Origin of the sequence: Streptomyces sp. NPDC003038, assembly GCF_040611115.1 — a bacterium.
Lineage (GTDB): Bacteria > Actinomycetota > Actinomycetes > Streptomycetales > Streptomycetaceae > Streptomyces.
Genome location: NZ_JBEXNN010000017.1, coordinates 55627 through 110609 on the forward strand (window position 1 = coordinate 55627; position 54983 = coordinate 110609).

A 54983-nucleotide genomic window follows, 5' to 3' on the forward strand; every position below is an offset into this window, starting at 1 on the left:
GCGCAGCGCCGAGATCGGCCGCGAGCGGGCCAACCTGGAGCGGGAGGCCCGGGCCGCCGAGGAGCAGCACCAGGAGTCCGCCGAGTGGCTGGAGCACTGGGAGACGACCCGCGCCGGGCTGCAGGAGCGGGTGGAAGCCGCCCAGCAGGCGGCGACCCTGGCCGAGCAGCTGGCCGGGCGACTGGAACCCGCCCGGATGCACCTGAACGCCGCCAGGCGCCGGGACGCGCTGGCCGCCGACGCGGAGCTGGCCGCGGGCGAACTGCTCCGCGTGCGCGAGGAGTCGACCGCCGCCCGGGAGCGCTGGCTGGAGCTGAAGGAGGCCCGGCTGCGCGGAATCGCCGCCGAGCTGGCCGAGGCGCTGGTCGCGGGGGAGGCGTGCACCGTGTGCGGGTCCGCGGAGCACCCCGCTCCGGCCCGCCCGGCCCCCGGCCACGTGGACCGGGCCGCCGAGGACGCCGCCCACGCCCTCTTCGAGCAGGCCGAGGAACGCCGGGCGGCCGTCGAACGCCGTCTCGCCGCCGCCGAGGAGGCCCACACCGAGGCGGCGGCCGCCGCCGGGGACGCCACCACCGAGGAACTGCTCGCCCTGACCTCGGACCTGAGCTCCCGCCACGCCGCCGCCCACGCCGCGGCCGCCGGACTGCACGCCGCGCGGGAGCAACTCGCCCGCGCCGAGCGGGAGCACGCCGTGCGCAGCGCCGACCGGCTCGACAACGAGCGCCGGGCCGCCGCCCGGGCTTCCCGGCGCGAGGCCCTGGACCAGGAGCAGGCCTCGTTGGAGGCGGAACTCGCGCTGGTACGGGGCGACGCGCCCACGGTCGCGGCCCGCGCCCGGACCCTGGAGGACCGGGTCCGGATGGTCTCCGCGGCCGCCGCCGCGCTGCGCCGGGCCGAGACGACCGCCGCCCGGCTGAAAGAGGCCGACGACCAGCTGGCCGACGCCGCTTTCAAGGCCGGCTTCGACACCGTCGAGGCCGCTGCCGACGCGGTCCTTCCGGAGTACGAACGCACCGCGCTCCAACACCGGTTGGACGCCTGGCAGGCGGAGGAGGCCATGCTGGCGGACCGCCGCCGCGAGACCGGCACCGCCGAAGCGGCAGCCCTGCCTCCGGCCGAGCCGGATGGAGCCGAGGCCTACGCGGAGCAGGCCGCGGCGAAGCTTCGGACGGCAGGCTCGGCCTTCGACGCGGCCCGGGTCCGCTGCGCGGAGCTGGACCGGCTCTCCCGTCAGGCCGAGGAGGAACTGCGCGCCCTGGGCCCGCTGCGCGAGGCGTACGAGCGGGTGGCCCGGCTGGCCGGACTCACCGCGGGCACCTCCGCCGACAACGAGCGCAAAATGCGCCTGGAGGCCTACGTGCTGGCCGCCCGACTGGAGCAGGTGGCCGCCGCGGCGACGGTACGGCTGCTGCGCATGTCCGGCGGCCGCTACACGCTGGTCCACTCCGACGCCAAGGCGAGCGGACGCGGGCGCTCCGGCCTCGGCCTGCACGTGGTGGACGCCTGGACCGGCCGCGAGCGGGACACCGCCACCCTGTCGGGCGGCGAGACCTTCTTCGCCTCGCTCGCCCTCGCGCTGGGCCTGGCCGATGTCGTCACCGACGAGGCGGGCGGCATGCGGCTGGACACCCTCTTCATCGACGAGGGCTTCGGCAGCCTCGACGACCAGGCGCTCGACGAGGTCCTCGACGTACTGGACTCGCTGCGCGAACGGGACCGCAGCGTCGGCATCGTGAGCCACGTCGCCGACCTGCGGACCCGGGTGCAGGCGCAGTTGGAGATCGTCAAGCAACGCGGGGGCTCGGTGGTGCGCCACCGTACGGCGGCGCTCACGGACTGAGCGGCCTGCGCGGGAGCGGCGAGGAGTACACGATGCTCGTCGTCACCGAGCCGAGGCCGGAGATCCGGCCCGTGACCTCCTCCAGGTGCGCCATCGACCGGGCGGCGACTTTGAGTACGAAACAGTCGTCGCCGGTGACGTGGTGGGCCTCCAGGATCTCGGAGGTGGCGTCCAGGAAGTCGTGGAACGGCTTGTAGTTGCCGTGCGGGTAGCGCAGCCGGACCAGCGCCAGGATGGCTTTGCCGAGCCTCTCGGGATCCACGACCGCCGTGTAGCCGGTGATGACGCCCGCCTCTTCCAGGCGGCGGACCCGCTCGGTGACGGCGCTCGCGGACATCGACACCGCCCGGGCCAGCTCGGTGAAACTGGCGCGCCCGTCCCGCTGGAGGACTTCAAGGATGCGCCAGTCGGTGGCATCAGGGGAATAGTCGGTCATGGGGCAGGTCTAGCAGGGGATTCCCCGGCAGGACAAGGAGAAGGCCGGGGAAAACCGCTTCCGGAGTCGATCAACGAATCGTAGATTTCCTGCCATGACGACGACGCAGATACAGATGCAGACGCGGAGCACCACCGCCCCCGCTACGGCCGCGGCCCCCGCGAGTTCCAACCCCGTGCTGCGGGTGCCCCCGGCGGCTCCGGCCGCGGCCGCCGCGTACTTCGCCGCGAGCCTCGCCTTCCACGCGGACGTGTCCGATGTCGCCGCCGCCTTCAAGGCCCACCGCGAGCAGGGCGCCGAGCTCGGCTTCCAGCTGATCGACTCCCGCTCCACCCCGTCCTGGGACCAGGCCCACGTACCGGGCGCCCTGCACCTGCCCACCGCCCTCATCCCCGAGCAGGCCGAGCGGCTGCTCGACAAGAACGTCCCGGTGGTGACGTACTGCTGGGGTCCCGGCTGCAACGGCGGCGCCCGCTCCGCGCTCGCCCTGGCCGAACTGGGCTTCCAGGTCAAGGAGATGCTCGGCGGCATCGAGTACTGGATCCGCGAGGGCTTCGAGGTCGAGACCTGGCAGGGCAAGCAGCGGCGCGCCGAGGCCGACCCCCTGACCGCGCCCACGGACTCGGACGACTGCGGTTGCTGAACGGCGGAACGCTGAACGGCTGAACGGCTGAACGGCTGAACGGCTGAACGCCTGCACGGCTGCACGGCTGCAGGCCTGCACGGCCGGACTGCCGGACGGCTGATCGGCCGGTCGCCGGAAACGCGGACGGGCCACTCGCATCCCGCAGGGGCGAGCGGCCCGTCCGCCGTCTCAGAGCTTCGACAGCTCGTCGACCAGATCGTCCAGCCCCAGCGAGCCCTGCGACAGCGCCGCCATGTGCCAGGCCTTCAGGTCGAAGGAATCGCCGTGCGCCGCCCGTGCGTTGTCCCGGCCCAGCAGCCAGGCGCGCTCGCCCAGCTTGTACCCGATCGCCTGCCCCGGCATGGACAGGTAGCGCGTCAGCTCGCTCTCGATGAAGTCCGCCGGCCGGCCGCTGTGCAGGCCGAAGAACTCCTGCGCCAGTTCGGGCGTCCAGGTCCCGCCCGGGTGGAACGGCGAGTCCGCCGGGATCCGAAGACCGAGGTGCATGCCGATGTCCACGATGACCCGGGCCGCGCGCATCATCTGGCAGTCCAGGTAACCCAGGCGCTGCTCGGAGTCCTTGAGGTAGCCCAGTTCGTCCATGAGCCGCTCCGCGTACAGCGCCCAGCCCTCGGCGTTGGCGCTGACGATGCCGACGGTGGCCTGGTAGCGCGAGAGCCGGTCCGCGACGTGCGTCCACTGCGCGAGCTGGAGGTGGTGGCCCGGGACGCCCTCGTGGTACCAGGTGGAGACGAGGTCGTACACGGGGAAGCGGGTCTGGCCCATGGTCGGCAGCCATGTGCGGCCCGGACGGGAGAAGTCCTCCGAGGGCGAGGTGTAGTAGGGGGCGGCGGCCCCGCCCGGCGGCGCGATCCGGGACTCGACCCTCCGTACCCGCTCGGCGAGCTCGAAGTGGGTGCCGTCGAGGTTCTCGATGGCCTCGTCCATGAGCCCCTGCAGCCAGGCCTGGACCTCGTCGACGCCCTCGATGTGGGTGCCGTGCTCGTCCAGGTGCTTGAGCACCTCCCAGGGGCCGGCGCCCGGGAGGATCCTGGCCGCCTCGGTCTTCATCTCGCCGAGCAGCCGGTGGTACTCCGACCAGCCGTAGGCGTACGCCTCGTCCAGGTCCAGGTCCGTGCCGTTGAAGTACCGCGACCAGCGGGCGTACCGCTCGCGGCCCACGGTGTCCGGCTTCCCCTCGACGGCCGGGGCGTACACCGCGCGCATCCAGTCGCGCAGCTCGACGACGGAGGCGGTCGCACCGGCGGCGGCCGCGTCCAGCTCGGAGCGCAGGGCCGCGGGGCCACCGGCGGCGAAGTCCTCGAAGAAGGGCGGCTCGTCGCCGTCCTCGCCGACCCAGGTGGTGAGCTGGCCGATCATGGTGGCGGTGGGGCGCGGGCCACCGTACAGCCCGCGGTCCAGGCCCAGCTGGAGGCTCTCGCGGTAGCCGGTGATCGCCGCCGGGACGGCGCGCAGCCGCTCGGCGATCGCGGCCCAGTCCTCGTCGGTGTCGGCGGGAGTGAGGGTGAAGACCTCGCGCACGCTGTGCACCGGGGAGTGGATGTTGCTGACCGCGCGCAGGTCCTCGTCCGCCTCGTGGATGGCGAGCTCGGCGGTGAGGCGTTCGCGCAGCAGGCGGGCGCAGCGGCGCTCGGCGTCGCTGTCGGCGCCGGGCAGCCGCTCGGCGGCCTCCAGGCGGGCGAGGGTCGTACGGGACAGCTCGGCGGCCGCCGCGCGGCCGGCCGGGGAGAAGTCCGGGAGCTTGCCGGAGCTCTCGGCGATACCGAGGTAGGTGCCCGTGATCGGGTCGATGGCGATGAGGTCGTCGACGTAGGCGTCGGCCACCTGGCGGGGCAGCCGGGCTGCGCTGCCGCTGTTGAGGGTCTCTGACATACGGCCCATCTTCGTATGTGGGACGGGTCCACGTCATCACCGTTCGCTGTCAGCCTGCTGACGGATGGCCGGGGCAGATGTGGCCTCGCGACCGGCGGGTGCCGCGACGGACGGCCGACCTCTGTTCCCACGGGCGTCCCGACGTTCCCGGCCCGTGCCGGCGGCGGCCGGTCCGCGGGCGGTACGGGTGCACCGCCCGCGGACCGGTGGGGCGTCGGCCGCCTCCGGCTTTCAGGTGCCGTGCAGCCGCCGCGCGGGTCCGGCGAAGCTCGCCGTGGACAGGCCGGGGAGGGCGTGGACGCCCCGTGCGCGCCGCTCAGCGCTGGTGCCTCGCCGGGAGCTCGCGGGGGAGTTCGCCGGGGAGTTCGCCGGGGAGTTCGCGGACAGGGCCGCGCGAGCCCTCGTACGGCGCTCGCGAGCCGACCGGGGTGGCGTCCAGCCGGGCCGTGATCACCAAGGTGCCTTCCTCGATCTGGTAGTCGAGGGGAAGGCCGAGGTCGCGCATGGCGGCGACCATGCCGGTGTTGGAGGCCTGGGTGACGGCGTACACGCTGTCGCACCCGGCCTCGACCGCCATCGCGATGAGCCGGCGCAGCAGCTCGGAGCCGATGCCGCGGCGCTGCCAGTCGTCCTCGATGAGCAGCGCGACCTCGGTCTCGTCGCCGTCCCACAGCAGGTGGCCCAGGGCGACGAGCTTGCCGGACGCGGTGGTGGCGGCGAGAGTGCGGCCGAAGCGGGGGCTCAGCAGGTGGCCGAGGTACCGGTCGGCGTCGCTGACGGGGCCGTGATAGCGCAACGACAGGGTGCGCTCGGAGCAGCGGTCGTGCATCGCGCGGGCCGCCGCCTGGTCGGACCCGTCGGCGCGGCGGACGGTGATCTCGTTGCCCTCGGGCAGGGTCAGTACGTCCTGGCTGCGCGGGACCCGGTGGCCGAGGCGGGCGTCGAGCTCGACCAGGGCGCGGGCCCGGGCGAACTCGGTCGGGGTGAAGGGCAGGTAGGGCCGCTCCACGGTGATCGCGCCGCCCGAGGGATCGCGCAGCCGCATGACGGTGGCTTCCAGCACCCCTTCGACCGGGGCGTCGGCACCCGCGTTGGGGCGGCCGGAGAGGGTGGTCGCCGGGATCGAGTGGATGGTGCAGCGGCCGAGCAGCTGACGCAGCGCGAGAGGGAGTTCGGCGGCGTCGAGCGCGGTACGCGTGGCCAGGCCGAGGACGCGGGTGGGGGTGTCGACGAGGTCGTGCGCGTCGGCGCGCTCGATCCAGGTGCTGTGGCCGCCCGCCCGGGCGATGGCGCGGGTGAGGTCGGCGGAGGGCAGCTGCTGCGGGGCGCGCAGCAGGAACTCGTCGACCGTGCCGCCCTCGGGGAGGGGATGTGTCTGGAGGGTCAGGATGTCGACGCCGTTACGGGCGAGGGCGATGCAGACGGCGGCCAGGGATCCGGGCTCGTCCCGTACGGTCGTCCGCATCCGCCAGAGGGCGGCGGTGGTGGCGGTGGCGGTGGCCGCGCCGGTCGCGCCGGGCGCCGCGGCGGTGCCGGTCGGCGTGGCCGTACCGGTCACCGTACCGGTCACCGCGGCCCGGGGCGCCGGCGGATCCGAGGGCGCCGGCGGATCCAAGGGCGCTGTGCTGCGGGGCGGCGGCGCATGGCTGTGACGCCGGGCCCACCACGTGTGGAAGGCGGCGGTGACCAGGAGTGCGACGGCCGAGGCGATCAGCAGCACCCGGCCCCTCGGACCGTGCACGACGAGGTTGGCGATGGCGTCGGCGACCGCGACGGCGCAGAAGAGCGCGGCCAGTTCGACGACGTCACGGCGCCAGTGGTGGTGGGGACGGTGGGCGGACGCGGGGTTACGGTCAGTCATGCATCCCACTGTGACGCAGGGGTGTTGCGTGATCACGAACGATCTGTGACCGACTGGTTAAGTCTCGATCTGGCCGGTTTCACCCAGTTGTCCGGATCATTGCTGGAACTGGCCCACCCGGCCGGGCTGAAGCGTCGTGGCGAAGAGTACGCTCCCGCCCTGGCGCCGCAACCGGACGGTGAGTTCGCCGCTGTCCCCGTCGATCTCGACCTCTCCGTAGTACGGGGGGTTCTCGGACGGTGACATGTTGGCGACCGGAGCGGACTGCACGTACGCCGTCCGCGGGCCGAAGGTGGCGTCGAGTCGCCCGGCGGGGAAGCCGCCCGCGCCGACCGGGCCGGAAACGAACTCCCAGAACGGCGCGAAGTCGGTGAAGGCTGCCCGCTCGGGGGCGTAGTGGTTCGCGGCCGTGTAGTGGACGTCGGCGGTGAGCCAGACGGTACCGGTGATGCGCTGGTGCTTGATGTGTCGCAGGAGTTCGGCGATCTGGAGCTCACGGCCCAGCGGGGCACCAGGATCGCCCTGGGCGACGGCCTCGAAGTTCGCGGCCCCGTCGGGGACCACGATGCCCAGCGGCATGTCAGCGGCGATGACCTTCCAGGTGGCGCGGGAGCGGGAGAGTTCGCGTGTGAGCCAGGCCAGTTGCTCGGCGCCGAGAATGCCGATGGGGTCCTGCGTCTGCGTGCCGGGGGAGTTGGCGTTGCGGTGGGTGCGCATGTCGAGCACGAAGACGTCGAGCAGCGGGCCGTACCGCATCACCCGGTACATCCGGCCCTCGGCCCGACCGCCGCGCAGGTCGGTGACGGGGAAGTATTCGCCGAAGGCCCGGCGGGCGCGTGCGGCGAGGATGTCGACGTCCTTGACGGCGTAGCGGGGGTCGTCGACCAGCTGGCCCGGATACCAGTTGTTGCGCACCTCGTGGTCGTCCCACTGGGCGAGGACGGGGACCTGGGCGTTGAAGTCGCGCAGGTTGCGATCGAGCAGGTTGTAGCGGAAGTTCCCACGGAACTCGGCGAGGGTCTCCGCGACCTTCGCCTTCTCCTCGGTGGTGACGTTGCGCCAGACGCCGCCGTCGCGCAGCGGGACGGAGGGGTGGATCGGCCCGTCGGCGTAGATCGTGTCCCCGCTGAAGAGGAAGAAGTCGGGGTCGCGCAGCCGCATCTCCTCGAAGACGCGGTAGCCGCCGAGGTCGGGGTTGATGCCCCAGCCCTGCCCCGCCAGGTCCCCGGACCACAGGAAGCGCACGTCGTGGCGGCGGGAGACGGGGGTGGTGCGGAAGGCGCCCCGGACCGGTTCACCGCTGCGGCGCGGGTCGTCGGGGTCGGCGAGGACGACCCGGTAGTGGATCTGCCGGCCGGGCGGGAGGTCGCGCAGGACCGTGGTGCCGGTGAAGTCCGTGGACGGGTCGAGCAGGGGGCCGCGGTGGCGGCGTACCCCGTAGCGGAACGATTCGCTCGGGGAGGTCTCGACGTGCATGCGCGCGGGACGGTCGGAGCGCGTCCAGACGGTGGCCGAATGAGCGGTGATCTCGCCGGACTGGACGCCCCACAGCGCGCTCGGGCGACCGGAGCGGACGAAGGCGGGGGCGCCGAGGAGGGGACCGGCCAGGAGAGGGCCGGCCAGGAAGGGCGCCGCCGCGCGGGCGGGCGTGGTGAGGGCGGCCGTGGCCAGCGCGGACGACAGGGCGAGGGAACCGCCGATCAGGGATCGTCGGGTGTGCGGCATCGATGCCATCGGTGTGTCTCCAGGGGGGGCGGCGAGGCGGGTCGGACCAGCGTGCCGCCGCACACCGGCCCGCCCGCGTCTCCCACGCGAACCGGGGGTGAACAACCGTCAGCCGCTCAGGCCGCGGGGCGGTGGGTGGCCCGCTCAGGCCGCCAGGCGGTTGGTGCTCCGCACCGTGTCCAGGACCACCCGGGCGACGAGCGCCGGATCGTCGCTCATCGGGACGTGTCCGCAGCCGGGCAGCCGGACCAGTCGGGCGCCGGGGACGGTGTGCTTCGCGCGCACGCCCTGACGGCGCAGCAGCAAGCGGTCGCGGGTGCCCCAGGCGATGGTGACCGGCAGGCCGGGTACATCGTCGGTGAACCGTACGGAACCGCCCGCGGCCAGGGTCTGTTCGAAGCCGGTGGCATCGCGCAGGGCGAGGGTCTCGGCGACGACGGCGCCCGGCGTACGGCGGGCCGGGCGGGCATAGATGGTGCCGGTGAGGGCGGTCCGCCCGGCGGCGCTGCGCGAGAGACGCTCCAGGACGGGGCGGGGCAGGGCCTTCGCCCCGGTCCGCATCGCGAGGAGGGTGGCGAAGGCGTAGCGGCGCTCGGCCTCCGTCCAGAATCCGGCGGGAGAGAGGGCGGTGACCGAGCGGGCGAGGTTGCTCCGGCCCATTTCGAGCGCGAGCAACCCGCCGAGGGAGTTGCCGGCGACGTGCGGGCGCTCGACACCGAGGGCGGCGCAGAGCGCCCCGAGCGCCGGGGCGACGGTGGCCAATCCGTACGGAACACCCTCGGGCAGCGGCTGTGAGGCACCGAAGCCGGGCAGATCGACCGCGATGACATCGTGGTCGGCGGCCAGGATGTCGGTCACCGGATGCCAGGCCTGGAGGTGATGGCCTATGCCGTGCAGCAGGAGAAGCGGTTCGCCCGAGCCCTTGCGCTCGTAGGCGACGGTGGCGGTGCGGGGGCCCAGCGGCGAATCGATCGTGAAGGAGACCGTGGCGGTCATGCTGCTGCTCCTCGTCGGGGGACGGTGTGAGACAGGCTGTCAGGAGAACCACCGCCATGACTACCGTCCGGTAGCACTTGGCTACAAGCCTTCAGGACACACGAGAACATCCCGTGAACGGCTTGATACATATGCCCGATCTGCCCGGCAAGGGGTGAGCATTGGTCTTGACCAAGGGGGTGCGCCGTCCTATCGTCGCAGGGATAGTGCAAGAACCTTTCATAAACAAAGGCGCGGAACTGCCGCTGGAACACGGCGAGTGCAGCGATGGCAGGAGGAGTCAGGGTGGGGACCACGCAGCTCGAAACGGTGCCGGAGCCGAAGTACTGGCACCTCAAGACCGTCCTCAGCGAGGCGCTCGACCAGGACTTCGCCGTGGGCGAGGTCCTGCCGAACGAGCGTGAACTCGCCGCCCGCTTCGGAGTTGCCCGCGCGACCCTCCGTCAGGCCCTGGAACAGCTCGAACTCGAAGGCCGCCTGCAGCGCCGCCGCGGAGTCGGCACCACCGTCGCCCCGCCGCGCGTCGGTGTCGCCGTCGGAAGTGCGCAGCACAGCTGGCCCGGTGAGAGCGTCGACGGCTGGGAGCCGGTGGACGCGGCCGAGGCGCTGCCGCCCGCCGCGGTCCTGAGCCTCCTCGGCACCGGTACGGGCGGCTTCGCCGCCGGCGAGCCGGTCCACGTGGTGCGCCGGACCCGTGTCACGCAGGGCCAGGTCGTCGCCGCCGAACTGCTGTACGTGCCGACCGCCTCCGTGCCCGGTCTCCCCGCCATCGAGGCCCCGGCGGGACCCGCCCGCGCCCGCGCCGTCCTGCGCGAACTCCAGCGGCTGGCCCTGGACGGCCAGGACCGCTCGGTGGAGCTCGGCTCCGCCCGCGCCGACGACGCCAAGGAGCTGGACCGCCTGCCCGGCGCCCCGGTGCTCCTGGTCACCACGCGTTACTTCACCGCCGCGGGCACGGCGGCGGTTTCGGTGGCGACCTATCGCGCCGACACTTGCCGCCTCACCTTCGGTGACTCGGGGAACGTCGAGATCACCCACGAACCCCGCGTCGCCTCCTGACCCGGCCAACAGAAGCCCGACCGGCGGAACCCGGGTAGCAGAACCGGGGTAGCAGAATCCCGGGCAGCAGAACCGGGGGCCGTCGGGCACGGTTGCAGCGCCTGATTGCGGGTGCGGGCTTCTGGTTCCGCGCAGAGGGCTGCCTTCGGTCGGCGCTCATCGGCGCACGGCACTTCCCGGGCGAGGTCTGTGGCCCGGTGGCAGAGGAGGGCCTCTGCTGCCGTCGGCACCGGCCCTCGGTCGCCCGCAGGGGACCTGCGCCCGGTGGGTGCTGGGCGGGTGCCAGGTTCTGCCCTTGGGGGCCGGTGTTCAGCTGCGGCCGACCGGGGCGCACTCCCTTCGCCGGTCGGTGGCCTCGGCCCTTGGTCGCCCGCCGGTGACCTGCGCCCGGTGGGTACTGGGCGGGTGTCAGGTTCTGCCCTCGGGGGCCAGCCTTCGGCTCCGGCCGACCGGGGCGCACTCCCTCCGCCGGTCGGTGGCCTCGGCCCTCGGTCGCCCTCATCGGCGCACATTCCCGGCCGGTGGCCGTGCCTCCGTGGCAGCGTCCGGTCCCGCCTCCCGGCGTACCGCATCCGGCTCGAGTCCCGTGGTCCGGTGGTGGCGTGAGGCGTCCGCCCGCACCCCGGATGACGGCCTGCGGTCTCGCTCATGGGGCGGCGCCCGTACGGGCGGGGTGGCCGTGCGTTGCTGACCTTGAGGCGGGCGCTCCTACCGCAACGCGGCGAGGTCCGAGCCCGGCGAACCGGGTCGGCTTGATCCGGTGGGCAGAACCATCTGGTCGTCCGCGGGCGCTTGAGCCTGCGGGCAACCGGCCGGTGCCCGCATCGCTTCGGGCCGTGAAGCCGCCCCGCCCACCCCGCCCCATGAGCCGGGCCCCGCGCACACACCGGCCGTGGCCGTCAGCACGTGCGGCGTATCCCCTCGACCGGCCGTCCGCCGGTGAAGGGCCGCCGCGGCGGCGAAGACGGAGGCCGGACGCCATCCTCAGCGGCTGCGGGCCGTGACTGTCTTTTCCACCGCGAACAGCTCTTCCTCAACGTGGTCCATCGCGAGCCGGAGCGCCCCCGTGGCCACCGCGGCTTCGCCGAGCAGGGACAGTACGACCCGCGGCGGGCGCAGGCAGTAGCGCTCCAGCTCCCGGCGCAGCGGTTCCAGAACGCCGTCCAGGCCGGCCGCCCAGCCGCCGACCACCACCAGCTCGGGATCCAGCGCCAGAACCAGCGCCGCCACGTCGTGCACCAACCGCTGCAGGAACCGCTCCACGGCGGCCACCGCCCGCTGGTCGCCCCGCTTGGCCATCGCGAAGACCTCGGCGACCGCCGGCTCGTCCAACGGATGCAACGGTTCCCCGGTGGTCGACAGCAGCTTCTCCGGCGTGACCTCACGGCCCAGCAGATGCAGCGCACCGATCTCTCCGGCCGCTCCGCCGAAGCCCCTGTGCAGCCGGCCGCCGATCAGTGAGCCCGCGCCGGGGCTCAGCCCCGCCATCACGAAGACGATGTCGTCGGTGTCCCGTGCGGCGCCCTTCCAGTGCTCGGCGACCGCCGCCGCATTGGCGTCGTTCTCCACCTGTACCGGGCAGCGGAACGAGCGCCGCAGCCGCTCCCCGAGCGGCAGCCCGGTCCAGCCGGGCAAGGCCGTCCCGAGCCGGACCGTTCCGTCGGCCTCCACGATCCCGGGGCTGCCGACCCCGACCGCCCGGAGGGAGTCCCGCGGTACCCCGGCCCGCCGCAGCAGGTCGGCGACCGCCGCCCGCACCCGTTCTAGCCGTTCGTCGGCGGACGCCGCCTCGGCGACCTCCTTGGTACCGGCGCCGATCACCCGCCCGTCCAGCCCGGACAGCAGCACCGCGACCCGATGGGAGCCGATCTCGATGCCGAGCAGGTGGCCCGCTTCGGCCCGGAACCGGAACCGTCTGGCCGGTCGCCCCTGCCGCCGTGCGCCTTCCTCCGCGTCGGCCTCGACGACGAGCCCGGTTCCGATCAGCCCCTCCACGACCCCTTCGACGGTCGGTCGGGACAGCCCGGTCACCCGGGTGAGGTCGGTGAGTGTCGGCGATTCGGCCGCGCGCAGCGCCCGGAGCACCACGGCTGAATTGATCCGCCGGAGCAGAGAGGGGTCCCCGCCGGTCAGCTGCCCCAACGTGTGTCCTCCCAGCTGGCTAGCCCGTCAGGCGGATCGTACTGCGCACCCGGTGCGGCGGCGAGAAGCAGCCCCCCATAGGCCGGAAACACCCCTCCTCTCAGGCCGGGGCGACGAAGCCCGACTCGTACGCCATGATCACCGCCTGGGTGCGGTCGCGTGCACCCAACTTCGCCAGAATCGCGCTCACATGGGACTTCACCGTCTCCGTGCCGACGATCAGCTCAGCGGCGATCTCCACATTGGTCAGTCCCCGCGCCATGAGCCGCAGGACCGCCTCCTCCCGCTCGGTCAGTGCGGCCCGCCGCAGCACGGTCCGCGCCTGCCGGTTCCCGTACTCCGCGGCCAGGGCCCGCACGGCCGCCGGGAAGAGCAGCGTCTCGCCCTCCGCCACCAGCCGTACCGCGTGCACGATCTCCGACGGCTTGGCCCGCTTCAGCAGGAACCCGTCGGCGCCGGCCCGCAGTGCCTGGTAGACGTACTCGTCGTTCTCGAAGGTCGTGACCACGATGATCTTCGGCGGGGAGTCCACCGTGCGCAGCACCGCCCGGGTCGCCTCGATCCCGTCGAGCAGCGGCATCCGCACATCCATCGCCACCACGTCCGGCCTCAGCTGCCGTACGAGGGGGACGACGGAAGCCCCGTCGGCTGCCTCACCCACCACTTCGATATCGGGCTGGGCGTCCAGGACGGCACGTAGACCCGCGCGCACCAGGGGTTCGTCATCGACGAGCAGTACGGTAACCGGCATCCGGTCAGCGTATTCGGTCCAGCGGGAGCCGGGCGTGCACTCTCCAACCGCCCTCATACGGCCCGGTCTCCGCCTGGCCGCCCAGCAGTGCGGCCCGCTCCCGCATCCCGCGCAGGCCACTTCCGCCGCCGACCGTGACGGCGGGCCGCTCCGGCAGCGGGTTGGTCACCTCCAGGTCCAGCCGGCCCGCGGCCATCTCCACGCGCACCTGGACCGGTACGGGCCCGCAGTGCCGCAGCACATTGGTCAGGGCCTCCTGCAGGATGCGGTACCCCTCCCGGGTGACCGGCCCCGGCAGCTTCTCCAGGGCGCCGGTCAGCCGGGCGTCCACCAAGGCCCCGGAGGCCCGGGCCGACTCCAACAGGCGGTCGGCCTCCGCCAGCGTCGGTCGCTTCGAGGGAGGCTGCGCCGACTCCCGCAGGACGAGCAGGACCCGCTCCAGATCCTCCAGTGCGGCCCTGCCCGTCTCTTCGATCGCCTTGAGCGCCCGGTCCGTGAACTCCGGGTCGCCCGCCGCCCGCGCCGCCCCCGCCTGCACGACCGCCACGGTCAGCGCGTGTCCGATCGAGTCGTGCAGCTCCCGCGCCATCCGGTTGCGCTCCAGCAGCTGCTCGGTTCGAGCCTCCAGCGCGGTCAGCCGCTCCGCCGCCGAGGGGCCCAGCAGCCGCTTGGCGATCGCGGTGATCACGTCGCCCAGCAGGACCACGACGGTGATGAGGACGACCAACGGCACCGGCGCGAGCAGGGCCGCGGCCCAGCGCGGCAGGGTGAAGGGCACCACCGGATCATCCGTCAGCAGATGCCCGAGCGCCGCCGCGATGAGTTCGACCGTCATGGCCGGCAGCCATACGGTCGCGAACATGGCCGCTCCCGAGATGACCAGCCGTATCTCCAGCCACAACACCGTCCGCCACCGGTCGCCCCAGAGCACCGCCGGCGCCGTGCTGATGCTGCCGTCGGCGGAGCCTCGATCTTCCGGGGTCAGCAGTAACTGGGCCTGCAGCCCTTCGGCCAGCCGCACCCAGGGCAAGAATCCGAACGGTATGACGATCAGCAACGGCATCCACGGCCACGTGGGCATGATGAACATCCAGATGGCCAGCAGGAGCAGCGGAACGCACAAGTGCAGCCAGCGCGAATACGTCACCGGGAGGAACGGGGCACGGAGCAGTCGGTACATGCCTCCATCGTGACAGCGCCCAGGTCACGGGCGTCTCCCCCACGTGGGGGAGACGCCACCCTCGCATGGGGGAGGAAGGAGGGTGGGCCCGGCCGCGAATCTTGAGACATGAACCGCATCGAGATCCGAGAACTGACCAAGGACTACGGCACCACCCGTGTCGTGGACCACCTCACCTTCGATGTCCTGCCCGGTCGGGTGACCGGCTTCCTGGGTCCCAACGGCGCCGGAAAGTCCACGACGATGCGGCTGCTGCTAGGTCTGGACCGGCCCACCTCGGGGACGGCGACCATCGGCGGTCGCCGATTCACCGAACTTCAGGACCCGTTGCACGAGGTGGGAGCCCTGCTCGATCCGCAGGCCGCCCACGGCGGGCGCACGGCCCGCGATCACCTCCTCATGCTCGCCGTGAGCAACAGGATCCCGGTGAAGCGGGTGGAAGCGGTCCTGGAGCAGGCCGGCATAGCTTCGGTGGCCCGGCGGCGGGTCAAGACCTTCTCGCTGGGCATGCGTCAGCGGCTGGGCATCGCCGCGGCGCTGCTGGGCGATCCTGGTGTCCTCTTGCTGGACGAGCCGACCAACGGTCTCGACCCGCAGGGCATCATCTGGATCCGCGAGCTGATGCGCGGCCTCGCCGCCGAGGGGCGTTCGGTCCTCGTCTCCAGCCATCTGATGGCCGAGACCGCCTCGTTCGTCGACCACCTGGTGGTGCTCGGTCAGGGCAAGTTGCTCGCCGACACCTCGATAGCGGAGTTCATCGACGCCCGCAGTACCCCGCGCGTGCGGTTGCGGACCTCAGACCCGGTCCGCCTGCGGGCAGCGCTGGCCCGCGACGGCTTCGAGCTGGTCGTGGCCGAGGGCGGGCGCTGGACCGTCGAGGGCATAGGGGCCGAGGCGGTCGGGGCTCTCGCGGCCCGTGAGGGCGTCCCGCTGCTGGAGCTCTCCGACGAGCGGGCCTCGCTGGAAGAGGCATATCTCGATCTCACGGCCGACCGTGCCCAGTTCTCCTCTTCCGCAGCCTGAACCGCCCCCCTCGTCCCCCATCGTCCCCGCCCTCTTCCCTGCCCGTACCCAGCTCACCCGGACTGGAGGCCCTGCCATGAGCGCAGCCGCCCTGCCCACCATCCCCGTCCTGTACTCGGAATGGATCAAGATACGGTCCGCCCGCTCCGTCCTCGGGTCCCTCATCGCAGTCTTCGTCGCCACCGTGGGCATAACGGTCCTCACGGCGGCGGTGATCGGCACGGCGCAGGAGGACGCGATGGGGGACGATCCGCTACTCGCGGCCTTCTACGGCATCAACTTCGGGCAGATAGCCGCCATCGCGTTCGGTGCCACCGCTCTGGCCGGTGAGTTCCGGGACGGAGCCCTGCGGGTCTCGCTCACCGCCGTGCCGAACAGGACTCGCCTCTACCTCGCCAAGGTCGCGATGATTGCCGGGCTCGCCTTCCTCGTCGGGCAGGTCAGCGGGCTCATCACCTTCCTGGCCGGGCAGGCCTTCATGGGCGACTACGCTCTCGCCCTGGGCGACCCGGGCGCCCTGCGGGCGGTCTTCGGCAGTGGTGTCTACCTGATGCTGATCGCGCTGCTCTCGGCCGGGCTCACCGCCCTGGCGCGCAGCGGCACCCTGGTGATGTGCCTGCTCATACCCTTCCTCCTGATCGTTCCGTTCGTGGTCGGTCAAGTCGTGGGCGGAGCGGGACAGTTCATGCCCGACCGGGCCGGCCAGATGGTGATGCGGATGGAGGCGCAGGGTTCGCTCGGCCCCTGGACCGGGCTCGGGGTGGCCGCCCTGTGGTCGCTCGCGGCGCTGGTCGCCGGCTGGGCCGCGGTGCGCCACCGCGACGCGTGATGCCGCGCCAGTTGTCAGTGCACCTCGGAATACTGACGGTATGACCACGGCAGAGCATCTCGACACGATCGATCGGCTCCGGGCGCGGGAGTTCCCCACCGAGCGGGGCGGGTCCGGCGGACGGACCAGCGGCCCGGGCTACCACCTCGTCCAGCTCGGGCGGACCAGTGACTTCTGGGACGACGACGGGTCGGGACGGGCGGAGGCGGCCGATCAGATCGGCGCCGAATGCGGCGCCCTCGCACAGGCCCTGACCGGCCGGTGGGGGGAGCCGCAGATGTTCAGCCTGACATCCGTGTTGGACCGGGTCTTGGAGGGGGAGGCGATACCGCAGCCGTGGCATGAGATGAGCAATACCACCGACCATCTCCGTCTGTGGCGGGTCGAGGGCCAGTGGCTGGTCGCCTACGTGGCGCAGTGGGACGCCGAGGGACCGTACCTGCTGATGGCCGGAGTCACCGTGGTCGACCCGCCGTAGGAGGGGGCGGAGGGATCAGGAGCCGGCGGCGCTTTCGGCGGCGGCACGGAGGCGGGCGTACTCCTGGGCCATGGAATCGGCCGTCCAGTGGGCGTTGAGGCCGCTGGGGTTGGGAAGGGCCCAGATGCGGGTGGAGCCGATGGTCCGCTCCTGGGGGCCGATCTGCGCTTTCCTTTCTCCGAAGGCGGTGCGGTATGCGGTGACACCCACCACCGCCAGCCATTGGGGGCGCAGCTGTTCCACCTTGGCGCTCAGGATGCGGCCACCCTCGCGGAACTCCTCGGCGGATAGTTCGTCGGCGCGGGCGGTGGCCCGGGCGACCACGTTGGTGATGCCCAGGCGGTAGGTGAGGAGTTCGTCCTGCTCGGAGGGGGCCAGCCGGCGCGGGGTGAAGCCCGATAGGTGCAGCACCGGCCAGAACCGGTTGCCGGGGCGGGCGAAATGGTGGCCCGTCGCGGCGGAGAGGAGTCCTGGATTGATTCCGCAGAAGAGGACGCGCAGACCGCCCGCGACCACGTCCGGGAGGACGCGGTCACGGGCGGCGGACAGCTCGTCGGGGGTCAGAGGATCGACCCCGGCACGTACCCGGCGGCCTCAGGGTGCTGCTTGGCGATCGCCTCGATACGGGAGACCACCGCCGCGACCTGGCCACCGGCGGCGCCCGTGAAGGACAGCTTGTCGGCCATCAGGGCGTCGAGCTGGGCCCGGTCCAGCGGCATCCGCTCGTCGGCGGCCAGCTTGTCCAGCAGCTCGTTGCGCTCGGCGCCCTGCTCGCGCATGGCCAGTGCGGAGGCCACGGCGTGCTCCTTGATGACCTCGTGGGCGGCCTCGCGGCCCACGCCGGCCCGCACCGCGCCCATCAGGACCTTGGTGGTCGCGAGGAAGGGGAGGTAGCGGTCCAGCTCGCGGGCGACGACGGCGGGGAAGGCGCCGAACTCGTCCAGGACGGTCAGGAAGGTCTCCAGCAGGCCGTCGAAGGCGAAGAACGCGTCCGGCAGGGCCACGCGGCGGACCACGGAGCAGGAGACGTCGCCCTCATTCCACTGGTCGCCGGCCAGTTCGCCGGTCATCGAGGCGTAGCCGCGCAGGATGACCATCAGGCCGTTCACGCGCTCGCAGGAGCGGGTGTTCATCTTGTGGGGCATCGCGGAGGAGCCGACCTGGCCGGGCTTGAAGCCCTCGGTGACCAGTTCGTGGCCGGCCATCAGGCGGATCGTCTTGGCGATCGACGACGGAGCGGCGGCCAGCTGCACCAGGGCGGTGACCACGTCGTAGTCGAGCGAGCGGGGGTAGACCTGGCCGACGGAGGTGAAGGCCTGGGCGAAACCGAGGTGGCCGGCGATCCGCTGCTCCAGCTCGGCGAGCTTGGCGGTGTCGCCGCCCAGCAGGTCGAGCATGTCCTGTGCGGTGCCGACCGGGCCCTTGATGCCGCGCAGCGGGTAGCGGCAGAGCAGGTCCTCGAGGCGGTCGTAGGCGACCAGCAGTTCGTCGGCCGCGGTGGCGAAGCGCTTGCCCAGGGTGGTGGCCTGCGCGGCCACGTTGTGGGAGCGGCCGGCCATGACCAGCTCGGCGTGCTCGCCGGCGAGCTTGCCGAGGCGGGAGAGGACGGCGACCGTGCGGTCGCGGGCCAGCTCCAGCGAGAGCCGGATCTGCAGCTGCTCCACGTTCTCGGTGAGGTCGCGGGAGGTCATGCCCTTGTGGACGTGCTCGTGGCCGGCGAGGGCGTTGAACTCCTCGATCCGGGCCTTCACGTCGTGCCGGGTGACCTTCTCGCGCTCGGCGATGGAGGCGAGGTCCACGGTCTCGAGGACGCGCTCGTAGTCGGCGAGGGCCGCGTCCGGGACCTCGATACCGAGGTCCTTCTGGGCGCGCAGTACGGCGAGCCACAGCCGCCGCTCCAGCGTCACCTTGTACTCGGGGGACCACAGGACGGCGAGCTCCGCGGAGGCGTAGCGGCCGGCCAGGACATTGGGGATGCGGGGCTTGGCTGTCACGTGGAGGGATTCTACTTGGGCTGCCGCTGTGCGTTTACGCAGGTAGGGGCTCCGCTCCCGATTGTGCCTTGCTACGAGAGCCGCTCGCCGGCCTCGCCCTCGTACGGGAGCAGCTCGGGGCGCTTGGCCGGCCGGCCGTCCCCGGAGGAGCGGCCCGTCAGGCGGCGGCCGACCCAGGGGAGCAGGTGCTGCCGGGCGAAGCTCAGGTCCTGCGCCCTGCGTACCGCCCAGCTTGGCGGCGCCGCGACCGGCAGATCGGTGCGCCAGTCCTCCTCGGCGGGCAGACCCAGCGCCTGCCAGACGGCCTCCGTCACCCGGCGGTGGCCCTCGGCCGTCAGGTGCAGCCGGTCGACGTCCCACATGCGCTGGTCGGCGAGTGCGGGAGCCCCGTACAGGTCCACCACCAGGGCGCCGTGCCGTGCGGCGAGCTCCTCGATGATCGCGAAGAGTTCCTCCATGCGGGGCCGGAAACGGTCCATCACGGGCCCGTTGCGGCCCGGGGAGCGCATCAGGACGAGGTGCTTGCAGGAGGGTGCGAGCAGTTCCACCGCCGCCTCCAGGTGACCGCGCACCCTGCCCATGTCCACCTTGGGGCGCAGCGCGTCGTTGAGCCCGCCCACCAGGGTCACCACGTCGGCGCCCATCGTCGCCGCCGCCGGAGCCTGCTCCTCGGCGATCTGCCCGATGAGCTTGCCGCGCACCGCGAGGTTCGCGTAGCGGAAGCCCGGCTCCCGCGCCGCGAGGCGGGCGGCCAGCAGGTCGGCCCAGCCACGGTAGGAGCCGTTCGGCAGCAGGTCCGACATGCCCTCGGTGAAGGAGTCGCCGACCGCGACGAAACTGGTGTAAGACGCATTCAATTCCATGACGGAGCGATGTTACCGCGCGGTATCCCGGCTGGGCAGGGCCGGACACCGCACTCGCGTACCGGCTACGCGGCCGCCGGCCTGCCAAACAGCTCGCGCAGGACGTCCTCCATCGTCACCAGCCCCGTCAAGGCGCCGTCCGGCCCGAGCACCGCCGCCAGATGCGTCCGGCTGCGCCGCATGGCGGTCAGCACGTCGTCCAGCGGAGTCTCCGCCCGCACCCGCGCGATCGGCCGGAGAGCCGACCGGGGGAAGGGCTGGTCCCGCACCTCAACGTCCAGGGTGTCCTTGACGTGCAAGTAGCCCAGGATCTTGTGGCGGGCGTCGATCACGGGGAAGCGGGAGTAACCGGATTCTGCCGACAGCCGCTCCAGCCCGGCCGGAGTGATGCCCTCCCGGGCCGGAACCACTCGGTCCGCCGACAGCACCACATCGGTGACCGGCCGACGGCCCAGTTCCAGGGCGTCGTGCAGCCGCTCGCTCGCCCGGTCGTCCAGGAGACCCGCCTCACTGGAGTCCTTGACTATCCGCGCCAGTTCGTCGTAGGAGAAGGTCGCCGAGACCTCGCCCTTCACATCCACCCGCAGCAGCCGCAGCAGCGCGTTGGCGAAGGCGTTGATCGAGAAGATCACCGGCTTCAGCGCCCTCGTGAGGGCCACCAGCGGCGGCCCCAGCAGCAGCGCGGTGCGCACCGGCTCGGCGAGCGCCACGTTCTTCGGGACCATCTCGCCGAAGAGCATGTGCAGATACGTCGCCAGCGCCAGCGCCACCACGAAGGAGACGGCGTGCGTCACGCCGCCCGGTACCCCGAAGAGGTCGAACAGCGGGGTCAGCAGGTGCGCGATGGCCGGTTCGGCCACCACACCCAGCACCAGGGTGCACAGCGTGATGCCCAGCTGCGCCGCCGCCATCAGCGCCGACACGTGCTCCAGGCCCCACAGGACGGCGCGGGCCCGCCGGTCGTCCCGGTCGGCGTACGGCTCGATCTGGCTGCGCCGGACCGAGATCAGCGCGAACTCCGCGCCGACGAAGAAGGCGTTGACGAGCAGGGTCGCCAGGCCGATCAGCAACTGGATCGCGGTCATCGGGCCTTCTCCTCACCATGGTTCTCAGCCGGCACGTGCAGCAGTACCCGCGCGGCGCGTCGACCGCCGGCGTCCACCACGTCCAGCTGCCAGCCGTCCAGCTCCAGGCTGTCGCCGACGACCGGGATCCGGCCCAGGCCGGTCGCGATCAGACCGGCCAGCGTCTCGTACGGGCCGTCCGGCACTCGCAGCCCGATCCGCTCGAGCTGGTCGGTGCGCGCGGCCCCGTCGGCCGAGTAGAGCGAGCGCCCGGCGGGATCCGTACCCGCCGGGGCCAGGTCCGGGGTCTCGTGCGGGTCGTGTTCGTCGCGGACCTCGCCGACGACTTCCTCGACGATGTCCTCCAGCGTGGCCACACCGGCCGTGCCGCCGTACTCGTCGATGACCACGGCCATCGTCTGCTTGCCCGACAGCCGGTCCAGCAGCCGGTCCACGGTCAGCGACTCCGGTACCAGGAGCGGTTCGCGCAGCAGCTGCGACACCGGGCGGAGGCGGCGGTCCTCGGCGGGCAGCGCCAGTACGTCCTTGATATGGACGGTGCCCACGACGGTGTCGAGGCTGCCCCGGTAGACCGGGAAGCGCGACAGGCCGGTCGCCATCGTCGCATTCGCCACGTCTTCGGCGGTGGCCTGTACGTCCAGGGCGGTGACCTGGACGCGCGGGGTCATCACATTCTGCGCGGTCAGATCGGCGAGGTTCAGGGTCCGCACGAACAGCTCGGCTGCGTCCTTCTCCAGCGCTCCCGCCCGGGCGGAGTGCCGTGCCAGCGCGATCAGCTCCTGCGGGGTCCGCGCGGAGGCCAGTTCGTCGGCCGGCTCCATGCCCAAGCGGCGCACCATGTGGTTCGCCGTGCTGTTCAGATGGGCGATGAGCGGCTTGAAGGCACGGCTGAAGACCCGCTGCATGGTGGCCACCCGCTTGGCGATCGCCAGCGGCGAGGAGATCGCCCAGTTCTTGGGCACGAGCTCGCCGACGACCATCAGGACGATGGTCGACAAGACGGTGCCGAGGACCAGGGCGGTGGAGGAGGCGGCGCCGGCCGACAGCCCCATCCACGTGAAGGGACCCTCCAGCAAGGCGGCGATCGAGGGCTTGGAGATCATGCCGATGACCAGGCCGGTCACGGTGATTCCGAGCTGGGCTCCGGAGAGCTGGAACGTCAGGCTGCGGACGGCCGCCAAGGCGCTGTCGGCCCCGCGCTCACCGCGCTCGACGGCTCGTTCGAGCTCGCTGCGCTCGATCGTCGTCAGCGAGAACTCCGCCGCGACGAAGACTCCGCAGGCAAGGCAGAGCAGCAGCGCCACGAGGAGCAGGAGCACTTCGGTCATCGGTCCCTCACCTCCGTCCCATGATCAGCCAGGAGGAGGGGTATCGCGCGATGTCGCTCGCGGCAGGGACGGGGACTGGGAGGCTCGCCCATGGGCGGACGCTCACACCTTTCATTCGAGGGGAACTGTTGCCCGCCATAGTAAAGGAAGGGCAAAGACAGCGGATCATTCTTTTGGCGCAGTACGCCCGGATGATGGGATCCCGGACATGAGTGATCTCGACATCGGTCCCGCATCGACGGCCGACCTCAGCGCCGTTCTGGACTTCTGGAAGACCGCTGCCGAGGGAACGAGTATCAGCGACGACCTCGCCGGGGTCGAGCGCCTCCACGACCGCGACCCGTACGCACTGCTGCTCGCCCGGCGCGACGGCGTACTGGTCGGCACCGTGATCGCGGGGTTCGACGGCTGGCGCTGCCACCTCTACCGGCTCGCCGTGCACCCGGGACACCGGCGCCAGGGGATCGGGGCGGCGCTGCTGGCCGCCGCCGAGGACCGCTTCAGGGCGCTCGGCGGCCGACGCGGGGACGCGATGGTGCTCGACCGCAACGAGCAGGCACACCGCGCGTGGGGCGCGGCCGGATACCGGCCCGAGGACCACTGGACCCGATGGGTCAAGCCGCTCGGCGGCTGACGCGCGGGTCGCCCACTGATGCGCGGGTCGCTCCCTGACACCCCGGACGCTCACTCGGGGGAGCGGCGCGCCGATCCGATCACGCAGTACGAGGTGGGGAAGGCCGGCCCGCGCTCGGGAAGGCGGAAACTGCGCTGCGAGACGATCCGGAAACCGGCGGCCTCGATCGAGGCGAGCGGGTCGCGGGCGGTGTGGCAGCCGCCGAAGAGGAGGGGCCAGACGGTCCGGTCCAGGGCGCGCTGGACGGCCGCCATGCCGGGACCGGGGGCGAGACCGTGCTCCAGGAAGCGCAGCTCGGCGTCGGGCCGCAGCACCCGGTGCAGCTCGGAGAGGGAGCGCGGGAGGTCCCGCACGGTGCACAGCACGAGTGAGGCGACGGCGGCATCGAACGCCTCGCTCTTGACCGGCAGTGCCTCGGCGGCGCCCGGGACGACGTCCACGGGGACCTCGGCGCGCAGGGCGGCGGTGGTCGCGAGGCGGCGGAGACTGCGCTCCGGTTCGACGGCGACCACTTCGGAGACGGCGCGGGGGTAGTGGGCGAAGTTGAGTCCGTTGCCGGCGCCGATCTCGATGACGCGGCCGCTGACGCCGTGCAGCAGTTCGCGGCGGAGGGCGGCGATGCCGCCGCGGGTCTCGGCGGCGACGCTGGCACGGGCGTAGAACCGGGCGAAGAGGGGGTGGTGGACGGGGTCGTGGGACAGGGCCGGTTTGGCGCGCAACGGCATGACGGACCTCCGGGGGCGGCGGACGTACCCGTACCTCCAGGATGCCCGGCCCGCGGCGCCTCACCCCTGCGGGCTGCGTGCGCGGATGGCTGCCGGGCTCCGCCCCGCCCGGTTCCTGGCGGGCGGGCATGGCCCTGGGGCGTCCGCGTGGGGCCCGCGCCTCGACCGCCGACAGGGCTGGAGTGCCGTGCCTCGGACGCGGCGTGGGGCTCGCGGGCGGTGCCGGAGGGCCGTGCCTCGGACGCGGGCGGGGCGCGCGGGTGGTGCCGCAGTGCCGCCTCAGACGCCGGTGGGGCCGGAGTACCGCGCCTCGAACGCAGGTGGGGCCCACGCGGTGAGGAAGGACTCCGCCGACCAGGTGCCCGAGAGGGGCGGGGCCAGCCAAGAGGGGGCCGATGCGCGGAAGTCGGCGGGCGCCAGGCCTCCCGAGCCTTCCGGGACCGCGCCCAGCAGGGGGATGCCCGACACCTTCGGGAGGTCCGCCAGGTTGCAGCGGGAGGCCAGGTCGGGGACCGCCGGCCAGCTGCCGACCACCACGCCCAGCGGTGTCAGGTCCCGCGCCCGGAGGGCTTCCGCCGTCAGGGCGGCGGAGTTGAGGGTGCCGAGGCCCGCCGGGGCCACCACCAGGACGGGGGCGCCGAGCAGCCGGGCCGCGTCCGCGAGGGAGTGGCCCGCCTCGTCGAAGCGGACGAGGAGCCCGCCCGCGCCCTCCACCAGCACCACGTCGTGTACGGCAGCCAGCCGCGCGGCCGCCTCCGCGATGTCGGCGGGCGCGAGCGTGGGAAGCCCCGAGCGGCGGGCCGCCGTGTCCGGGGCCAGCGGCTCCGGGTAGCGGGCCAGTTCCACTGCCGTCACCGTCGGGCCGCCCAGGCGAACCGCCTCGGCGGCGTCCCCGGGCTCGTCCGGGCCGACGCCGGTCTGGGCGGGTTTGAGCACCGCCACCGAGCGGCCGGCCGCCACCGCCGCGGCCGCGATCGCCGACGTGACGATCGTCTTGCCGATCTCCGTGCCCGTGCCCGAGACGATCAGAACTGTCATCGACGACCTCAGCCTTCCTGCGCTGCGGCGCACACCGCGCGGCAGATTCGTGCGATGTCGGCGTCGCTCGTGACGAACGGCGGCATCGTGTAGATCAGGTCCCGGAACGGGCGCAGCCAGACGCCCTCGCGGACCGCCGCCCGGGTGGCGGCGGCCATGTCGACCGGGTGATCCAGCTGGATCACGCCGATCGCGCCCAGCACGCGGACGTCGCGGACTCCGGGGAGCCCGGCGGCCGCCGCCAGGCCCTCGCGCAGGCCCGCCTCGATCCGCTTGACCTCGTGGGCCCAGTCCTGGCCGAGCAGCAGGTCGATGGAGGCCAGCGCCACGGCGGTGGCGAGGGGGTTGCCCATGAAGGTCGGCCCGTGCGCGAGCACCGGAACGTCGCCCTGCGAGATCCCGTCGGCCACCCGCTCCGTGCACAGGGTCGCCGCCAGGCTGAGGTAGCCGCCGGTCAGCGCCTTGCCCACACACATCACGTCCGGGGTGATCCCCGCGTGATCGGCGGCGAAGAGCGCTCCCGTACGGCCGAAGCCCGTGGCGATCTCGTCGAGCACGAGGAGGACCCCGTACTCGTCACACAGTTCGCGCAGCACCCGCAGGTAGCCGGGGTTGTGGAAGCGCATGCCGCCCGCGCCCTGCACCACCGGTTCCACGATCACGGCGGCCAGTTCGTGCGCGTGCGCCGCGATCAGGGAGCGCAGGTGGTCGGCGTACGCCGGGTCCACGGGGGTGTCGAAGTCGCCGGGCGGCGCGTCCGCGAAGACCTGCCGCGGCAGGTGGCCCGACCACAGCTCGTGCATCCCGCCCTCGGGGTCGCAGACGGCCATCGGCTGCCAGGTGTCACCGTGGTAGCCGCCGCGCCAGGTCAGCAGCCGGGTCTTGCCCGTCCGCCCCAGCGAACGCCAGTACTGGAGGCACATCTTGACCGCGACCTCGACGGCCACCGAGCCCGAGTCGGAGAGGAAGACGTGTTCCAGGCCGGCCGGGGTGATCTCGACGAGCTTCGCGGAGAGCCGGACGGCGGGCTCGTGGGTGAGCCCGCCGAACATCACGTGTGACATCCGGCCCAACTGGTCGGTCGCCGCCTCGTTCAGCACCGGGTGGTTGTAGCCGTGGATCGCCGACCACCAGGACGACATGCCGTCGACCAGCTCGTCCCGTCCCTGGGACGGGACGGCCAGCCGCAGCCGGACCCCGGCGGCGGAGGAGACGATCAGCGGGTCCTGCCGCCCGGGCATCGGGCCGTACGGGTGCCAGACGTGCTGCCGGTCCAGCGCGAGCAGCTCGGCGCCGGTCGCCAAGCTTCCGGTCGCCAAGCTTCCGGCCGCCGTGCTGCCGGGCGGGCCCTGCGGAACCTGCTGGACCGGTGCTCCGTACGGGTCGTACGCGTGGTGCGGATCAGGCATTGGGAGCGAGATCCGTCCCCGCGCCGCGGCGCCGGACCGCCACCAGGTCCGACCTGACCTCACCGGCGTCGGCCTGCGCCGGTACGGGCGCCGCCCCAGCGTGCCCCGAGCACCCGCCGCAGGCCGAGCCGCAGCCGCCCGCCGCCGGGGCATCCGCGGAAGCCGCACCCGAACCGCACACCGAGGCACCTGCCCCCGCGCCAGCGCCCGCAGCCCCGTCCGCGCCGTGCGCACCGCAGCCGCCGCCCGTCGCCTGGGCCGCCGCCACGTCGGACCGGTGCGCGGGGAGGGTCGACGTACCGGCGCCCTCCACCTCGAAACCGGCGTCCGCGATCATGTCCAGGTCCGCCTGCCCGGCCTGGCCCTCACTGGTCAGGTAGTCGCCGAGGAAGATCGAGTTGACCAGGTGCAGCGCCAGCGGCTGCATCGTGCGCAGGTGCACCTCGCGCCCGCCCGCGAGCCGTACCTCGACGTCGGGGCAGACGAAGCGCACCATCGCGAGGATCCGCAGGGCGCGCTGGGGGGTGAGGTTCCACTCCTTGGCGAGCGGGGTGCCCTCGAAGGGGATCAGGAAGTTGACCGGCACCGAGTCGGGGTCCAGCTCCCGCAGCGAGTAGACGACGTCGACCAGGTCCTCGTCGCTCTCGCCCATGCCCGCGATCAGACCGGAGCAGGCGGACAGACCGGCGGCGTGCGCCTTCTGTACGGTGTCGACCCGGTCCGCGTAGGTGTGGGTCTTGGTGATCTGCCCGTACGTCGCCTCGGACGTGTTGAGGTTGTGGTTGTAGGCGTCCGCGCCCGCGTCGCGCAGCCGTTCCGCCTGGCCGTCCGAGAGCAGGCCGAGGCAGGCGCAGACCTCGACGCCCTCGTTCTGCTCCTTGATCGCGGCGATGGTCTTGCCGACGCGGTCCACGTCACGGTCCGTGGGTCCGCGGCCGCTCGCCACCAGGCAGACCCGCTTGGCGCCGCCCGCGACACCGGCCGCGGCGGCCTGGGAGGCCTCTTCCGGCTTCAGCCAGGTGTACTTGAGGATCTCGGCCTTCGATCCCAGGCGCTGGGAGCAGTACGAGCAATCCTCCGGACACAGGCCCGACTTCAGGTTGACCAGGTAGTTCAGCTTGACCCGGCGGCCGAACCACTGGCGGCGCACCTTGCCGGCCGCGGCCACCACGTCGAGCAGTTCGTCGTCGGAAGTCGCCAGTACGGCGAGCGCCTCTTCGCGGGTCGGCAGCTCGCGCCGCAGCCCCTTGTCCACCAGGGTGTTCAGCAGGTCCATGACGCCGATCCTGGACCACACGAGCACTCCCGGCCAAGGAGAGATCGCACAACATGGCCGGATGGGAGTGTGTGTATCGCCACACCTGACGCTCAGGTCACGGCGACTAGGGTCGAGCAGATCTGTGGACTGCCGACAAAACACGAGGACCTGCCGATGCTCCAGCCCGCTCCCGAGCCAGTGGACGTGTTCGCCTGGATCGACGCCGCGGAAAGAGTCCGTGAACACGCCGGACTCGTCAGGACGCTGCGCCCCCGGCCGTCCGTCTCGCCGCTGCTGGACCTCGCGAGCAACGACTACCTCGGCCTGTCCCGGCACTGCGAGACCGTGCGCGGCGCGCAGGAGGCGGCCGAGCGCTGGGGGGCCGGGGCCACCGGTTCGCGTCTCGTCACGGGGACGACCGAGCTCCACGCGGAGCTGGAGCGGGAGCTCGCCGCCTTCTGCGGCTTCGAGGCCGCGCTGGTCCTCTCCTCCGGTTATGCGGCCAATCTCGCCGCCGTCACCGCGCTCAGCGACCGGGGCACGCTGGTCGTCTCCGACGCCGGCAACCATGCGTCGATCGTCGACGGCTGCCGCCTCTCGCGCGCCGAGACCGCGGTGATCCCGCACTCCGACCCGGACACCGCCCGCAAGACGCTCGCTGCCCACGAGGGCCGGGCGCTGCTGGTCAGCGACTCGGTGTTCTCAGTGGACGGGGACGCGGCTCCCCTCGCCGCCTACGCCGCCGCCTGCCAGGACGAGGGCGCGGCTCTGGTGGTGGACGACGCGCACGGGCTGGGGGTGCTGGGGGAGGGCGGCCGCGGCGCGCTGTACGCCGCCGGGCTCGCGGGCGCCCCCGGTGTGGTCGCCACCGTGACCCTCTCGAAGTCCCTGGGCAGTCAGGGCGGAGCCGTGCTGGGTCCGGCCAAGGTGATCCGGCACCTGGTCAACACCGCCCGGACCTTCATCTTCGACACGGGGCTCGCTCCGGCCGCCGCGGGCGCGGCGCTGGCGAGCCTGCGCCTGCTCCAGCGGGAACCGGAGCGGGCCGCCCGCGCCCGGGAGGTGGCCGCCCAGCTGTACGGGCGACTCACCGCGTCCGGCCTGACCGCGGCCCGGCCGGACGCGGCCGTGGTGTCGGTACGGGCCCCGTCGGCTCCGGCGGCACTGCGCTGGGCCGCCGACTGCCGCGAGGCAGGTCTGTCCGTGGGGTGCTTCCGGCCGCCGTCGGTGCCGGACGGCATCTCCCGGCTGCGGCTGACCGCCCGGGCCGATCTCACGGGGGAGGAGATCACCAGGGCCGTGGCGACGATCCTGCGGACCGCTCCGGCCGGAGCCACGGACCAGTAGGCGACGGAGCCCTAGGCCGTAAGAGACGGCCTAGGGGAGCGCGTCCGTCCGTACGTGAGCGAGGAAGCCGTCCCAGGCCGGCCAGGTGAAGAGCACGGCCGGGCCGTCCGTCCGCTTGGAGTCGCGGACGGCCAGCAGACCGCCGCTCAGGACGGCGGCTTCCACGCAGTTGTTCATTCCGGTACTGCGGCTGCTTCGCCGCCACCGGGTCGCGCTGTTCAGAAGTCCGCCGGTGGATAAGGGGGTTGCGGACATGAGGGTGCCTCCTTACGCGTCGTCAGCAAGTGAGCTGATGAGGTCCGACGAGTCCTGGGGCGGGAGGGCGTGCGCCTGGATGGTTCGGAACGCGGCGCTGTAGGCCTCTAGGTCTTCCTTCCGCTCCAGATAGAGGCTACTCGTCAAATGGTCGAGTACCACCACATCCAGATCGGCGATGTCCGGAAATGAAAAGATGACGAACGGTCCCGTGAGGCCGAGGTGTCCCCCGACACTGAACGGAAGTACCTGCAAGCACACTTGAGGCAGCAGGGCCACCTCCGCCAGGTGCCGCAGCTGCTCCGCCATCACCCCTGGGCCGCCGATCTGCCGGCGCAGCACCGCCTCGTCCAGTACGGCGCTCAGCTCCAGCGGCGGATCGGCCCGCAGCACCGACTGCCGAGCCAGCCGTACGTCGACCAGCGCGTCCACCTTCGGCTCCGGAAGCCCGCCCAGCGCGGCCCGGGTCACGGCCCGCGCGTACCCGGGAGTCTGCAACAGCCCTGGCACCACAGACAGTTCCACGGTGCGGGCCGACCGGGCGCCCGCTTCCAGGCTGATGAAGTCGCGGTACTCCTGCGGCAGCAGCCCCCGGTAGTCGTGCCACCACTGGCGGCCCCGCCCGGCCCCGCTCCCCGGTCCGGGGCCGGCGGCCGAGGCCGACAGGGCTTCCAGCAGCGCCCGTTGCTGGGCGCTGACGACGTCTCCGTAGACATCGAGCAACACGCGGATGTCCTCCGGTTTGACGCCGCTGCGCCCCGTCTCGATGCGGCTGATCTTCGATTGGTGCCATCCCGCGATCCGGGCCGCCTCACCGCTGGTGAGACCGGACCGGTCGCGCAGGGCACGCAGTTCCTCGCCGAGCTTGCGCCGACGCACCGCGGGACCGTGCTGCACACCCGCCTCCTTCCACCGGCACAGCTCGCACCAGTCTGCCGTCCGAATACGCTCTTCCGTAGCAGAGTTCACCGCATTGAGCGACAGATATATGCATATCCTGGGAGAACGGCAGAAACGGCGGCACGATGGGTGGCACTCTGGCGTCCAGCACAGATCCGGGACGGCTTCGCCCCGGTGGGAAAGGGACCGTCGCCATGGCAGATCATCAGGAAGCATCCGTCACTCTGCCGAGCGATCCCGCCTCGGTCGCCGCCGCCCGCCGCTATGTCGCGGAGGTACTGGGCGAGTGGGGGCTGCCCGATGACGCCGACACCGCCGACAGCGTCCGTCTGATCGTCTCGGAGCTCGCGACCAACGCCGTCCAGCACACTTTGGGCCAGTCGCCGACCTTCACCGTCGATCTCCGGCTGGAGCGGGGGGAATGGCTCCGCGTCGGGGTGACCGACAGTCACCCGCGCTGGCCCAAGCGGCTCCCGGCCGCCGTCCAGCAGGACAACGGCCGAGGGATGGTCATCATCCGCTGGCTCACCGCGGAGGCGGGCGGACGGCTGTCGGTCAGCCCCACCGAGGACGGCGGCAAGACGGTGTGGATCGCCCTGCCCTGGACCCTTGCTGCGGCCGCGAAGAGCGCCGCCGGAGGCCGGACCGGCGGCTGAACCGGACGCCCGACCAGTCGGATCCCCGGATCGCCGGGGATCGGTTCGACCGCCGGCCGAACCGTCTGCCGGACCGCTGTGAACCCCCGCTCCGGGGACCGGACACCGGTCGCGCAGGCGGGATGCGCGGGTCGGACGACGGGCGGGGTCAGACGAGGCCGCGCTCCACCGCGCTGCGCTCGATGCACAGCTCATTGCCCTCCGGGTCCGCGAGCACGACCCACCCCATCACGCCGTCCTCCGCGCGCCGGTCGTCCACGACCTTCGCCCCGAGCCCGACCAGGCGCTCGACGGTCTCGTCCCGGGTGCCGACGGGCGGCTGGATGTCCAGGTGGACCCGGTTCTTGACGGCCTTGGCATCCGGCACCCGGAGGAAGAGCAGGCCGGGCACGCCGGGCTGACCCGGCTCCAGGAGGACCTCGTCGTCACCTTCCACATCGTCCGGGTGGATCGGGTAACCGGTGACGGCGGACCAGAACTCGGCCACCCGGTAGGGGTCGATGGCGTCGAAGGTGATGTGCCGGACGGGGTTCAGAAACATGCGTCTCCTCGGTTGAGGGTCCGTCGCGCGCCGTGCCCGCGGGCCCGTATACGGAAAGTTCGCGTCGGGGGCCCGGCACCGAACCGGGTACCTGCCCGAAACGTGGGTTAACTCAGCGGAAAAACGCGGCCCCTAGCGTGGTGGTCGCGTGCGTCCGTCAATGATCACCCATGATCCGGCAAAGCTGTGGTGGTCGCGACGGAAAAACTCTCTGCGCGTGGGGCAAGACATTCTTGGCTCGGATAAGCCCAGGTCAACAGGGTGTTGTCGACCGCTAAGGTCACCCCGACGCGATGTTGATCTTGTCCAGGAAGCTTGGTGATACGAGTGCAACTGACACCGCACGAGCAGGAGAGACTGCTCATCCACGTGGCCGCCGACGTGGCCGCGAAGCGGAAGGCGCGCGGGGTCCGCCTCAACCATCCCGAAGCGGTCGCCCTGATCACCTCGCACCTCCTCGAAGGCGCCCGCGACGGCCGGACCGTGGCCGAGCTGATGGCCTCCGGCCGCACCGTACTGCGCCGGGAGGACGTCATGGAGGGGATCCCCGAGATGATCCACGACGTCCAGGTCGAGGCGACCTTCCCGGACGGCACCAAGCTCGTCACCGTCCACGATCCGATCGTCTGAAGGGGAGTACCGCATGATCCCCGGAGAGATCGCCTTCGGCGACGGCCCGGTGGCCCTCAACGAGGGCTGCCCCGTCACCCGCCTCACCGTGCTCAACGCCGCCGACCGCCCGGTCCAGGTCGGCTCCCACTACCACTTCGCCGAAGCCAACCCCGGCCTCGACTTCGACCGCCCGGCCGCCCACGGGCTCCGGCTCAACATCGCCGCCGGCACGGCCGTACGCTTCGAGCCCGGCATCCCGGTCGCGGTGGAACTCGTACCGCTGGGCGGGCTGCGGACCGTACCGGGTCTGCGCGGCGAGACCGGGGGGCCGCTCGATGGCTGAGCTGTCGCGCCAGGTGTACGCCGACCTCTTCGGGCCGACGGCCGGCGACCGGATCCGCCTCGCCGACACCGACCTCTTCGTCGAGATCGAGCGGGATCTCGCCGGCGGCCCCGGCCGGGCCGGCGACGAAGCCGTCTTCGGCGGGGGCAAGGTGATCCGCGAGTCCATGGGCCAGGCCCGCACCACCCGCGCCGAGGGGGCCCCCGACACCGTGATCACCGGGGCGGTCGTCCTCGACCACTGGGGCATCGTCAAGGCGGACATCGGCATCCGCGACGGGCGGATCTGCGGCATCGGCAAGGCCGGCAACCCCGACACCATGGACGGGGTGGACCCCGCCCTGGTCATCGGCCCCGAGACCGAGATCATCGCGGGCAACGGGAAGATCCTCACCGCCGGTGCCATCGACGCCCACGTGCACTTCATCTCCCCGACCCTCGTCGACGAGGCCCTCGCCTCCGGCATCACCACCCTCGTCGGCGGCGGCACCGGGCCCGCCGAAGGCACCAAGGCGACCACCATCACCCCCGGGCCCTGGCACCTGGCCCGGATGTTCGCGGCGCTGGAGGCCTACCCCGTCAACATCGGCCTCCTCGGCAAGGGCAACACCACGTCCAGCGAGGCCATGCACTCCCAGCTGCGCGGCGGTGCCCTCGGCTTCAAGATCCACGAGGACTGGGGCGCCACCCCCGCCGTCATCGACGCCTGCCTGCGCGTCTGCGAGGAGACCGGCGCCCAGCTCGCCATCCACACCGACACGCTCAACGAGGCCGGTTTCGTCGCCGACACTCTCGCGGCCATCGCCGGACGGACCATCCACGCCTACCACACCGAGGGCGCGGGCGGCGGGCACGCACCCGACATCATCACCGTCGTCTCCGAGCCCAACGTCCTGCCGAGCTCCACCAATCCCACCCGGCCGCACACCGTCAACACCGTCGAGGAACACCTCGACATGCTGATGGTCTGCCACCACCTGAACCCCGCCGTCCCCGAAGACCTCGCCTTCGCCGAGTCCCGCATCCGGCCCTCGACCATCGCGGCCGAGGACATCCTGCACGACCTCGGAGCCATCTCGATCATCTCCTCCGACTCCCAGGCGATGGGCCGGATCGGCGAGGTCGTGCTGCGCACCTGGCAGACCGCCCACGTGATGAAGAAGCGACGCGGCTTCCTGCCCGGTGACGGGCCGGCCGACAACCACCGCGCCCGCCGCTACGTGGCCAAGTACACGATCAACCCCGCGGTGGCCCAGGGCCTCGCCCCGGAGATCGGCTCCGTCGAGACCGGCAAACTCGCCGACCTGGTGCTGTGGAACCCCGCCTTCTTCGGGGTGAAACCCCAACTGGTGATCAAGGGCGGGCAGATCGCCTACGCCCAGATGGGCGATGCCAACGCCTCCATCCCCACCCCGCAGCCCGTCCTGCCCCGACCGATGTTCGGCAGTCAGGGACGCGCGCCCGGCCTCAACTCGATCAACTTCACCGCGCAGGCCGCACTCGACGACGGACTGCCCGAACGGCTGGGGCTCGCCAAGCGGTTCGTGGCCATCGAGAGCACCCGCAAGGTGAGCAAGACGGACATGCGGGGCAACGATGCCATGCCGACGGTGGAGGTCGACGCCGACACCTTCACCGTCACCATCGACGGGGAGACCGTGGAGCCCGCCCCCGCGGCCGAACTGCCCATGGCTCAGAGATACTTCCTCTTCTGATGAGGACCCCGCTGATGGACACACGCCGATGAGCCGCGCCGCCCTGCTCATCCTCGCCGACGGCCGCTTCCCCGCCGGGGGGCACGCCCACTCCGGTGGGGCCGAGGCCGCCTGCAAGGCGGGCCGGATCCACGACGCCGCCACCCTGGAGGAGTTCTGCCGGGGCCGCCTGCACACCACCGGACTCGTCTGCGCCGCACTCGCCGCGGCCGCCGCCCTCGGCATCGACCCGGCCGAACTCGACGCCGCCGCCGACGCCCGCACCCCGTCGCCCGCGCTGCGCACCGCCGCCCGGCGGCTTGGCCGGCAGCTGCTGCGGGCCGCCCGGGCCACCTGGCCCGCCGCCGAACTGGAGGCAGTGGCCGCCGCGTTCCCGCGCGGAGCCCATCAGCCGGTGGTGCTCGGCCTCACCGCCCGGGCGGCCGGGCTGGGGCCGCGCGATGCCGCGCACGTGGCGGCGTACGAGAGCGTCGGCGGGCCCGCGACGGCGACGGTGCGGCTGCTGGGCCTGGACCCCTTCGAGGCGAGCGGGGTCCTGGCCCGCCTCGCCCCCGAACTCGACGCCGTCGCCGCTCAGGCGGAGCTGGCCGCGCTGCGGGCCCGCTCACAGGGCGTGGACGCCCTGCCCGCCGCCTCCTCGCCCCTGCTGGAGATCGCGGCGCAGGTCCATGCCGACTGGCCGGTACGCCTCTTCGCCTCCTGACCGCACCTTCCAAGGAGCTCCCATGCACCTCGACCACGCCGTGACCTATCCCCAGCGGCACACCCACAGCGCCGAGCCCCTACGGGCCGACGGCACCCGCCGCGCGCTGCGCATCGGACTCGGCGGGCCCGTCGGCTCCGGCAAGACGGCCACCGTCGCCGCCCTGTGCCGCGCCCTGCGCGCCGAGCTGTCCATGGCCGTCGTCACCAACGACATCTACACGCGGGAGGACGCGGAGTTCCTGCTCCGCGAGGCCGTCCTGCCGCCCGAGCGGATCACCGCCGTCGAGACCGGTGCCTGCCCGCACACCGCCATCCGCGACGACATCTCCGCCAACCTGGAGGCCGTCGAGGAACTCGAGGAAGCCCACCTGCGGATCGCCCCCCTCGATCTCATCCTCGTCGAGTCCGGCGGGGACAACCTCACCGCCACCTTCTCCCGGGGCCTGGCCGACGCCCAGATCTTCGTCATCGACGTGGCAGGCGGGGACGACATCCCGCGCAAGGGCGGCCCGGGCGTCACCACCTCGGACCTCCTCGTCGTGAACAAGACCGACCTCGCCCCCCACGTCGGTTCTGACCTGGGCCGGATGGCGCGCGACGCCGCCGCGCAACGCGGTGAACTGCCCGTCGTCTTCCAGTCGTTGCGCGGACCGGACGGGGTCGCTCCGGTGGCCGCGTGGGTGCGGGAGCGGATCGCCGCCTGGGTCGTACGGTGACCACCGCGGCGCCCGTCACCCCGCCGCCCGTCACCCCGCCCCCGGCCGGCGTGCGGGCCACCGCCCGGATCCACGCCGTCGCCGACGGGCGCGGCGGGACCGCCCTGCCCCTGCTGGCCGGGGAGGGGCCGCTCGCGCTGCGCCGCACCCGGGGCTCCGGGGGCACGGCCGGAATCATGCTGGTCGGCGCGATGAGCGCCCCGCTGGGCGGGGACCACCTCACCGTCGAGGCCACAGCGGGCGCCGGGGCGCACCTCACCCTCGCCTCGGCGGCGGCCACGCTGGCGCTGCCGGGCCCGGGCGGCGAACCCGCGCGGTACGACGTACGGCTGACCGTGGAAGACGGGGCGTCGGTGCGGTGGACGCCGGAGCCGCTGGTCTCCGTACGAGGCAGTGACCTGCGGGTGCGCACGCGGGTCCGGCTCGCGCTCACCGCACGGTTGCTGCTGCGCGAGGAACAGGTGCTGGGCCGCACCGGGGAGGCTCCGGGCCTGCTGCGCAGCCGGCTCGGCGTCACCCGCGGCGGCCGTCCGCTGCTGGACCAGGAGCTCACCTGCGGACCCGGGGCTCCCGGCGGCTGGGACGGCCCGGCCGGTCTCGCGGGCCACCGGGCCGTCGGCCAACTCCTGGTGGTCGACCCGGCGTTCGCCGAGGCGCCGCCCGCCGCCGGGGTACTGGGGGAGTTCGCCGCGGTGACCCCGCTGGCCGGTCCGGCCGTGCTCGTGACGGCCCTGGCCCCGGACGCCCTGCGCTTGCGGGAACTCCTCGACGCCGCCTGCCGCACCTACGGTTGGCCCACGCGCGTGGACGCCTGCCTGCTGACGGGCAAGGTCGACGCCGAGGACGTGACCCGCGCCCCGCACGCCACCCCGGTCGCCCCGGCCCCGGGCGCCGCCGAGGCCCTGCCGTCGCGTGAGGGGCTCCCGGCCGTTCGCTAGGCCGATCCGCTGGAAGCTGCCGCAGGCCACAGGCCACGGGGAAGAAGGCTCAGCGCGTCTTGCGCCGGGCCTTCTTCCGCTCTTCCTCCGCCTCGGCCTTGACGTCGGTCGCGTACCGGTCGACGTACTCCTGGCCGGACAGCTCCAGGATGGCGTACATGATCTCGTCGGTGACCGCCCGCAGGACCGCCCGCTCGCCCTCCAGCCCGGCGTACCGGGAGAAGTCCATCGGAGGGCCGAAGCGGATCGTCACCCGCCGGATGTTCGGGATCCGCTGCCCGGGCGGCTGGATCTCGAAGGTGCCGACCATCGCGCACGGCACGACGGGCACCCCGGCGCGCAGCGCCATCGCGGCCACGCCCACCTTGCCCTTGTACAGGCGTCCGTCGTGCGAGCGCGTGCCCTCCGGGTAGATGCCCAGCAGCTCGTTCTTGGCCAGCACGCCCAGCCCCTCGCGCAGGGCCGCCTGCCCGGCGTCCTTGCCGGAGCGGTCCACGGGGATCTGCCCGGCGCTGCGGAAGAACGCGGCGGTGAGCCGCCCCTTGATCCCCGGGCCGGTGAAGTACTCGGCCTTCGCGAGGAAGGTGATCCGCCGCTTGAGGATCGCGGGCATGAGGAAGTGGTCGGAGAACGACAGATGATTGCCCGCGATGATCGCGGCGCCCTCCGTCGGGATGTTCTCCAGCCCCTCGATCCGGGGCCGGAAGACCAGCCGCAGCAGCGGACCGAGCAGCACGTGCTTGAGCAAGTGGTAGAACACCAGGCCGCTCCCGTCGATGTCCTGTCGTCGCAGTCGCGTACTCGGTGGTCAGACGTTGCGCGAAGCGGCCATACCGGCGGTCAGCAGTCCCAGCACGACCCAGCCGAACCACAGCCAGCCGTTGCTGCCGAGCGCCACGGAGTACGTGGCGACGGCCACCAGGGCGGCGAAGGTCATCACTGCCATCGCCTTAACGGATCCGGTCATGCCCCATGGTTGCGCGCGAAGGCCGTGCTCCGCTACTGGCCACGCGCTTGGAGTGAGGCGAGATAGGAGTTGTACGCCTCCAGCTCCTGGTCGCCGTCACGGTCCGCGGCCCGGTCCGAGCGCTTCGCCTCCCGCTGCTCGGAGTGGTACCACTGGTAGACGAGCGCGATCAGCACCAGTACGGAGGGGATCTCGCTGAAGGCCCAGGCGATGCCGCCGCCCCACTGCTGGTCGAGCAGGGCGTCGATGCCGAGGGAGGCCGGCGGGTTCGCGTACGTCTTGATCATCGGCTCGCTCGCCATCATCAGGGCGATACCGAAGAAGGCGTGGAAGGGCATGCCGGCGAAGAGCTCCAGCATCCGCATCACATAGCCGGGCCGGTGCGGGCCGGGGTCCACGCCCATGATCGGCCAGAAGAAGACGAGGCCGACGGCGAGGAAGTGCAGCATCATCGCGATGTGCCCGGTCCGGCTCTCCATCAGGAAGTCGAAGACCGGGGTGAAGTAGAGGCCGTAGAGGCTGGCGATGAACATCGGGATCGTGAAGGCCGGGTGCGTGATCACCTTCATGTAGCGGCTGTGGAGCAGCATCAGCAGCAGCTCGCGCGGTCCCTTGTGCCCGCGTGCGGCGGGCGGCAGCGCGCGCAGCGCCAGGGTCATGGGCGCGCCCAGCAGCAGCAGGATCGGGGTGATCATGCTGATCACCATGTGCTGGACCATGTGCACGCTGAACATGACCATGCCGTAGTCGTTCAGCTTGGTGCACATCACCAGGATCACGGTCAGCACACCGACGGTGAACGCGACGGTCCGGCCGACCGGCCAGGAGTCCCCGCGCCGGCGCAGCCGCAGCACGCCCCACCCGTACAGGGCGAGCATCACCAGCGAGCCGGTCAGGAAGAAGGAGTCGAAGGAGAACTCCAGCCCGCGTCCGAGAGTGAAGGGCGGCAGGTCCATGTCCATGCCGTGCCCGTTGTGATCCATCTGTTCACTCCCTTGACCGTGGTGCCCCACCACAGTAATGGGGCCCCCGGGCGCTCATGCGCCCGGGGGCCGCCCGCGGGGGAGTCAGAGAACGGTCTGCGCCTCGGCGTACCGCTCCGCCGGGACCGTCTTGAGCGTCTGCACCGCCTCGGCGAGCGGAACCATCACGATGTCCGTACCGCGCAGGGCGGTCAGCATGCCGAACTCTCCCCGGTGCGCGGCCTCCACCGCGTGCCAGCCGAAACGGGTGGCGAGGACACGGTCGTACGCGGTGGGCGTGCCGCCGCGCTGGACGTGGCCCAGGATCACCGGCCGGGCCTCCTTGCCCAGGCGGTTCTCCAGCTCCACGGCGAGCAGGTTGCCGATGCCGGCGAACCGCTCGTGCCCGTACATGTCCGTGCCGCCCTCCTCGAATCTCATCGAGCCGGGGCGAGGCTTGGCACCTTCGGCGACCACGACGATCGCGAACCGCTTGCCCGCGGAGAAGCGCTCGCCGACGATCGCCGTCAGCTCGTTGATGTCGAAGGGGCGCTCCGGCACGACGATCGCGTGCGCGCCGGCGGCCATGCCCGAGTGCAGGGCGATCCACCCGGTGTGGCGGCCCATGACCTCCACGACCATCACGCGCTGGTGCGACTCGGCGGTGGTCTTCAGCCGGTCCAGCGCCTCCGTGGCGACGCCGACGGCGGTGTCGAAGCCGAAGGTGACGTCGGTGGACGCGATGTCGTTGTCGATGGTCTTCGGGACACCCACGATCGGCAGGCCCGCTTGGGCGAGCAGGTTCGCGGCCTTGAGGGTGCCCTCGCCGCCGATCGGGATGACGGCGTCCAGACCGAGGTCGGCGAGATGGCCGCGGGCGCGCTCCACGCCGTCGCGCAGATGCGCGGGCTGGACGCGGGAGGAGCCGAGGATCGTGCCCCCGCGGGCGAGGATGCCGCCCACCGCGTCGAGGTCGAGCTTGCGGTAGTCGCCCTCAAGCAGGCCCTTCCACCCGTCGTGGAAGCCGATCACCTCGTCGCCGTGGTCGACGACGGCGCGGTGCACGACGGAGCGGATGACGGCGTTGAGGCCGGGGCAGTCGCCACCGGAAGTGAGCACACCTATGCGCATGGCAGGAAGAGACCTTTGCAACGTGGGCCGGCGACCGGACCACGTCGTCCGGTGGGAACTACCGTCACCCTACAAGCGGAAGACCAGTGGGCTGAACCATCCTCCACATGCTGATCGCACCCGTCGTGCGAACGCACGTCGGCCCGGCTTCCCCCAGGGGAATCCGGGCCGGACAGCAGGGGGCGCCGCGCCCTACACGGGCTGCGTGGCCGCCGCGATGCGCTCCGCGCGCAGCGCCTCGTACCACTGGTCGTCGAGCGGCGGCAGCGCGTTCACATCGAGGGCCAGCTTCAGCAGCAGGTCCGCGATCAGCGGGTTGCGGGCCATCACGGGACCGTGCATGTAGGTGCCGAACACCGTGTCGTTGTACGCGCCTTCGGTGCCGTCGCCGGTGCCGTTGCCGCGGCCCAGGCGGGTGCGGGCGAACGGCTTCGCCGTCGGGCCGAGGTGCGTGACGCCCTGGTGGTTCTCGAAGCCCGTCAGCTGCGGCAGGCCCAGGCGGGGGTCGATGTCGGCGAGGACGTCGCCGACGCACCGCTCGCCCTCACCGCGCACGGTGACGACGTCCAGCAGGCCGAGGCCCTGCTGGCGCTCGCCCATGTCGTTGACGAATTCGTTGCCGAGGATCTGGTAGCCGGCGCAGACGGAGAAGACGATCGCCCCGTTCGAGACGGCGCGCTCCAGACCGCCGTCGCGCAGCAGGCGGTCGGCGGCCAGACGCTGGGGCCGGTCCTCACCGCCGCCGATCAGGTAGATGTCGCCCGAAGTGGGGATCGGCTGGTCGCTGCGCACGTCCACGCGCTGCACGTCCAGGCCGCGCTGGCGCGCCCGGCGCTCCACCACCAAGGCGTTGCCCTGGTCTCCGTACGTGCTCAGCAGGTCGGGGTAGACCCACACCAGACGCAGGCTGTTGTCGCTCATGCTCTTGTCCTCTGCGGTTTCTGACGGGGCTAGTTGCCGACGCGGCGGCGCACGTCCTGGAAGGCGGTGTAGTTGGCGATCAGCTCGATCTGTCCGGGCGGCGCCAGCTGCACGGCTTCGTCGAGGGTCTCGCACACCCGGAAGTCCAGGCCGGCGACCTCGAGGCGGACCGCCAGGTCCAGCTTGCGGTCACCGATCACGAAGATCGGGTGACCGGCCAGGCGCGGGTAGTCCACGTCCCACAGCCAGGAGGTGTCGGTGCCGTCCGCGCCGCGTGCGTTCACCGAAAGGATCACCGGGGTCGGCGGAGGGTCGATCAGCGAAAACGTTTCGAGCCAGCCCGCCGGGTTCTTCGCGAGCAGCAGCCGCAGCTCGCGGCCCTGGAAGTTCACCACGTCGTAGCGGCCGGCGACGGCCTGCACCTGGTACATCCGCTCCAGCGCGACCTGCGGCGGGACGCCGAAGACCGCGGCGACGGCGGCAGAGGTGGCGGCGTTGGCCTTGTTGGCGCGGCCGGGCAGCTGGAGGTGGATCGGCCAGGCCGAACCGTGCGGGTCCAGCACGTGGTCGCCGGAGAGCACCCAGCTCGGCGTGGGGCGGCGGAAGCCGCACTCGCCGCAGAACCAGTCGTCGCCCGGGCGCTGCATGACACCGCCGCAGGAGGGGCACGACCAGGCGTCGTCCTTCCACTCCTGGCCGGCCGCGACCCACACCACGTTCTGCGAGGAGGAGGCCGACCACACGATCAGGGGGTCGTCGCAGTTCGCGACGATGACCGCCTTGGAGCCCGAGAGGCCCTCGCGCCACTTCTCCGCGAGCATGCGGGTCTCGGCGGCGCGGTCCAGCTGGTCGCGGGAGAGGTTCAACAGGGCGATCACCTTGGGGGTGACGTCCCGGGCCACTCCGGCCAGGTACTTCTCGTCGACCTCGATGACGCCGTACTTGGAGTCCGAGCCGCCCGCCAGCGCCGAGGTGATGCCGGCCGGCATGTTCGCGCCGAGGGCGTTGGAGACGACCGGACCGCTGGCCCGCAGGGCCTCGGCGATCAGCCGGGTCGTCGTGGTCTTGCCGTTCGTCGCGGAGACGAGGACGACGTCGAGATGCTGCGCCAGCGCTCCGAGAAGATCGGGGTCGAGCCTGAGTGCGACCTTGCCACCGATCACCGATCCGCTTCCGCGTCCCGCGGCCCGCGACACCGCCGCTGCGGCCTTGCCCGCCGTCACGGCCAGCTTGGCCCGCGGCGAAAGCGGCTCTGTGTTGCCTGCCATCGTCCCTTGTCCTCCTTGCGTCGGTCGGCCCCAGCCTATCCAGTACCGGCCGTAGCCTTGACCGCGGCGCCCCCGCTCCACCGCGGATCTGCTCACATAATGGCCCGTCGTACGCTTACCGCCATGCGACAGCGCCCCATCCCCGGTACCACCGGCCTCGTCCGCACCATGAGCCTGCTGGGCGATCCGGTGCTCCACTCGGCGTGCACCGAGGTGACCGCATTCGGTCCGGCCCTCGACCAGCTCATCGAGGACATGTTCGCGACGATGTACGCCGCCGAGGGCGTCGGCCTCGCCGCGAACCAGATCGGCGTCGGGCAGCGGGTCTTCGTCTACGACTGCCCCGACGACGAGGACGTCCGCCATGTCGGTCACATCGTCAACCCGCGCCTGGTGACGGCCGACGGGGACGAGTTCCGCGGTCCCGAAGGCTGTCTCTCGCTGCCCGGGCTGGAGGCCGGCACCACCCGCTTCGACCACGCCGTCGTCGAAGGCGTCACCTCCGACGGCGCCCCCGTACGCATCGTCGGCACCGGCTTCTTCGCGCGCTGCCTCCAGCACGAGTGCGACCACCTGGAGGGCGCCGTCTACGCGGACCGGGTCACCGGGCTGCGGGCCCGACGGCTGCGGCGCGCGATCCGCAAGGCGCCCTGGAGCGCCGGGGCGCTGCGCGGCTGAGCCGATCCGCTCGGCGCGGGCCGACCGGCGTGCGCAGCCCGGCTGCGCCGGGACCCGGGGCTCGGCCCCGGACCCAGCGCCTCACACGCCGGAGGGCCGGAAGCCCGCGGACGGTGCTTGAAAAGCCGTCAGAAGCCGGGCCCGTCCGCCCGGTTGCCCGCCGTGCCCAGGCGGCCCCACAGCAGGTCGGTGAGGCCGGTGACCAACTCCGCGCGCTCGCACGGGCGCTCGCCCAGCCACCAGTCTCCGGCCGCGTGCATCATGCCGACGATGCCGTGCCCCCACACGCGGGCGAGGCGCTCGCCCCCGGGGCCGAGGTCCACTCGCTCCCCGATCACCTGGGCCAGCTCCTCGCCGAGCCGGCGCAGCAGCGGAGCCGAGTGCAGCCCGACGTCGAAACCGCGCTCGGCGCTGTGCGGGTCCTCGGCCGGGTGCATCAGGAAGCGGTAGACCTGCGGGCGCGCCTCGATGGCGGCGAGGTAGGTGTCGAGGGTGGCCTCCACCCGGCGCCGCCGCTCGGCCGGGGCGTCGAGCGCTGCCCGCAGCGAGTCGAGCAGGGCGTCGGTGTGCCGGACGGCGAGCGCCTGGTAGAGGCCCGCCTTGTCGCCGAAGTGCCGGTAAAGGATGGGCTTGGTGATGCCGGCCTCCGCCGCGATGGCGTTCATGGAGGCTTGGGGGCCGTCCCTGAGCACGACCCGGTCGGCGGCTTCGAGCAGTTCCCGTCGCCGGCGCTCGGCCGCTCCCGGCTCGCCGGCCTGCTTCGTGGTCTCCATGACGTGTTTCTCTCCCCGCCCTTGCGATGTGCGTGACGCCCACGCAACGTAACACCCCGCACACCCTGGCGATCGAATCGGCGGCCGGCTCCGGACCCTGCTTGACAGCATTTACTCGCCGGTAACAGACTGTGGCCTTCGTGTAGGTTACCGCTAGTAACCTGCACATGGACGAGCGCGGACAGGTGGAGGGGACATGGCGGAGTTCACCATGGAGCTGAACGACGACCAGAAGCAGGTGCGGGACTGGATCCACGGCTTCGCAGCCGATGTGATCCGCCCCGCGGCCGCGGAATGGGACGAGCGCGAAGAGACTCCGTGGCCCGTCATCCAGGAAGCCGCGAAGGTGGGCATCTACTCGCTGGACTTCTACGCCCAGCAGTTCTTCGACCCCACCGGCCTCGGCGTGCCGATGGCCATGGAGGAGCTCTTCTGGGGTGACGCGGGCATCGCCCTGTCGATCGTCGGCACCGGGCTCGCGGCCATCGGCGTCCTCGCCAACGGCACCGAGGAGCAGATAGGCACCTGGATCCCGCAGATGTACGGCGACCAGAACGACGTCAAGGTCGGCGCCTTCTGCTCCTCCGAGCCGGACGCCGGGTCCGACGTGGGCGCCATGCGCACCCGCGCCGTCTACGACCGGGCCAAGGACGAGTGGGTGCTCAACGGCACCAAGACCTGGGCGACCAACGGCGGCATCGCCAACGTCCACATCGTCGTCGCCGTCGTCGACCCGGATCTCGGCACCAAGGGGCACGCCTCCTTCATCGTCCCGCCGAACACGCCGGGCCTCTCCCAGGGCCAGAAGTTCAAGAAGCACGGCATCCGCGCCTCCCACACCGCCGAAGTGGTACTGGAAGACGTACGGGTCCCCGGCTCCTGCCTGCTCGGCGGCAAGGAGAAGCTGGACGAGCGGCTCGCGCGGGCGCACGAGCGGGCCCGCAGCGGCGGTGGTGAGCGGGTGAAGAACGCCGCCATGGCCACCTTCGAGGCCTCCCGGCCGGCGGTCGGCGCCATGGCCGTCGGCACCGCGCGCGCGGCGTACGAGGTCGCCCTCGACTACGCCAAGACGCGCACGCAGTTCGGCCGTCCGATCATCGACAACCAGGGCGTGGCCTTCCAGCTCGCCGACATGCGGACCCAGATCGACGCGGCCCGGCTGCTGGTGTGGCGGGCCTCCTGGATGGCGGTCGCGGGCCGGCCCTTCACCTCGGCGGAGGGCTCGATGTCGAAGCTCTACGCGAGCGAGGTCGCCAAGAAGGTCACCGCCCAGGCGCTCCAGATCCTCGGCGGGAACGGTTTCACCCGCGAGTACCCGGTGGAGCGCATGCACCGGGACAGCGCGATCTACACCATCTTCGAGGGGACGAGCGAGATCCAGCGCCTGGTGATCGCCCGCACGATCTCGGGGATGCCGATCCGCTGACGCGCGGGCCGGGCGCGGCGGTCCCGAGCCGCCGCGGCCCGGGACCGCCGCGCGCCCCCTCTCAGCGCGGCGTTGTTTCGAGCAGCCGCACGACCGCGCGGGTGAAGAGGAGCCGTCCCGCCGCCGCGACCAAGGGGTTGAAGGGCCGTGGGAGCCCGCGCAGGCGCAGATCCTCGTGCCACTGGACCTCCGCCCCGCCCGCCGTGATCGGGCGGATCTCGATCTCCGCCCAGCCCGTCACCGCCCGGCCGCGCTTCTCCAGCCGCACCAGCCCCGGCCGGCCGTCCGCCGGAGGCCGCCAGACGACGACTTCCATCCGGTCGTCGAAGGTGATCCCGGCCACACCCGTGCGCGCCGTGAAGACCGTGCCGACGTGCGTGGGCGGCGCCGTTTCGATGATCGTCCGCGTGAGGGGCACCTGCGCGCCCTGGCGTTCCCAGTCCGTCAGCCGCCGCCACGCTTCGGCCGGAGGGAGGAGCGTACGGTGAATGATCCGGAAGACGGGCATGAGCGCATGGTAATCGGGCATACACACCCTGAACTGGACCACGAATATGGGTTCCGTCCAGGGGTGGCGATCAGCAATACTCACCGCCACGTGGATCGCGGATTCGACCGGGTGACCACCGGCCCTCCCGCCCCACTTTGCGAGGAGGTGCGCCATGTGCTCCCACCAGCCCCCCTGCCCTACGGCCGACAGTGCTGACCACGATGCCGCCCACACCGTGGCCTTCCATCCCGAACAGGGATGGAGCCTGCTCTGCAACGGCGCCGTGGTCTTCGACGACACCGGTGAACTGCTCCCCGACGGCCGTGCGGTGCAACCCCGCAGACCGGCCCTGGTCTGAGCTGAGGAGGCAGCATGCGCCAGCAGCTGATCCGCAAGCCCGTCCCCAAGCCCGCCCCCCGAGACCTGGACCTGCGCACACCGTCCGGCAGGCCCCTCCCGTACTGACGGGAGGGAGCCGGGCCGTGTCCCGTCCACCGGCTGCCCGTCCACCGGCTGCCCGTCCACCGGCTAACCGTCAACCGGTGGACGCGCTCGCGCCGCCCAGGAACGCCGCCTCGTAGGCCGCGTCGCCGATCGCCGCCCGGGCCTGCCGTTCGCCCTCCTCCCGCAGGGCCGTCAGCGAGGGCGCCCCGCCCATCTGCGGCCGCCCCACCGTGCGCCACCAGGCGTGCCCGGTCCCCAGCAGGCGCGCCGCCAGCTCTCCGTCTCCCAGCGCCGCCACCGACGCCGCGAGCAGGTCGAGACCCAGTGCGATGCCGAGGCGGTCGCCCAGCAGCCGCTTGCCGGACAGCATGGCCCGCACGTGCCGGGCGGCCTCACCGTGGTGGCCCAACCCCATGGCGGACACTGCCAGGACGTAATCCGCGTACGCCCGCAGCCAGCGGTCGCCCAGCTCCGTGCAGGCCTCCCGCAGGGCCCGGGCCTCCTCGGTCGCCTCCTCGTAGCGCTGGACGGCGCACAGGGCGTAGCTGGTGGCCAGGCGGCACAACAGCCAGCCCGGGCCGCTGGTCCGGCCCCCGTGGCCCGCCCGCGCCCGCGGACCGGCCAGCGCGAGGGCCCGTACGGGGTCTCCGGGCATGAGGACCGACACCGCGTGCAGATAGGCCGCGCGCAGCTCCCGCTCGGGATCGGCGAGCCGGGCCGCCTCCCGGGTGCACTCCTCGCCCAGTTCGCGGGCGCGGTCCATGTCGCCCTGGAGCAGCGCGGTCAGCCCCAGCGCCCACAGGGCCTGGGTGTACGCGGCCCCCGTGCGCGGAGCCGCTCGCAGGGCCCGTTCCAGGAAGCCGCGGCCCTCGTGCACGTGCCCGCACGCGAACCAGAAGAACCACAGCGCCCCGGCCATCTCCAGCGCCGCCGCCTGATCGGATACCAGCAGGTGCTCCAGGGCCGTACGCAGCTGCGCGTGCTCGGCCGTGGTCCTGCGGTACCACTCCACCTGGCCCGGGCCCAGCCACTCCCGGTCGGCGGTCTCGCAGAGCGCCGCGTACCAGTGGGCGTGCCGGGCGGCGACGGTCCCCACCTCGCCGAGCTCGGTCAGCCAGTCGTGCCCGTACTCGCGGATCGTGTCCAGCATCCGGTAGCGGGCCCCGGCGCCGCGCTCCTCGGTGCGCCGGACCACCGACTTGGCGACCAGGCCCGCCAGGACCCGCTCCACCCGGGAGGCGGGCAGCGGCCCGCCCGCGCACACGGCACGGGCCGCGCCGACGTCGAAGTCCCCGGTGAAGACCGACAGCCGCGCCCACAGCAGCCGCTCCACCGGCTCGCACAGCTCGTGGCTCCAGCCGATCGTGGTGCGCATCGTCCGGTGCCGGGGCGGCAGCGCGGTCCCGGCGTCCGACAGCACGTCGAAGCGCGCGCCGAGCCGCTCGGCCATCTGCTCCAGCGTCCACAGCCGCAGCCGGGCGCCGGCGAGTTCCAGGGCGAGGGGGATCCCGTCCAGGCGCCGGCACACCTCGGCCGCGACGGCGGCCCGTTCGGGGTCTTCGAACGCCGCCGCCAGCTCAGGGGTCGCGAGGAGGGCGCGGGCGCGGAAGAGGCTGAGGGCGTCGCTGTCGGGCCCCTCGCAGGGCAGTGGGCGGACCTCGACGACCGTCTCCCGGGGAGAGCCGAGCGGCTCCCGGGAGGTGACGAGCACCGTCAACCCGGGCGCGGACTGGAGGAGTTCGCCCACCAGATGCCGGCAGTCGGCGACCAGGTGCTCGCAGGTGTCGAGGACGAGGAGGAGGTTCTTGTCGGCCATCCAGGCGCACAGTTCCTCGTCGAGGGGGCGCGGGGAGTGGTCGGCGAGGCCGACGGCATGGGCGACGGTCGCGGTGAGGAGGCCGGAGTCGCGCAGCGGTGACAACTCCACCCACCAGACGCCGTCGGGCCGCGCCTGGCGGGCGTCGGCGACGGCCCGCAGGGCGAGCCGGGACTTGCCGACGCCGCCCACTCCGGTGAGGGTGATCAGCCGTCGCTCGCGCAACAGGGCGCCGAGTAAGTCGAGTTCGCGCTCACGGCCGACGAAGCTCGCCGATTTCGGCGGCAGGTTTCCCAGCACGGCGCCGGAGTCCGGCTCGGGATGGACACCCGCGGAACCTGCCTGATGGTTGTTGAACGCGTACTCACCGGACACGGATGTATTGTGCGTGATCTTCTTTCGCGAGGCAGCCGTTCTGGCCGGATCGCTGTCACGTCTCACGACGTGAGAGTGATCCGCCGCTCCGCCGAGAAGGCGCCCCAGTTGCCGTCCGGCAGCCGCGCCCGCAGTTTCACGGCCCACACGGTACCGGCCGGTTCGGCCACGGTGAGCCGGTGCTCCGCGCGGCCGACGGGCACCGCGCCCGCACCGAACTGGATGACGGTCGTGGGCCGGCCGTTGACGTACAGCTCGTACTCGGTGGTCTCGCGGCCGGTGTCCGGGGCGGTCCAGGTCAGGGTGAGTGCGCCCGGGGAGGGGGCGGCCGCGAAATCGGCCGGGGCGGTGCCCGGCCCCCGGCCGGAGGCGGGCGGGGTCGTCACGTCCACCGCCGGGCCGTCGGGGGAGGAGTTGTCCGCCCCGTCGCGGGCTCGCACGGTGAAGGTGTAGACGGTGTCCGGCTGGAGGCCGACGAGCGTAGTGCCGCTCTCGCCGGGGCCGGTGGTGTGGATCCGGACACCGCCCTGGTAGACGTCGTACGCGGTCACGCCCGTGTCGTCCGTCGCCGCGGTCCAGGACACCCAGGCCGCCCGGGGTCCGGTGGCCCGGCCGGTGGTGGTGGCCGGGGCGGTGGGCGCCCGGTGGTCCTCGGTCCCGGCCGCCGGGGTGGTCACCCGGGCGACGGGGCCGGGCGCGGAGAGGTTGCCGGCGGCGTCCTTGGCCCGGACGGTGAAGGCGTAGCCGGTCTGCGGGGTGAGCCCGGCGACGTCCGTCATCGTCTTCTCGGCCGGGAGTTCCCGTACCAGGAGGCCGGCCTGGAAGACCTGGTATCCCGTCACCCCGTCCCGGTCCGCCGCCGCGTCCCACATGACGTGCACGGTGGTGGCGCTGCCGGCCTGAGCGGTGAGCCCGGCGGGAGCGGGCGGGGGGTCGGTGTCGGCCCCGGCACACGCCGCCAGTCCGGTGAGGGCCAGGCAGAGGGCCAGTGTGGGGGCGGCGGCGCGTCGCACGGGTGTCCTCCTCCGACCCTCCTAAAGGTCTAGACATTTATGCACGGGGGGTCGGGGCCGGGCAAGACCCGTGCGGCCCGGTTCGGCTTCTTCCCATCACGTCTGGCATTATTGCGAGCTCTTTGCAATAACGGATGATCGTGAACAGGGATGTGCAGAGCATGACGGCCCGGACAGTAAGGGGAGCGGCCAGGGCAACCCTCGCCGCCGCACTCATCACCGGCGTGGCGGCCTGCTCGAACCCCGGAGGAGGCGCCGGGGCAGGGCCCGCGGGCGCGGATTCCGCCGTGGTCGGCATCGCGACCGAGCCGGAGAGCCTCAGCCCGCTCCTGGGCTACGGCAAGGACGGCAACTCCAAGATCTTCGACGGACTGCTCACCCACGGCGCGGACATGAAGCTGAAGCCCGCGCTCGCCGAGGCCCTCCCGGAGGTCTCCGCGGACGGGCTCACGTACACGTACAAGCTGCGCCAGGGCGTGAAGTTCAGCGACGGAGCGGCCTTCTCCGCCAAGGACGTCGTCTTCACCTACCGCACGATCCTCGACCCGAAGACGAACAACGCGTCGAAGACCGAGCTGGACGCGATCGCGGGCGTCGAGGCGCGGGGCGACGACGCGGTCGTGTTCACGCTGAAGTACCCCTACGCGCCGTTCGCCGAACGCACCGTGCTGCCCATCGCCCCCGAACACATCGCGGGCAGGCAGGACGTCAACAGCGGGGACTTCACCACCAAGCCCGTCGGCACCGGCCCCTACGTGCTCACGGGCTGGTCCAAGGGCGAGAAGCTCGGCTTCAAGGCCAATCCCGGCTACTGGGGCGGCGAGCCGGCGGTCAAGAAGTTCACCATGGCCGTCATCAAGGACGACGACATACGCGCCACCCGGCTGCGCTCCGGCGAGCTGGACGCGGCGATCCTGCCGCCGAACCTCGCCAAGGGCTTCGCGAAGGACCGGGCGCGCACGACCTACGCGGCCAAGTCCTTCGACTACCGCACGGTGACGCTGCCGACCCACCACAAGGTCACCGGTGACGTGGCCGTCCGGCAGGCCCTGGACATCGCCGTCGACCGCAAGGCGATGGTCGACAAGCTCCTGGAGGGTGCGGGCAAGCCCGCCTACGGCCCGGTCCCCACCGACAGCCCGTGGTTCACGGCCGGCACCGAGCGCACCTACGACCCCGACCGGGCCGGGAAGATCCTCGACGACGCCGGCTGGAAGGCGGGCGAGGACGGCATCCGGGCCAAGGACGGGGTCCGCGCCTCCTTCCCGCTCTGGTACACCTCCGGCGACAAGATCCGCCAGGACCACGCGCTCGCCTTCGCCTCCGACGCCAAGAAGGCCGGCATCGAGGTCAAGACCGAAGCCGGCACCTGGGAGGTCATCGAGCCGCGGATGAAGACCGACGCCGTCCTCGCGGGCGGCGGCTCCCCGGCCGACCCGGACTTCGACCAGTACCAGCTGCTGACCTCCTCGCTCGCCGGTGACGGCTTCAACAACATGGCGTGGTACGACAACAAGGTGGTCGACCAGGCGCTGACCGACGCCCGCAAGAGCGGCGAGCACGCCGCGCGAAAGGCCGCGTACGACACCGTGCAGCGCGAGCTCGTGAAGAATCCGGGCTACGTCTTCCTCACCCACATCGACCACCTGTACGTCGTGAACGACAAGTGGGACGGGCCGGCCACCCAGGTCGAGCCGCACGACCACGGCCTCGGCGCCGGCCCCTGGTGGAACATCGAGAACTGGAAGCCGAAGCAGAAGTGACATCCCGCTCCGTGCGCCTCCCCTGGAGGCCCATGGCGCGCATGGCGGGGCGGCGGACACTCTTCGCCGCCCCGGTCCTGCTCGCCGTCACCCTCGGGGTCTTCGCCGTCGCCGCGCTGTCCCCCTTCGACCCGGTCAAGGCGTACGCCGGCACCGCCGGCCTCACCGCCTCGCAGGCCGAGCTCGACCAGCTGCGGGCCAACCTCGGCGTGGACCAGCCGCTGCTCAGCCGCTGGTGGGACTGGCTCACCTCGGCCCTCACCGGTGACCTCGGAACCTCGGCCGTCATGCGGCAGCCGGTGGCCGACGTCATCGCCGAGCGCGTGGGCTGGTCGGCGCTGCTCGCGGCCTGCGCCTTCGCGGTGGCGGTGCTGGCGGGCACGGTTCTCGGGGTGCTGGCCGCGCGCCGCCCGGGCGGTCCGCTGGACCGGGGCGCGTCCTCGCTCGCGTACACCCTGGAAGCCGCCCCGGCCTTCTGGCTGGGACTCCTGGCCATCTGGTTCTTCTCCGTGCGCCTGGGCGTGCTGCCGTCGGGCGGCCTGACGGACGCGGGCAGCGACGTGGTCACCTTCGGCCAGGTCGCCTCGCACCTGGTCCTGCCCGCCCTGGTGCTGGGCGTCTCCCAACTCCCCTGGTTCTTCCTGTACGTCCGCCAAGGCGTGGCCGACGCGCTGGAGGAGGACCCCGTACGCGGGGCCCGTGCGCGGGGTCTCGCCGAGCGCCGCGTCCTGCTCGGGCACGGACTCCGCTCCGGGATGCTCCCGATGCTGACGCTGATCGGCTCCCGGGTGCCGGAGCTGATCACCGGCGCACTGCTGGTGGAGACCGTCTTCAGCTGGCCGGGCATCGCGGCGGCGACCGTACAGGCGGCGACATCGGTGGACTTCCCGTTGCTGGCCGCCCTGACGGTGCTCGCCACGGTGGCGGTGCTGGCCGGGAACCTGCTGTCCGACGTGATGTACGGCCTGGCGGATCCGAGGGTGGGCTTCGATGGCTGAAGCGAAGGCCGATGTGAAGGCCGGCGTGACGGCCGGCGTGAGCGGTGACGTGGTCTGGAAGTCCTCGGGGCGGGCGCGGCGTTCGACGCGGACGCTGCGCGTGCGCGCCTCGGCGGCGATCGTGGCGCTGATCGTACTGGCGGTGCTGCTGGTGCCGCCGCTGGCGCAACTCGACCAGCAGGCGGTCGAGTTGTCGGCACGGCTCCGGCCGCCGTCGTGGGCCCACCCCTTCGGCACGGACGACGTCGGCCGTGACCTGCTCCTGCGCTGCGTCTACGGGCTGCGCGTCTCGCTGCTGGTCGGCCTGGTGGCCGCGGTGGCGGCCACCGTCATCGGTACGGCGGTGGGCGCGGCCGCGGGGGCGCTGGGCGGCTGGACGGACCGCGTGGTGATGCGGGCCGTGGACACGCTGTCCTCGATTCCGCACCTGCTGCTGGGCGTCTTCATCGTGGCGATGTTCCGCCCGGGAGTCTGGCCCGTCGTCGTCTCGGTCGCCGTGACCCACTGGCTGTCGACGGCCCGGATCGTCCGCGCGGAAGTCCTGTCCCTGCGCAGCCGCCCCTACGTGGACGCGGCGATCTCGGGCGGCGCCTCGCGGTGGCGGGTCGCCGTGCGGCACCTGATCCCGGGCGTCCTCCCGCAGGCGGGCCTCGCCGCGGTACTGATGATCCCGCACGCGATGTGGCACGAGTCGGCCCTGTCCTTCCTCGGCCTGGGCCTGCCCTCCCACCAGGCCAGCCTGGGCGGCCTCGTACAGAGCGCCCGCGGTTCCCTGCTCGCCGGCGACTGGTGGCCCACGCTCTTCCCCGGCCTCCTCCTGATCATCCCGACCCTGGCGATCGCAGGCCTCGCCGGAGCCTGGCGGGACCGCCTCAACCCGCGCCGCCGCTCGGAGCTGACCCTGTGACCCGCCGCCCCGGAACCGATCCCGTCACCTATCCCGCGACCGGCCCGGGTGGTGACCCCGCCACCGGTCCGGCCGCCGCAGGCGCGGTGGGCAGGCCGTCCCCATCACCCGTCCTCACCGTCGACCGGCTCTCCGTGCGGTTCCGCATGCGCGCGGACCGGTATGTCGCCGCGGTCAGCGACGTCGGCTTCACCCTCGGCCGCGGCGAATGCCTCGCCCTCGTCGGCGAGAGCGGCTGCGGCAAGTCCGTGCTCGCCTCGGCCCTGCTCGGCCTGCTCCCCGGCAACGCCGAGACCGCCGGGTCGGCTCGGCTCGCCGACGGCCTCGACGTGCTCGCCGCCGACGAGCGCACCCTCGCCCGGACCGTCCGGGGCCGCCGCATCGGCCTGGTCCCGCAGAGCCCCGCCGCGCACCTCACGCCGGTCCGTACCATCCGGGCCCACCTGGAGGAGACCGTCCGCGAGCTGGCCGGCGGGCGGCAGTCCCGGACCCGGCTGCGCGCCGCGGCGCAGGCGGCGGCGGCGCGGGCGGCCTTTCCCGCCACCCACCTCGACCGCTACCCCCACGAACTCTCCGGGGGCCTCGCGCAGCGCGCCGCCACCGCTCTCGCCCTCATCGGGGACGCGCCGCTCCTGCTCGCCGACGAGCCGACCACCGGCCTCGACCGGGACCTCGTGCACCGCACCGTCGACGAACTGCGCGCCCACACCCGTGAGGCGGGCGCCGCCCTGCTGATGATCACGCACGACCTCGCCGCGGCGGAGCGGATCGCCGACACCGTCGCCGTCATGTATGCCGGCCGCATCGTCGAAGTGGCCCGGGCGGAAGCGTTCTTCGGCCTGCCCGGCCCCCGCCACCCGTACGCCCGGGGCCTCCTCGACGCCCTCCCCGAGCGTGCCTTCACCCCCATTCCCGGCGCGCCGCCCGAGCTCGGCGCGCTCCCCGCGGGCTGCGCCTTCGCCGCCCGCTGCACCCGGGCCGACGAGACCTGCCGTGCCGCGCTGCCCCCGCTCACCGAAGGGGTGGCCTGCCACCATGCTTGAGCTCAAGGACATCACCGCGGGCTACGACCGCCGTGCCCCCGTGGTCCGCGGCGCGCGCCTCACCCTGCACCCGGGTGAGTCCGTCGGCCTGTTGGGACCGAGCGGCTGCGGGAAGTCCACCCTCGCCCGGGTCGCCGCCCTGCTGCACCGTCCCGACCGCGGGAGCGTGCTCCTCGACGGCCGCGCGGTGACCGGCTTCCGCCATCGGGCCCCGCGCGCGCTGCGCATCGAGGTCGGCGTCGTCTTCCAGCAGCCCCGCCTCTCCGCGGACCCCCGCCTCACGCTGCGCGAGCTGGTCGCCGAACCGCTGCGCGCGACGGGCCGTCGTACAGAAGTGGAAGCAATCGTCGCCGACTTCGCCGCACGTGTCGGCCTCGGAGGTGATCTGCTCACCCGCCGCCCCCACGAGGTCAGCGACGGGCAGCTGCAACGCGCCTGCCTCGCCCGGGCGTTGGCGCTCCGCCCCCGCTGGCTGGTCTGCGACGAGATGACCGCGATGCTGGACGCTTCCACCGCGGCCGCCCTGGTCGGCGTGGTCGAGGAGTACCGCGCCGACACCGGGGCGGGGCTCCTCGCGGTCGGCCACGATCCGGTCCTGCTCGCGCGCTGGTGCGGTCGTACGACCCACTGGGACGAGATCGTCAAGGACTGACCGGCGGTCACGGACGGTCAACACCCGTACGGCGGACACGTCTTTCGCCCGAAGGCGCCCCCTCCTGCGCCACCATGGCGGCGCGTAAGGAGGTTTCTGTGGTGATTTCCCTCTCCGTGGTCGTCCTGCTCCTCGTCCTCGCGTGCATCTTCCTGCGCGGCGGCGGCCTGAAGGTCTCCCACGCGCTCGTCTGCGTACTACTCGGCTTCTACCTCGCGAGCAGCAGCGTTGCCGCGACCATCCACAACAGCGTCACCGCCACCGCGAACGTGGTCTCCGGCCTCAAGCCCTGAGAGGGCGGTTGGCCGACTCCCGCCCGCCTGATGGGGGCGGGACCGTCCCTCCGTCAGAAGCGGCAGGTGGGCACGGAGTCCAGCCACGCCGGCCCCTGGATGTAGATGTTCGTGACCCATGCCTTGTAGTCGGGAAGGTAGGACCACGCGTCATTGGTGTAGCCCTCGGCGGTGACCGTCTCCGCGTGCTTCTGGCACTCGACGCGGATCGTCGTCGGACCGGGGAACGCGTAGACCCGCGCCGCGCTGACGGACGGCTGCGCCTTGGTCCACACCCCGGAGCCCCAGGTCTTGAAGACGTGCCCGGCCACCGGCCCGGTGTCCACGCGGACCGCGCCGTAGTAGCCGCTGCTCAACCGGACGTCGCTGACCATGAGTTTGGTGCCGGACTGCTTGGCCTCGACCATCTTGCCCGCACCGAGGTAGAGGGCGATGTGGTGCAGACGCTGGGAGGTGCCCCAGACCAGCAGGTCGCCGGGGACCAGCGGGCCCAGCCCCTGGGCCGCCGTGAAGCGCCCGGCGGCGCGGTGCGTGTAGTACTGGGCGCTGGCCACGCCGTTCAGGATGTCCGACCCGGTCGCCTCGGCGTAAGCGTGGCGGACCAGCCCGGAGCAGTCGAAGCCCAGACGTTCCGGATCGTGCTCGCTGGCCGGGTCGGTGGGGTCGACCTTCCCGTAGGTGGGGCCGGGCTGCGGCCCGTGGCCGCCGCCCCACGTGTACCAGACGTCGGCCGCGACCTGGGCGCAGGCGGCGGCCACGGCCCGTTCGGCCGCCGCCGAGGCGCCCGGCGCCCGTACGGCGCACTCCCCGTCGGCGGTGTCCGCGGGCGCGGGCGCCGAGAGGAGGAAGGTCAGTAGGGCGACGAGCGTGCCGAGGAGAACGGATCGGCGGAACATGAGGGGCCTCGTTTCCTGTGTCCGGGTGAGGTGTTCACGTTTCGATGTGTCTGCGTCGCAGCCTGCGGGCAGGGGTCCCCGAGGTCGAGGATCAGGCGGCACCCCGCGCGGACGGGCAACGGGAAACCCCTGGGGAAACCCCCGCCCGGCAGGCAAGTCCGCCATCGGCGTCAGGGACGGACACAGTCGGGGCCGGGGGAGAGGGGCAGGCCCCGCACGAGGGTCTCGCGCTCCTTCGGGCCGAGGCTCGCGCGCAGCCGGCATATCT

General features: G+C 72.5%; 55 protein-coding genes and 1 pseudogene (2 of these 56 only partly in view). 24 read left to right on the forward strand and 32 right to left on the reverse strand.

Annotation, left to right across the window (positions count from 1 at the left end):
- On the forward strand, window positions 1-1840 hold the 3' portion of the coding sequence (locus ABZX75_RS21565) for an SMC family ATPase (RefSeq protein WP_355412845.1). Its footprint begins 1172 nt before the window's first position; only the last 1840 of its 3012 coding nucleotides appear in the window; its start codon lies beyond the left edge, outside the window; its stop codon occupies window positions 1838-1840.
- Here the strand turns inward: ABZX75_RS21565 and ABZX75_RS21570 are convergent.
- The gene (locus ABZX75_RS21570; protein WP_355412847.1) at window positions 1830-2276 is read right to left on the reverse strand and encodes an Lrp/AsnC family transcriptional regulator; all 447 of its coding nucleotides are present in this window, start codon (window positions 2274-2276) and stop codon (window positions 1830-1832) included. The genes ABZX75_RS21565 and ABZX75_RS21570 overlap by 11 nt on opposite strands.
- A gap of 115 nt (window positions 2277-2391) precedes the next feature.
- Here ABZX75_RS21570 and ABZX75_RS21575 point away from each other — a divergent pair, with 115 nt between their 5' ends.
- On the forward strand, window positions 2392-2919 hold the full coding sequence (locus ABZX75_RS21575; RefSeq protein WP_355413025.1) for a rhodanese-like domain-containing protein: 528 nt from the start codon (window positions 2392-2394) through the stop codon (window positions 2917-2919).
- 171 nt (window positions 2920-3090) lie between these two features.
- On the opposite strand, the gene ABZX75_RS21580 is transcribed toward ABZX75_RS21575, so the two are convergent.
- From ABZX75_RS21580 to ABZX75_RS21595, 4 genes are all read right to left on the reverse strand, one after another.
- Entirely contained in the window at window positions 3091-4794 is a 1704-nt protein-coding gene (locus ABZX75_RS21580; protein ID WP_355412849.1) for a DUF885 domain-containing protein, read from the reverse strand.
- Window positions 4795-5110: 316 nt separating this feature from the next.
- Complete coding sequence (locus ABZX75_RS21585; protein WP_355412851.1) at window positions 5111-6655, reverse strand: GNAT family N-acetyltransferase; 1545 nt, start codon at window positions 6653-6655, stop codon at window positions 5111-5113.
- Between the two features lie 96 nt (window positions 6656-6751).
- Window positions 6752-8389: an alkaline phosphatase D family protein gene (locus tag ABZX75_RS21590; RefSeq protein WP_355412853.1), complete on the reverse strand. Its 1638-nt coding sequence runs from the start codon at window positions 8387-8389 to the stop codon at window positions 6752-6754.
- Window positions 8390-8524: 135 nt separating this feature from the next.
- Window positions 8525-9376: an alpha/beta fold hydrolase gene (locus tag ABZX75_RS21595; RefSeq protein WP_355412855.1), complete on the reverse strand. Its 852-nt coding sequence runs from the start codon at window positions 9374-9376 to the stop codon at window positions 8525-8527.
- Window positions 9377-9661: 285 nt separating this feature from the next.
- On the opposite strand from ABZX75_RS21595, the gene ABZX75_RS21600 reads away from it, so the two are divergent.
- Complete coding sequence (locus ABZX75_RS21600; RefSeq protein WP_355412857.1) at window positions 9662-10435, forward strand: GntR family transcriptional regulator; 774 nt, start codon at window positions 9662-9664, stop codon at window positions 10433-10435.
- Between the two features lie 984 nt (window positions 10436-11419).
- Here the strand turns inward: ABZX75_RS21600 and ABZX75_RS21605 are convergent.
- The 3 genes from ABZX75_RS21605 to ABZX75_RS21615 form a co-directional block, all read right to left on the reverse strand.
- The gene (locus ABZX75_RS21605; RefSeq protein ID WP_355412859.1) at window positions 11420-12577 is read right to left on the reverse strand and encodes an ROK family transcriptional regulator; all 1158 of its coding nucleotides are present in this window, start codon (window positions 12575-12577) and stop codon (window positions 11420-11422) included.
- 100 nt (window positions 12578-12677) lie between these two features.
- Window positions 12678-13328, reverse strand: a complete 651-nt coding sequence (locus ABZX75_RS21610) for a response regulator transcription factor (protein ID WP_355412861.1) — start codon at window positions 13326-13328, stop codon at window positions 12678-12680.
- 4 nt (window positions 13329-13332) lie between these two features.
- Window positions 13333-14508 carry a histidine kinase gene (locus tag ABZX75_RS21615; protein ID WP_355412862.1) on the reverse strand — a complete coding sequence of 392 codons (1176 nt, stop codon included), beginning with the start codon at window positions 14506-14508 and terminating at the stop codon, window positions 13333-13335.
- Between the two features lie 108 nt (window positions 14509-14616).
- Between ABZX75_RS21615 and ABZX75_RS21620 the strand changes: the two genes are divergently transcribed.
- From ABZX75_RS21620 to ABZX75_RS21630, 3 genes are all read left to right on the forward strand, one after another.
- A complete protein-coding gene (locus tag ABZX75_RS21620) occupies window positions 14617-15531 on the forward strand; it encodes an ATP-binding cassette domain-containing protein (RefSeq protein ID WP_355412863.1) in 915 nt (304 codons plus the stop codon).
- A gap of 76 nt (window positions 15532-15607) precedes the next feature.
- Entirely contained in the window at window positions 15608-16360 is a 753-nt protein-coding gene (locus ABZX75_RS21625; RefSeq protein ID WP_355412864.1) for an ABC transporter permease, read from the forward strand.
- A gap of 40 nt (window positions 16361-16400) precedes the next feature.
- A complete protein-coding gene (locus tag ABZX75_RS21630) occupies window positions 16401-16838 on the forward strand; it encodes a hypothetical protein (RefSeq protein WP_355412865.1) in 438 nt (145 codons plus the stop codon).
- 15 nt (window positions 16839-16853) lie between these two features.
- Here ABZX75_RS21630 and mug read toward each other — a convergent pair whose 3' ends face one another.
- The 5 genes from mug to ABZX75_RS21655 all read right to left on the reverse strand — a co-directional run bounded on the left by mug (window position 16854) and on the right by ABZX75_RS21655 (window position 22108).
- Window positions 16854-17402 carry a G/U mismatch-specific DNA glycosylase gene (mug, locus tag ABZX75_RS21635; protein ID WP_355413027.1) on the reverse strand — a complete coding sequence of 183 codons (549 nt, stop codon included), beginning with the start codon at window positions 17400-17402 and terminating at the stop codon, window positions 16854-16856.
- The gene (purB, locus tag ABZX75_RS21640) at window positions 17399-18832 is read right to left on the reverse strand and encodes an adenylosuccinate lyase (RefSeq protein ID WP_355412867.1); all 1434 of its coding nucleotides are present in this window, start codon (window positions 18830-18832) and stop codon (window positions 17399-17401) included. The genes mug and purB overlap by 4 nt, the downstream gene beginning before the upstream one ends.
- 71 nt (window positions 18833-18903) lie before the next feature.
- The gene (locus ABZX75_RS21645; protein WP_355412868.1) at window positions 18904-19695 is read right to left on the reverse strand and encodes an SGNH/GDSL hydrolase family protein; all 792 of its coding nucleotides are present in this window, start codon (window positions 19693-19695) and stop codon (window positions 18904-18906) included.
- Between the two features lie 65 nt (window positions 19696-19760).
- Entirely contained in the window at window positions 19761-20780 is a 1020-nt protein-coding gene (locus ABZX75_RS21650) for a hemolysin family protein (RefSeq protein WP_355412870.1), read from the reverse strand.
- On the reverse strand, window positions 20777-22108 hold the full coding sequence (locus ABZX75_RS21655) for a hemolysin family protein (protein ID WP_355412872.1): 1332 nt from the start codon (window positions 22106-22108) through the stop codon (window positions 20777-20779). Before ABZX75_RS21655 ends, ABZX75_RS21650 begins: the two co-directional genes overlap by 4 nt.
- Window positions 22109-22316: 208 nt before the next feature.
- On the opposite strand from ABZX75_RS21655, the gene ABZX75_RS21660 reads away from it, so the two are divergent.
- Entirely contained in the window at window positions 22317-22742 is a 426-nt protein-coding gene (locus tag ABZX75_RS21660; RefSeq protein ID WP_355412874.1) for a GNAT family N-acetyltransferase, read from the forward strand.
- A 50-nt stretch (window positions 22743-22792) separates the two neighbouring features.
- Here ABZX75_RS21660 and ABZX75_RS21665 read toward each other — a convergent pair whose 3' ends face one another.
- The 4 genes from ABZX75_RS21665 to bioB form a co-directional block, all read right to left on the reverse strand.
- Window positions 22793-23467 (reverse strand): class I SAM-dependent methyltransferase, encoded by a 675-nt coding sequence (locus ABZX75_RS21665; RefSeq protein WP_355412876.1) that lies wholly within the window; start codon window positions 23465-23467, stop codon window positions 22793-22795.
- Between the two features lie 279 nt (window positions 23468-23746).
- The gene (gene bioD, locus ABZX75_RS21670) at window positions 23747-24505 is read right to left on the reverse strand and encodes a dethiobiotin synthase (protein ID WP_355412878.1); all 759 of its coding nucleotides are present in this window, start codon (window positions 24503-24505) and stop codon (window positions 23747-23749) included.
- 8 nt (window positions 24506-24513) lie between these two features.
- On the reverse strand, window positions 24514-25746 hold the full coding sequence (locus ABZX75_RS21675) for an adenosylmethionine--8-amino-7-oxononanoate transaminase (protein ID WP_355413029.1): 1233 nt from the start codon (window positions 25744-25746) through the stop codon (window positions 24514-24516).
- A 160-nt stretch (window positions 25747-25906) separates the two neighbouring features.
- The gene (gene bioB, locus ABZX75_RS21680) at window positions 25907-27190 is read right to left on the reverse strand and encodes a biotin synthase BioB (RefSeq protein ID WP_355412880.1); all 1284 of its coding nucleotides are present in this window, start codon (window positions 27188-27190) and stop codon (window positions 25907-25909) included.
- 156 nt (window positions 27191-27346) lie between these two features.
- Here bioB and ABZX75_RS21685 point away from each other — a divergent pair, with 156 nt between their 5' ends.
- A complete protein-coding gene (locus ABZX75_RS21685; protein ID WP_355412882.1) occupies window positions 27347-28519 on the forward strand; it encodes an 8-amino-7-oxononanoate synthase in 1173 nt (390 codons plus the stop codon).
- A 30-nt stretch (window positions 28520-28549) separates the two neighbouring features.
- Here the strand turns inward: ABZX75_RS21685 and ABZX75_RS21690 are convergent, their stop codons facing one another.
- Both ABZX75_RS21690 and ABZX75_RS21695 read right to left on the reverse strand, forming a co-directional pair.
- Entirely contained in the window at window positions 28550-28774 is a 225-nt protein-coding gene (locus ABZX75_RS21690; protein WP_355412884.1) for a DUF397 domain-containing protein, read from the reverse strand.
- Window positions 28775-28786: 12 nt separating this feature from the next.
- Complete coding sequence (locus ABZX75_RS21695; RefSeq protein WP_355412886.1) at window positions 28787-29671, reverse strand: helix-turn-helix transcriptional regulator; 885 nt, start codon at window positions 29669-29671, stop codon at window positions 28787-28789.
- 197 nt (window positions 29672-29868) lie between these two features.
- On the opposite strand from ABZX75_RS21695, the gene ABZX75_RS21700 reads away from it, so the two are divergent.
- Window positions 29869-30330, forward strand: a complete 462-nt coding sequence (locus ABZX75_RS21700; protein ID WP_355412888.1) for an ATP-binding protein — start codon at window positions 29869-29871, stop codon at window positions 30328-30330.
- 148 nt (window positions 30331-30478) lie between these two features.
- Here ABZX75_RS21700 and ABZX75_RS21705 read toward each other — a convergent pair whose 3' ends face one another.
- Entirely contained in the window at window positions 30479-30871 is a 393-nt protein-coding gene (locus ABZX75_RS21705; protein WP_355412890.1) for a VOC family protein, read from the reverse strand.
- Between the two features lie 327 nt (window positions 30872-31198).
- Between ABZX75_RS21705 and ABZX75_RS21710 the strand changes: the two genes are divergently transcribed.
- The 6 genes and pseudogenes from ABZX75_RS21710 to ABZX75_RS21735 all read left to right on the forward strand — a co-directional run.
- Window positions 31199-31501, forward strand: a complete 303-nt coding sequence (locus ABZX75_RS21710; protein WP_355412892.1) for an urease subunit gamma — start codon at window positions 31199-31201, stop codon at window positions 31499-31501.
- 13 nt (window positions 31502-31514) lie between these two features.
- Window positions 31515-31826, forward strand: a complete 312-nt coding sequence (locus ABZX75_RS21715; protein ID WP_355412894.1) for an urease subunit beta — start codon at window positions 31515-31517, stop codon at window positions 31824-31826.
- Window positions 31819-33540 carry an urease subunit alpha gene (locus ABZX75_RS21720; protein ID WP_355412896.1) on the forward strand — a complete coding sequence of 574 codons (1722 nt, stop codon included), beginning with the start codon at window positions 31819-31821 and terminating at the stop codon, window positions 33538-33540. The genes ABZX75_RS21715 and ABZX75_RS21720 overlap by 8 nt, the downstream gene beginning before the upstream one ends.
- Window positions 33541-33568: 28 nt before the next feature.
- On the forward strand, window positions 33569-34243 hold the full coding sequence (locus ABZX75_RS21725; protein WP_355412898.1) for an urease accessory UreF family protein: 675 nt from the start codon (window positions 33569-33571) through the stop codon (window positions 34241-34243).
- Between the two features lie 22 nt (window positions 34244-34265).
- A complete protein-coding gene (gene ureG, locus ABZX75_RS21730; RefSeq protein WP_355412900.1) occupies window positions 34266-34961 on the forward strand; it encodes an urease accessory protein UreG in 696 nt (231 codons plus the stop codon).
- Window positions 34958-35737 (forward strand): annotated as a pseudogene (locus ABZX75_RS21735) (urease accessory protein UreD); the annotation flags it as partial. The gene ureG and the pseudogene ABZX75_RS21735, both read left to right, overlap by 4 nt.
- Window positions 35738-35948: 211 nt before the next feature.
- Here ABZX75_RS21735 and ABZX75_RS21740 read toward each other — a convergent pair.
- The 6 genes from ABZX75_RS21740 to ABZX75_RS21765 all read right to left on the reverse strand — a co-directional run bounded on the left by ABZX75_RS21740 (window position 35949) and on the right by ABZX75_RS21765 (window position 41148).
- Entirely contained in the window at window positions 35949-36659 is a 711-nt protein-coding gene (locus ABZX75_RS21740; protein WP_355412902.1) for a lysophospholipid acyltransferase family protein, read from the reverse strand.
- 48 nt (window positions 36660-36707) lie between these two features.
- Window positions 36708-36866 (reverse strand): hypothetical protein, encoded by a 159-nt coding sequence (locus ABZX75_RS21745; RefSeq protein ID WP_030711544.1) that lies wholly within the window; start codon window positions 36864-36866, stop codon window positions 36708-36710.
- 32 nt (window positions 36867-36898) lie between these two features.
- The gene (locus ABZX75_RS21750; protein WP_355412904.1) at window positions 36899-37849 is read right to left on the reverse strand and encodes a cytochrome c oxidase assembly protein; all 951 of its coding nucleotides are present in this window, start codon (window positions 37847-37849) and stop codon (window positions 36899-36901) included.
- An 84-nt stretch (window positions 37850-37933) separates the two neighbouring features.
- A complete protein-coding gene (locus tag ABZX75_RS21755) occupies window positions 37934-38959 on the reverse strand; it encodes a 6-phosphofructokinase (RefSeq protein WP_355412906.1) in 1026 nt (341 codons plus the stop codon).
- A gap of 192 nt (window positions 38960-39151) precedes the next feature.
- A complete protein-coding gene (locus tag ABZX75_RS21760) occupies window positions 39152-39880 on the reverse strand; it encodes a glutamine amidotransferase (RefSeq protein WP_355412908.1) in 729 nt (242 codons plus the stop codon).
- A 29-nt stretch (window positions 39881-39909) separates the two neighbouring features.
- Complete coding sequence (locus ABZX75_RS21765; RefSeq protein WP_355412910.1) at window positions 39910-41148, reverse strand: MurT ligase domain-containing protein; 1239 nt, start codon at window positions 41146-41148, stop codon at window positions 39910-39912.
- A 123-nt stretch (window positions 41149-41271) separates the two neighbouring features.
- Between ABZX75_RS21765 and def the strand changes: the two genes are divergently transcribed.
- Window positions 41272-41826 carry a peptide deformylase gene (gene def, locus ABZX75_RS21770; RefSeq protein ID WP_355412912.1) on the forward strand — a complete coding sequence of 185 codons (555 nt, stop codon included), beginning with the start codon at window positions 41272-41274 and terminating at the stop codon, window positions 41824-41826.
- Between the two features lie 128 nt (window positions 41827-41954).
- Here def and ABZX75_RS21775 read toward each other — a convergent pair whose 3' ends face one another.
- Entirely contained in the window at window positions 41955-42599 is a 645-nt protein-coding gene (locus tag ABZX75_RS21775; RefSeq protein WP_355412914.1) for a TetR family transcriptional regulator, read from the reverse strand.
- Window positions 42600-42795: 196 nt separating this feature from the next.
- Here ABZX75_RS21775 and ABZX75_RS21780 point away from each other — a divergent pair, with 196 nt between their 5' ends.
- Entirely contained in the window at window positions 42796-44025 is a 1230-nt protein-coding gene (locus ABZX75_RS21780; protein ID WP_355412916.1) for an acyl-CoA dehydrogenase family protein, read from the forward strand.
- A gap of 61 nt (window positions 44026-44086) precedes the next feature.
- Here ABZX75_RS21780 and ABZX75_RS21785 read toward each other — a convergent pair whose 3' ends face one another.
- The gene (locus tag ABZX75_RS21785; RefSeq protein WP_355412918.1) at window positions 44087-44533 is read right to left on the reverse strand and encodes an SRPBCC family protein; all 447 of its coding nucleotides are present in this window, start codon (window positions 44531-44533) and stop codon (window positions 44087-44089) included.
- Between the two features lie 154 nt (window positions 44534-44687).
- Here ABZX75_RS21785 and ABZX75_RS21790 point away from each other — a divergent pair, with 154 nt between their 5' ends.
- Entirely contained in the window at window positions 44688-44873 is a 186-nt protein-coding gene (locus ABZX75_RS21790) for a DUF5999 family protein (protein WP_355412920.1), read from the forward strand.
- A 177-nt stretch (window positions 44874-45050) separates the two neighbouring features.
- Here the strand turns inward: ABZX75_RS21790 and ABZX75_RS21795 are convergent, their stop codons facing one another.
- Window positions 45051-47150, reverse strand: a complete 2100-nt coding sequence (locus ABZX75_RS21795; protein ID WP_355412922.1) for an NB-ARC domain-containing protein — start codon at window positions 47148-47150, stop codon at window positions 45051-45053.
- A 62-nt stretch (window positions 47151-47212) separates the two neighbouring features.
- Window positions 47213-48163, reverse strand: a complete 951-nt coding sequence (locus tag ABZX75_RS21800) for a fibronectin type III domain-containing protein (protein WP_355412924.1) — start codon at window positions 48161-48163, stop codon at window positions 47213-47215.
- A 161-nt stretch (window positions 48164-48324) separates the two neighbouring features.
- On the opposite strand from ABZX75_RS21800, the gene ABZX75_RS21805 reads away from it, so the two are divergent.
- The 6 genes from ABZX75_RS21805 to ABZX75_RS21830 all read left to right on the forward strand — a co-directional run bounded on the left by ABZX75_RS21805 (window position 48325) and on the right by ABZX75_RS21830 (window position 53819).
- Window positions 48325-49926, forward strand: a complete 1602-nt coding sequence (locus ABZX75_RS21805; protein WP_355412926.1) for an ABC transporter substrate-binding protein — start codon at window positions 48325-48327, stop codon at window positions 49924-49926.
- A gap of 32 nt (window positions 49927-49958) precedes the next feature.
- Window positions 49959-50924, forward strand: coding sequence for an ABC transporter permease (locus tag ABZX75_RS21810; protein WP_355412928.1), 966 nt, complete (start codon window positions 49959-49961; stop codon window positions 50922-50924).
- Window positions 50917-51831: an ABC transporter permease gene (locus tag ABZX75_RS21815; protein WP_355412930.1), complete on the forward strand. Its 915-nt coding sequence runs from the start codon at window positions 50917-50919 to the stop codon at window positions 51829-51831. The genes ABZX75_RS21810 and ABZX75_RS21815 overlap by 8 nt, the downstream gene beginning before the upstream one ends.
- Entirely contained in the window at window positions 51828-52874 is a 1047-nt protein-coding gene (locus tag ABZX75_RS21820) for an ABC transporter ATP-binding protein (protein WP_355412932.1), read from the forward strand. Before ABZX75_RS21815 ends, ABZX75_RS21820 begins: the two co-directional genes overlap by 4 nt.
- On the forward strand, window positions 52867-53526 hold the full coding sequence (locus ABZX75_RS21825) for an ATP-binding cassette domain-containing protein (RefSeq protein WP_355412934.1): 660 nt from the start codon (window positions 52867-52869) through the stop codon (window positions 53524-53526). The genes ABZX75_RS21820 and ABZX75_RS21825 overlap by 8 nt, the downstream gene beginning before the upstream one ends.
- A 98-nt stretch (window positions 53527-53624) precedes the next feature.
- On the forward strand, window positions 53625-53819 hold the full coding sequence (locus ABZX75_RS21830) for a hypothetical protein (RefSeq protein WP_355412936.1): 195 nt from the start codon (window positions 53625-53627) through the stop codon (window positions 53817-53819).
- Between the two features lie 53 nt (window positions 53820-53872).
- On the opposite strand, the gene ABZX75_RS21835 is transcribed toward ABZX75_RS21830, so the two are convergent.
- Together ABZX75_RS21835 and ABZX75_RS21840 are read right to left on the reverse strand one after the other, a co-directional pair.
- The gene (locus ABZX75_RS21835) at window positions 53873-54715 is read right to left on the reverse strand and encodes an NlpC/P60 family protein (RefSeq protein ID WP_355412938.1); all 843 of its coding nucleotides are present in this window, start codon (window positions 54713-54715) and stop codon (window positions 53873-53875) included.
- A gap of 170 nt (window positions 54716-54885) precedes the next feature.
- On the reverse strand, window positions 54886-54983 hold the 3' end of the coding sequence (locus ABZX75_RS21840) for a helix-turn-helix domain-containing protein (protein WP_355412940.1). 3796 nt of this gene lie beyond the right edge of the window; the window shows 98 of its 3894 coding nt (coding positions 3797-3894); the start codon falls outside the window, past its right edge — the gene reads right to left on this strand; its stop codon occupies window positions 54886-54888.

Excerpts from the sequence above, each read along its gene's own strand:
- ABZX75_RS21570 (WP_355412847.1), bottom strand. The coding sequence starts at position 2,276 with ATGACCGACTATTCCCCTGATGCCACCGACTGGCGCATCCTTGAAGTC.
- ABZX75_RS21575 (WP_355413025.1), top strand. The coding sequence starts at position 2,392 with ATGCAGACGCGGAGCACCACCGCCCCCGCTACGGCCGCGGCCCCCGCG.
- ABZX75_RS21580 (WP_355412849.1), bottom strand. The coding sequence starts at position 4,794 with ATGTCAGAGACCCTCAACAGCGGCAGCGCAGCCCGGCTGCCCCGCCAG.
- ABZX75_RS21585 (WP_355412851.1), bottom strand. The coding sequence starts at position 6,655 with ATGACTGACCGTAACCCCGCGTCCGCCCACCGTCCCCACCACCACTGG.
- ABZX75_RS21590 (WP_355412853.1), bottom strand. The coding sequence starts at position 8,389 with ATGGCATCGATGCCGCACACCCGACGATCCCTGATCGGCGGTTCCCTC.
- ABZX75_RS21595 (WP_355412855.1), bottom strand. The coding sequence starts at position 9,376 with ATGACCGCCACGGTCTCCTTCACGATCGATTCGCCGCTGGGCCCCCGC.
- ABZX75_RS21610 (WP_355412861.1), bottom strand. The coding sequence starts at position 13,328 with ATGCCGGTTACCGTACTGCTCGTCGATGACGAACCCCTGGTGCGCGCG.
- ABZX75_RS21615 (WP_355412862.1), bottom strand. The coding sequence starts at position 14,508 with ATGTACCGACTGCTCCGTGCCCCGTTCCTCCCGGTGACGTATTCGCGC.
- ABZX75_RS21620 (WP_355412863.1), top strand. The coding sequence starts at position 14,617 with ATGAACCGCATCGAGATCCGAGAACTGACCAAGGACTACGGCACCACC.
- ABZX75_RS21625 (WP_355412864.1), top strand. The coding sequence starts at position 15,608 with ATGAGCGCAGCCGCCCTGCCCACCATCCCCGTCCTGTACTCGGAATGG.
- ABZX75_RS21630 (WP_355412865.1), top strand. The coding sequence starts at position 16,401 with ATGACCACGGCAGAGCATCTCGACACGATCGATCGGCTCCGGGCGCGG.
- ABZX75_RS21645 (WP_355412868.1), bottom strand. The coding sequence starts at position 19,695 with ATGGAATTGAATGCGTCTTACACCAGTTTCGTCGCGGTCGGCGACTCC.
- ABZX75_RS21650 (WP_355412870.1), bottom strand. The coding sequence starts at position 20,780 with ATGACCGCGATCCAGTTGCTGATCGGCCTGGCGACCCTGCTCGTCAAC.
- ABZX75_RS21655 (WP_355412872.1), bottom strand. The coding sequence starts at position 22,108 with ATGACCGAAGTGCTCCTGCTCCTCGTGGCGCTGCTGCTCTGCCTTGCC.
- ABZX75_RS21660 (WP_355412874.1), top strand. The coding sequence starts at position 22,317 with ATGAGTGATCTCGACATCGGTCCCGCATCGACGGCCGACCTCAGCGCC.
- ABZX75_RS21665 (WP_355412876.1), bottom strand. The coding sequence starts at position 23,467 with ATGCCGTTGCGCGCCAAACCGGCCCTGTCCCACGACCCCGTCCACCAC.
- bioD (WP_355412878.1), bottom strand. The coding sequence starts at position 24,505 with ATGACAGTTCTGATCGTCTCGGGCACGGGCACGGAGATCGGCAAGACG.
- ABZX75_RS21675 (WP_355413029.1), bottom strand. The coding sequence starts at position 25,746 with ATGCCCGGGCGGCAGGACCCGCTGATCGTCTCCTCCGCCGCCGGGGTC.
- bioB (WP_355412880.1), bottom strand. The coding sequence starts at position 27,190 with ATGGACCTGCTGAACACCCTGGTGGACAAGGGGCTGCGGCGCGAGCTG.
- ABZX75_RS21685 (WP_355412882.1), top strand. The coding sequence starts at position 27,347 with ATGCTCCAGCCCGCTCCCGAGCCAGTGGACGTGTTCGCCTGGATCGAC.
- ABZX75_RS21690 (WP_355412884.1), bottom strand. The coding sequence starts at position 28,774 with ATGTCCGCAACCCCCTTATCCACCGGCGGACTTCTGAACAGCGCGACC.
- ABZX75_RS21700 (WP_355412888.1), top strand. The coding sequence starts at position 29,869 with ATGGCAGATCATCAGGAAGCATCCGTCACTCTGCCGAGCGATCCCGCC.
- ABZX75_RS21705 (WP_355412890.1), bottom strand. The coding sequence starts at position 30,871 with ATGTTTCTGAACCCCGTCCGGCACATCACCTTCGACGCCATCGACCCC.
- ABZX75_RS21715 (WP_355412894.1), top strand. The coding sequence starts at position 31,515 with ATGATCCCCGGAGAGATCGCCTTCGGCGACGGCCCGGTGGCCCTCAAC.
- ABZX75_RS21720 (WP_355412896.1), top strand. The coding sequence starts at position 31,819 with ATGGCTGAGCTGTCGCGCCAGGTGTACGCCGACCTCTTCGGGCCGACG.
- ABZX75_RS21725 (WP_355412898.1), top strand. The coding sequence starts at position 33,569 with ATGAGCCGCGCCGCCCTGCTCATCCTCGCCGACGGCCGCTTCCCCGCC.
- ureG (WP_355412900.1), top strand. The coding sequence starts at position 34,266 with ATGCACCTCGACCACGCCGTGACCTATCCCCAGCGGCACACCCACAGC.
- ABZX75_RS21745 (WP_030711544.1), bottom strand. The coding sequence starts at position 36,866 with ATGACCGGATCCGTTAAGGCGATGGCAGTGATGACCTTCGCCGCCCTG.
- ABZX75_RS21750 (WP_355412904.1), bottom strand. The coding sequence starts at position 37,849 with ATGGATCACAACGGGCACGGCATGGACATGGACCTGCCGCCCTTCACT.
- ABZX75_RS21755 (WP_355412906.1), bottom strand. The coding sequence starts at position 38,959 with ATGCGCATAGGTGTGCTCACTTCCGGTGGCGACTGCCCCGGCCTCAAC.
- ABZX75_RS21760 (WP_355412908.1), bottom strand. The coding sequence starts at position 39,880 with ATGAGCGACAACAGCCTGCGTCTGGTGTGGGTCTACCCCGACCTGCTG.
- ABZX75_RS21765 (WP_355412910.1), bottom strand. The coding sequence starts at position 41,148 with ATGGCAGGCAACACAGAGCCGCTTTCGCCGCGGGCCAAGCTGGCCGTG.
- def (WP_355412912.1), top strand. The coding sequence starts at position 41,272 with ATGCGACAGCGCCCCATCCCCGGTACCACCGGCCTCGTCCGCACCATG.
- ABZX75_RS21775 (WP_355412914.1), bottom strand. The coding sequence starts at position 42,599 with ATGGAGACCACGAAGCAGGCCGGCGAGCCGGGAGCGGCCGAGCGCCGG.
- ABZX75_RS21780 (WP_355412916.1), top strand. The coding sequence starts at position 42,796 with ATGGCGGAGTTCACCATGGAGCTGAACGACGACCAGAAGCAGGTGCGG.
- ABZX75_RS21785 (WP_355412918.1), bottom strand. The coding sequence starts at position 44,533 with ATGCCCGTCTTCCGGATCATTCACCGTACGCTCCTCCCTCCGGCCGAA.
- ABZX75_RS21790 (WP_355412920.1), top strand. The coding sequence starts at position 44,688 with ATGTGCTCCCACCAGCCCCCCTGCCCTACGGCCGACAGTGCTGACCAC.
- ABZX75_RS21805 (WP_355412926.1), top strand. The coding sequence starts at position 48,325 with ATGACGGCCCGGACAGTAAGGGGAGCGGCCAGGGCAACCCTCGCCGCC.
- ABZX75_RS21810 (WP_355412928.1), top strand. The coding sequence starts at position 49,959 with ATGGCGCGCATGGCGGGGCGGCGGACACTCTTCGCCGCCCCGGTCCTG.
- ABZX75_RS21815 (WP_355412930.1), top strand. The coding sequence starts at position 50,917 with ATGGCTGAAGCGAAGGCCGATGTGAAGGCCGGCGTGACGGCCGGCGTG.
- ABZX75_RS21825 (WP_355412934.1), top strand. The coding sequence starts at position 52,867 with ATGCTTGAGCTCAAGGACATCACCGCGGGCTACGACCGCCGTGCCCCC.
- ABZX75_RS21835 (WP_355412938.1), bottom strand. The coding sequence starts at position 54,715 with ATGTTCCGCCGATCCGTTCTCCTCGGCACGCTCGTCGCCCTACTGACC.